Source organism: Alishewanella tabrizica (genome assembly GCF_014652375.1).
Lineage (GTDB): Bacteria > Pseudomonadota > Gammaproteobacteria > Enterobacterales > Alteromonadaceae > Alishewanella > Alishewanella tabrizica.
The window spans coordinates 1-57,671 of sequence record NZ_BMYR01000004.1 but is presented as its reverse complement, the minus strand read 5'-3'; the positions used below and the strand labels follow the sequence as shown (position 1 = coordinate 57,671).

Sequence of the window (57,671 nt, the reverse complement as noted above, 5' to 3'; positions counted from 1 at the left end):
AAGATTTTCCAGCGTATTACCCTCTGGTGAGGGGGTATCTTGCCATAACACCACATTACACACCGTCTCGCTATGGTTCCACAATGTTAAGATGTAGGTGCTAATTAACGTGCTATTTAAAAACCCTGATTGCATTAGTAAAGGCGGCTGGTTTAAGCCGTTTTCGTGTTGTTGAAGTAATTCAATTAAACGACCGATGGCGCTAAAAATTGCCGCAGAAAACACCGTATCTTGTTCTAACAGCGTAAAACCAGCATATTGAGCCAATTTTTTTGCTAACACCGCATGTTCATAAGCAAATTGAGTGATCTCATCATGCGCCTCAGCCTGCATTTTATATGCGAAATATTTATCCATGCTGGTGAGTGTGACAATCGCCTCAATCAGATTACTGCCTAGCCGTAAGGTGGCATCTAAAATGGTGCTCACGGGCCGTGTAAACCCCATAAATGCCGAGTTGGCAATTTGCATCAATTTTGCGGCCAGAGCCGGTTCATGTTGTAGCAGTTTAGCAACGTAAGTTAAATCAACTTCCGGAGCTTGAAGCGCTTGCTTAATGCTTTTAACAAACTCAGGCAAGACAGGCAAACTTTGTAATTGACCTAATTGGGCACGACTGTGGCTGGTAAAGGGTAACTGTTGTAATCGCTCTACACATTCAAATATAGCGGTTAAATGTTGCTCAGAGAAAGGCTTTCCCAAAAGATGATGACTAAATTCACAGGCACGCGTTACGATTTGCTCCGACGTATCGCCGGTCAATAAAACCCTTACTGCACTTGGGTAATGCGTTATTGCCTCTAATAAAACTTGCTCACCATTGACATCGGGCATTTGATAATCGCAAATGATAATATCGGGTATTGCATTATCCGCCACAACGCTAAGCCAATCTCGGGCCTGATCACAGCCCATAAATTGCCAATTTGGCCTGATGCGACGAGCCGTTCTTAATAAAGCTTTTAACATAAAAGCATCGTCATCAATAAAAAGTACGCGGTAATTCATCCGTTGTTATCCTTTTAGTGGTCTGATGCATTTACAGAGAGAAGCTCTAAATAATCAGATTCATTAAGGGGCTTACTGAGTAAAAACCCTTGAGCCTGATCGCAGCCCAATTGCGCTAAAATATGTAACTGCTCTGCCGTCTCTACCCCTTCTACAACGACTTTTTGCTGCAGATCATGAGCCATACGAATAATATTTTGTAACATCGTTTGGGTGCTAAGATTACCGTCTAAATCAATAATCAATGAACGATCGACTTTTAGCGTATCTACCGGCAACCGCGTTAAATATGCTAACGACGAATAGCCTGTACCAAAATCGTCAATAGCCAAACTAAATCCCGCATGGCGCAGAGCGGCTAGCTGTTGGGTACTGTTGTCAAGGTTTTCCATTACAGCCGTTTCGGTTACTTCTAATTGCACCAGCGAGGGCACAATACCGTGTTGGTGTAATGCCTGCAGTGTGTTGGCAATAAAATCTGGTTTTTGTAATTGTAAAACCGACATATTAATGGCTAAAGGTAACACTGGCAGACCTTGACGTTGCCATGCGGCTAAATATTGAAAACTGCGTTTTAATACCCAGTTACCCAATTCGACAATTTGTCCATCTTGCTCAGCGATAGGAATAAATACCGCTGGCGATATATTACCGAAATTTGGGTTAAACCAACGTAACAGTACCTCAGCACCCGTGATCCGCTGAGTTGCAACATCCCATTTCGGCTGAAACACCAATGTAAACTCGTCACGTTCAATAGCATGATACAGCGCTTCACTCATTTGCAGATGCTGTTTTCGATTGGCCGTTAAGCTGGCACTGTAACGCATAAAAAAATCGAGACGCCCTTTGCTGTTTAAGCGGCTTGTGAGTAACACATTATTCAATATCGCTTTGCCAGCACGGCCATCTTCAGGAGCCATGGCATAAGCCACCGTAAAGCCTAGCTGAATCATTTTACCGCGTACTAATTGTCGCCCATCAATATGGTGCAACACATCAAGGATTTTTTGATGTACCGCGGATTCAGACGTGATATTAGGAAAGACTATAACAAACTGTTCGTTAGCTAAGTATGCCAGACGACCATGGCCAGCCACGCTTTTTAGCAAGGCATCGGCCACCGTTTCGAACACATTTTCAGCTTCTTGAATGCCAATAATATCGGCCATTAAATTAAAGTCACGTAACTGTAACGAGACTACTGCAAAGATATCTTCACTATAAAGAAGATTATCAATTTCCTGAATAAGCTCGGTTTGATTAAGCACCAGTGGCAAGTTAACCGTACTATCAACTAAGGGCGGCAATTCATCTAATAATTGTAATTTTATTAACTTGGCCTCTTGGTCGGCCTTTTGCATCACAAATTCATAATCACGCGCTTTTCGGGTAACCACTAATAACGCTTGCTCAGAGGCTAAAAAGCGTTCTGCTTTGTCTTGACACAGATCGGGAAACAACTGTGCTAACGATGCCCCCATTAATTCCGCTGCTGATAATTGCAGGATTTGCTGCGCTGCCGAATTGGAACGTAACACCAAACCACGATCACATACTTCTAATAACGGTTCTGGGCTCGATATTAAAAACTGCGTGCGGATATGTTCAGCCCGCTTGCTTTTATAACGATGAAATGCGTGCTCGACTTCAATCAATAGCTGGGTATCATCCCAAGGTTTTTGTAAAAACCGAAACGCGACACCGGCATTTAATAAATCAATGACCGCATTAAAATCGGCATACCCACTTAAAATCATGCACACGAGCTGTGGATATTGCTTATTAATTTGTTTTAACAACGCGCTGCCATTCATATCCGGCATTCGGTAATCCGAAATCACTACCTGACAAGGTGTAGTGGCCAAGATTTGCAGAGCAAGTTCTGCGTTTTCTGCCGTTAAAACCTGATAGCCTGCTCTGCGTAACAGCCTCTCAAGTGCTTTTAGAATATAAATTTCATCATCGACTAATAACACTTTATTCATAACGGCAGCCTTTTTACGTTGCTAACATCTTTGTGACCAGCGCACTTAGCGCTGTATTTTCAAAAGGCTTAGGCAACACCGCATCGGCCCCAAGCGTTTTTGCTTTCACTAAATCATCTTCAGACAACCCCGAGATGACTAGCACTTTTAAGCCTGCTAATTCAGGCGTTTGTCTAATAAAGGTTAGCACTTCAAAACCATTTAAGCCGGGCATATCTAAATCTAATGTTATTAAGTCAGGTTGCAGCTGCATCAGCTTTACTCCCGCTTGAAACCCATCATTGGCCAACGTAATATCGTATTCAAGGCCATACAGCGCACGCTTTATGGCCGCTCGAAATGCCGGTTCATCGTCTATAATCATTACCTTGGGCGTGCTAGGTTGAACCGCGCCCATGAGTTCTGTGGGTAATGGCATTTTTTGTTTTTGTAAAAATGCTAAAAAATCATCTAACTGCACGCGGTAATTGCCTCGTCCAGGAAGTTTGTGCCCTTTCAACTGTCCATTGGCTATCCAGCGACTCACAGTGCGGTGATGCACATCACAATATTCAGCAATTTCGCCGGGTTTCAATGTTTTCATGTGTGTACTACCTACCATACTATTTGACCTTTTGCTTGTTATAGCATATAACTAACCCAAAAGACAAATAAGACAAATGGGAAATTGAGGATTGCTTGATGACGGTAACCGAAAACCACCCAACGCTACTCTGTGTTGATGACGAGATAAGCATTTTAAAAGCGCTTACCCGTGTGTTTGCCGCAAAACCAGTGCGTCTTTTACAAGCTAACAGTGGTAAGGCGGCACTCGCAATTTTGCAGCAAGAGTCTGTGCATCTCATTATCTCAGATATGCGTATGCCCGAGATGACAGGAGCAGAACTTTTAGCGCAAGCTGCGGTAATGCAACCCGATGCGTATCGCATACTCATGACAGGTTATGCCGATTTAAGCTCAACAATTAGTGCCATTAACATTGGCAAAATTCATCGCTACGTCCAAAAACCTTGGGACAATCAGGAGTTGTTAGACATTGTTGACGAAGGCATAAAATATTTTTTGCTGGTAAGAAATAACAAACTCTTGACACAAAAAATTAGTCGACAAAATAAAGAATTAAAAACGCTAAATCACAATTTAGAGGAAATTGTACAACAGCGTACACAGCAATTAAAAAAGCTATTGCGGCAACTTAAAGCAAACTTGGAAACCCTTGATAAAGATCACAAAGCACTTTTAGAAGTCCTTTATAATATTATTAGTATTAATCCACAACTCAGCGGTGAATTTGCATTAAATGTTGCAAATACCTGTCGTTCGCTGGCGCGCACGCTGGAGCTTAGTCGTGAGCAACAGCAACGTTGTTATCAAGCGGGTTTATTTTCTGAGTTAGGCAAGGTTAGCTTACCCCCCAATTTATTGCAGTCACCCTTTTATAAACTAGACAACCATGAGCGACAACTCTATTTACTGCATCCACAACAGGCTGAAGACATTCTGCATCCCGCGGGGCACTTATTGCCGGTGGCCGAAATTATTGCGCAGCAATTTGAGCGTTTTAATGGCTCGGGTGTGCCCTCTCAGCGCATAGGTACTGATATTATTTTAGGTGCCCGAATTCTAGCCGTTGCGCGGGATTACTGGGGGCATTTATTACAGCGGTTACAACCACAAAAATATTCACAACATGAAGCATTAGACACAATTAAACGCTTACAGGGCACTCACTATGATCCAGATGTCGTGATGGCATTGTCTAAATTGGTTAGTCGTAATGCGCTGACAAAGGCGGCATCGCAACAGCAATTTATTCCAATTTCCCAATTACAACCAGGTATGGTGTTAAAACAAAATCTCTACAACGCGAGACAAATGCTGTTATTACCCAAGGGGCACAGTATTACCGAAAGCTCGTTACAAAAATTGACCCAATACCAACGAAAACATAATGAGCAACTGCAAATAGTTATTACCGGACTAGCTGGATCGGCGCTAGATGAAGAGGAATAAATATGAAAATTCAAACACTACGATTAGATTTGCAACAAATTGACGCCCAGTTAGATAACCTCAGTGCTACGCGAACACAACAAGCCGCCATAGCCTTATGTTTTGGTTCGGTGGCGGCAATACAACGATTAAGTTCCTATGCGAATAGTCACGTCATTGCCAAACACTGGCTTGCAGGATCCTCATGTTTAGGCTGCGCCGATCAAACAGGCATGAATACACAACAGGCTGAGAGCGCCACGCTCATGTTAATCGATGATCCTCAGGGATTTTACGGCGTCGGTTCGGCGTCGCTGAGCGATAATGGTAGGCAACAAGCGAGCATGGCGATACAACAAGCAATGCAAAAAGCGGGCAAAAGCAACGAACTCCCAACCTTAATTTGGTGTTTACAGGCACCTGGGTGTGAAGAAGACGTATTACATGGGATCCAAGACATAGTGGGTACCACTGTGCCCATTTTTGGCGGAAGTACCGCAGATAATGATGTGAGTGGTCAATGGCTACAATATGACGGCAGCAAGCTGTCAGGCGATCATATGATTGTAGCTGTGTTTTACCCTTCAACGCCTATGAGTAGTTTTTTTAGCAGTGGGTATTTTACTACGGGCTTAGGGGGGACCGTGACGTCGGTAACAGACAGGCGCTTGTACACCATAGATCATCTGCCCGCGGCAGATGTTTATAATGATTGGTTGCAGCAAGCTGGCGCTGCACCGCTGTCGCCAGGAAATATATTAATGGAAAGTACGTTATTTCCACTGGGACGCGAAGTTAGCCAACATAACGCCTTACCTTTGCATTTATTATCACATCCAGCCGTGATGCATGACGATAAGAGTCTATCATTATTTTCAGCATTGAAAACTGGCGAACCCCTCTGGTTGATGCAGGGTGATAAAGCAGATTTAATTGCCCGTGCCGGCGATGTGGTTAAAACGGCTCGTCAGAATCTCAAATTTCAATACAATTGTGACGCCGCGGGTGCCATTATTGTGTATTGTGCTGGTTGTATGTTAGCAGTACAGGATAATTTGGCTGAGGTACAAGAGGCCATCAAAGCTGAACTGGGTGATCTTCCCTTTATTGTGACCTTCACTTTTGGTGAGCAAGGTTGTTTTCTTGATGGTTCAAGCCGTCATGGGAATTTAATGATTTCAGCTGTGCTGTTTGGAGCAAAGCATGCTAACGAATGAACAATTACAAGAAAAACTGCTGCAACTAAGCTATGAAAAGAAACAACTTGAGCGCTTTAAGTTTTTAAACGATTTAATCTTGAGCGGCCTTAATGCCATTTTAAGCTCGGATAAACATGAACAAATTTTTCAAAAACTATTTGCGGTGATCCATGAGGTGATTAATTGCCAACATATCATATTATTAGTTGTAGATGAAAAACAGCAACACCTTGAGCTGCTCCGAAGCACTAATGAGCAATTATCTGAAATTCCTATACCCTTAGAGAATCTACAAAACTTAACGCACTCCACGTTAAATTTTTTTAATGTGAAAGGATTAGCGTGGTGGGATGACTATTTTGCTGTTACGTTTGATGAGGTACATTCAGTATTAAGTCACCCTTTTCATACGTCACAATCTCATTATGTGTTATTGCTGTTAAGTGATAAACGCGGCGCGTTTAGTGCACAAATTCAAGAGCTTTTAAGCTCATTTACCAGCTTTGTTGCTAACACCCTTACCCAAGTTGAAACCCGTCGCTTAATTTCAGAACGCGATCAATTATTACAACGCCAACACCGTATTGAACAAAGCTTATTACAACAAGAGAAAATGGCCTCTTTAGGCCAACTTGCGGCCGGTGTGGCGCATGAATTAAATAATCCTCTTGGGTTTATTTACAGTAACTTAAATACACTAAAAGTGTATTTGGCCGATCTTGAAAAGGTACTAAAGGCATCGCAGGTGCCTGATGCCAGTTCTCTGTTAAAGCAAACGGGTTCAGCAATTGATGTCAATTTTTTGCTTAATGATGGTAAAGACCTTATTGATGAATCGCTAGAAGGCGCCCGACGCGCACGCGATATAATTAATAATCTGCGAAGCTATTCGCATCCTGATGATAAAAAAACTACACAGATGCCATTGAATCAGTTATTGGACAGTGCGGTTAAAATTGCTAAAACGCAAATAAAACACAACTCAGTACTGCAATTAACGTTATCTGAAGCTAATCCATCGGTGATTGTGAATGCTAATCAGCTTAATCAGGTTATTTTAAATTTAATTATCAATGCCAATCAGGCGGTAAGTGAGGGCAAAGGTCTGATCAATATCACGTCAGGGCAAGAAGCTTCACATTGCTACTTTGAGATCATCGATAACGGTTCGGGTATTCCTATTGAAGCGCAAACGCGGATTTTTGAGCCTTTTTTCACCACCAAAGATGTCGGGCAAGGCACCGGCTTGGGTCTATCATTATCAAAGGCCATTATTGATCAACATGGTGGGCAAATTGAGCTTAAACATACTGGGCCTTCAGGTACAGCGTTTCGTGTTACCTTGCCAGTGGTGATCGCGTGAACTTAAGCTGGGTAACTGCTCGCCTTGGTAAAACACCCAGTGTTCGCCGTGTGAGCTATTTTGCTATTTTATGTGGCTTTGGCTGCTTAGCGAACCTACTCAGCGTCAATCTACCCTTTGTAATACCCTTTCTTATGGGTAATGCTGTTTTTATCACTTTGCAATCACGCTTTGGTGGATTATGGGCCCTGCCTGCTTTAATGTTGGTGATGCTTCCCGTGAGTACCCCCGTGTATTGGTTCCTTGCCCTAGCACAGTGGTTATTAGTTGCATTATTTTCACCTACCGCTGACAAACGCGCCGCCTTACCGATACTGCTGTATATTCCCGTGTCAGCCGTGTTGTTGTGGCAGTATGGGCCCATTGCCCTTTTTCCTAATGTTTACCATGCGGCCTTTGTCTGGTTTTTAGTCGTGATGTTATTTGCGTTAAACCTTAGAGCTTCGCAATTTCTGTTGGCGTTATCCGCCTCCACGCAAATACAAAAGCAACAACATTTACAAAAACAACTCTCGCAACGTATTGCGTTGTATAGCGCTATCCCTGGCTCATTATTTATAGCCCTTATTTTACATGCTACTATCGTCTTACATTTATCCTCTAAAGTTGAATCTTATACCCTCGAGCAAATAAAGCGCGATGCCGAACTTACGAGCTTAATCAATCGTTATCAAGGTACCTTAGCGCTGGCCGCAGAAATGCTCACGTTCGCTGCGCCTAAACCCGTGTTACAGGCCCTAACTGAGCAACGGCAAGAATTTATTTCCGCGCTGGTCACTGACTCACAAGGTTCGGTGATAAGCTTTTTTAAAGATGGCATTGTCTCAAGCGAAATCACTAACCTTAATGTCAGTCATCGAGATTACTTTACTTATCCTGCAGCTAACGGCAAGCCAATTATTACCGATAGTTTTACAGGCGCTCGCTTAGGTAATGATCTGCTCTTTGCCATTAGCCAACCATTGTTTAATCAAGGTGAATTTGCGGGCGTTATTGAAGTGTCTGTGGCATTGGCAAGGTTAAACACAGTGCTGGCGGCAAGCAAAGAATCATTTATACAGCAACTATTATTAGACAAAGAAAACCGTAAACTCTGGGGCAGTAACGAGTCGACACTCATTGGCCACATTGCCGACATCGAAGCGCGTTCACCATCACCACAACATGTTCTACTATTAGGGCAATGGTTCCACACGTTGTCGCTTATGCGTTTTACCTCATCGTATGAGGCTATCGTGATTGAGCACTACAATCAGTTAACGGGTTGGCTTCATCAAGATAAAATTGCGACAACTGCAGTAAGCTTGCGATACCACAGTTATTTGCTGCTAGCGATGTTGCTCTCCGTATTTATGTTGGAGTTTATCGCGTGGGCATCTAGCCGTTTTGCGCGAAGCTATACCCGTTCTTTAGAACAACTTGCAAACTATGCGGCGAGTTGGACGGCAGACGAAAATACTCTTACTGTGCCTCCGAAACTTAAAAGCAGTTCTATTGAGTTTGAAACCGTATTAACGAATTTAAATCAGTTACAGCAGCGCGTTATAGAGTCGCACCACGAATTATCTAGTACGTTGGCTCTACGCACTGAATTGAACACAGAACTTGAAAAACGCGTGCTAAGCCGCACCGAAGAATTAAAAAATGAACGCGATAGAGCTCAGCAATTAGCCAATATAAAAAGTCGTTTTTTGGCGAATATGAGCCACGAAATTAGAACACCAATCACGGTTATTAAAGGCTTTAGCGAACAGCTATTACAAAGTCAGGATAGCGCAGAACATCAATATTTCTCTCAGCTTATTTATAATAATACGTTACATTTACAACGGATAATTGATGACATTTTAGACTCGTCTAAAATTGATGAAGGCAAGCTCACCTTAGTAAATGAGTTTTTTTCTGTTCAACATTTTTTAGAAGATGTCTGGCAAAGTATTGTGCCATTGGCCGATGCCAAACATATCAAGCTATCATTGCAGTATCCCTTAGCGGCAAACTTGCGTTTAAATGCAGATCCCTTTAGGCTTAAGCAAATTATGCATAATTTGCTGTCTAATGCCATCAAGTTCACAGAGGCTGGGACAGTAGAGATTAGCGCGTGTTGGCAAGCCGGACATTTAGCCTTGTCGGTAACGGATCAAGGTATTGGCTTATCAGAGTTACAAATAAGCCAACTTTTTCAAGCTTTTCAACAAGCTGATAGTAGTACCAGTCGGCGCTATGGTGGAACGGGTTTGGGCTTGTATATAAGCCAGCATTTAGCCACCATGATGGGCATGCAACTTACCGTGGTGAGCAAACCCGCCGTGGGCAGTACCTTTACTGTTTTGATCCCAGAACATAAATTTACTACCGCTGCAGAGTTGAATCATTCTGTGCCGAGCGAGCCAGAACAACCAGAAACGGTGCTAATGCAGGGACATTTACTTATAGTCGATGATGTACCTGATATCCGAGCGCTGTTAGCACACATGTTAAAGGAGACCGGTGTCACGTTTCAATTGGCTGAAAATGGCCGCGTTGCTCTTCAGCTAGTAGAGCAACACACATTTGATTTGATTTTAATGGATCAACAAATGCCCGAAATGGATGGTATAGTGGCGACAGAACAACTGCGGAAAAAGGGTTTTACTAAACCAATTATACGGTTAAGTGCTGACGTATATGATAATAAGCATTTACAGCATAACAATCCGCTTTTTGATGCAACCCTAACAAAACCCATTAACAAGAAAACTTTATTACAGCAGGTACAACGTTTTTTGATGAAATCAACGCCGACTAAACCTAAAAAACCACTCGCAGAAGTTGATGAAGATTTAGCCAGCTTAAAACACGATTATCTGCAAAGTCTTCAATCACAGCATACTCGGCTGACTCAACTGTTCGTGGATGCAGATTTTGATACATTAAAACTTGAATTTCATAAAATAAAAGGCACCAGTGCCTGTTTTGATTTCCATTCCATTTCTGAACTCGCCAATCAATGCGAACAGGCAGCTAAAACCCATAACTTAACCCTACTATTGTTAAACACGCTCCTGCAAGAAATTGATAAAACCGATTTATAATTGCAAAATTTGTTTATTTTATCTTATTTGTTAGTTAAACTTAACTCCTATCATAAAAATTCTTATGAATCGGTATAGGAGTATGTATACATGAATAATGCACAGGACAATAATGAGTATTGCAGCACCACTCAGGCCGCAAAAATGCTGGGAATTTCTGTAGGTACTGTGCAGCAATTAGTTGAAAATGGGAAATTACAAGCATGGAAAACCAGTGGTGGTCATCGTCGTATTTTGTTGCATTCAGTTAACACATTATTAAACGATCCGAACAGCTCACCAAAGCCCAGTTCTCCTCGTGTTGTCGATGGCCTTCACATCTATGTAGTTGAAGACGATCCTATCTTACTAAAAGGCTATCAAAAACTTCTTGAAAAAACCGCATTGCCAATGCATGTCTCTTTATTTGACAATGGCTTAGACGCCATGCTGAGTATTGGCGCGGCGTTTCCAGACCTACTTATATTAGACTTGGAAGTGCCTTTTATTGACGGTTTTGAAATGCTGACGCGGTTACAAAAAATTGTTGCCAAGAAGCCTAAGCATATTTTAGTTATCACGGGTTTAAGTGAAACAGAGATCCAAGCAAAAAAACATGTGCTTGATTCAGTTACGCTGCTTAAAAAACCCGTAAATCCTGCTTTTATTGAAGGCTATTTACGTGCACTTTATATGACTTCTCAACCACTTTGAACATCGCTGTTTTTTTAGGCGGCAGATTATGACAACGTCATGTTGATCTGTTCTATAACCGCCGCAGTCAGCTTTATCAATTGATGAAAAATTGGAGACAATTGTGGTTCCGCAACGCCTTGCTCTAGGCTAGTTTTACTCACCTGCTCTAGCAAGGTAAAAGCATCTGCGAGCGCATGGGCACCCACAAAGCGACTGGATGATTTTAGCTTGTGAGCTTCTTGCGCCAGCACCGTAAACTGGCGCATTAAAAGTGCTTGCTCTATCTTCGCCACACTTTGCTCTAGCGATTCAGCAAAGTCTTGTAAAATCTCGGGTACAGACTCTTCTCCTACTGTTTCAGCTAATACTTGCTTATCCAAATTAACTAACAGGGATTCTGCAGTGTTGCCAAGCGTATCCTTAACAGTATGGGGCGTATTCTGGGGTAAGTTTACCGAAGCAGCTTGCTGCGCAGTCGCTAACCAGCACTCTAAACAGGTTTTTAACTCTGCAACGGGTAATGGTTTTACTAAATAACCATCCATACCCTCATTTTTACAACGTGCCAGTTCTTCTGGCACAATATTCGCGGTTAACGCAATAACCGGGATCCGAGGCCGACCTAAGTGCGACTCCAGTTCTCGATAGGCTTGTGCAAATTGATAGCCATCGACCTGCGGCATATGCAAATCGGTGAGGATTAAATCAAAATGTTGCTCACGTGCATAGCGTAACCCCATGGCACCATCTGCGGCCACTAAAACCTGATAACCCAGACGTATTAATTGCTGTTTAATAACTTTCTGGTTAGTGGTGTTGTCTTCTAATACCAAAATACGATAAGGTTGTTGTGTAGTGAGATGCGGTTGTATTAACTCCTCTAAAGGAGGCACATTGACATCATGATAAACCGCGTAAACTGCTTGAATTAATTGCAGACGTTGTAAAACATTGGCATCTATATATAAGGTATCGGGTGCGGTGCGGCGTGGTTTGCGCCTCCGCCCCCGCCCTAACACGATAAAACGACTTTGCTCAGCGTAATATTGTTTTATGTGATCAACCAATTGCAACGCATCTCCCTTAGTTAAGACACTGTCAAATAACCATACGGTTTTACTAGTGAGCTGGCTAAAGGTGTTACTCTCAAGCATAGTGGGATTGTGCCACAACACTTGGGCGCCATCAGCGGCCAAGTAACGCGCATAATCGGTTAATAAAATCTGCGAAGGCTCACCTAAAATTCTTACTGTAATGCCTGTCAGCAGCGGTTGCTCAATTTCAGTGGTTTCAGCGTTTTCTGTCGAGATGTCAACGGGAATCGCGACCTGAAAAGTAGTCCCAATACCTGGGATAGACTCTACGGAAACCACTCCATCCATCAGCTGAACTAATTGCTGCGTGATCGCTAAACCTAATCCCGTGCCGCCATATTTTCTGCTACTTGAATCATCGGCTTGCGTAAAGGGTTGAAATAAACGCGCCACTAAATCAGGAGCCATGCCAATACCGTTATCAGTAATACTAAAACAAAGTAAAGCATGTTGCTGCTGCTGATCAGCGAGCGACACTTCTAGCCGCACTTCTCCAGCACGATCTAATCGACTGGAGAACTTAATCGCGTTACTTAACAAATTAACCAAAATTTGGCGCAAACGATTAGGATCAAACCACAAGATCTCATTAATGGCCGGATCAATAAAGTATGTGAGCTCAACTTGGTTTTTGATCGCTAAAAAATCTAACATATTGCAAATTTGTTCGACAACCGGCGCCAGTTGTCGCGCTTCTTTGCTGATAGTCAGTTTACCCGCTTCTAATTTGGAAAAATCTAAGATGTCATCAATAATGGTTAGTAGTGAATAAGCAGAATCTCGCATTAAATTAATGCTTTCGGTTTGATTAGGATCGATATTACCTTCAGCCAAAAGGTCTAGCATCCCAATGACCCCATTCATCGGCGTACGAATTTCATGGCTCATATTGGCTAAAAAACTCGATTTATTGGCAACCGCGCGCTCCGCCTGTTCTTTGGCTTGGGCTAATGCTAATTGCATCTCCATCTCTTCGGTAATGTCTTGGATGTAACCGTGCCAGATCACCGCACCATTTTCTTGCTTTTCTGGGCTCGATTGCCCAGCCAGCCAACGGTATGTTAAACCATTTGCTGCCAACCTAAAGCGCAGTTGCCACTGTGTTAAACTTTGCGCCGATTGCTCTATAGAATATGCTAATTGCGGTAAGTCTTCAGGATGCACTTTACTAAACACCAAGCGCCCGTCTTGAGCCAATTGACTGGCACTAAACCCCAAAAGCGTTTCTACCGCAGGCCCAACATAGGGGAATGTTATGCTTTTATCTGGATTAAGTTGAAATTGATACACCATGCCTGGAACGTTTTCAGCTAACTTTGTTAACTTACTTTGCAGATTTTTCTCAGCCGTGATATCAATATTAATACCATATAAACGCTGCGTTTTTATCGAAGCTTGCTGCTGGGAAATGACCCGCCCACGGGCTTGTACCCACACCCAATACCCCATTTTATGCCGTACACGAAATTGGCTTTCATAAAAGTCGACCATACCCTCTAAATGTAATCGCAAGCTTTGCCGTGCAGGGCTCATATCATCGGGGTGCATATTGGCACGCAACCACGCTAAGTCGACAATGGGCAGTTCACCAGCTTGATACCCGAACATGGTTAGCCAGCGCGAATTTACATCTAATAACTCTGAATCCAAATCTAACATCCAGGTGCCAATTTCAGACGCCTCGATAATGGTATTCAATTGTTGTTGTACCGAATGATCGACACTCAACACGGTATCTAAGGCATTAGTTGAACGTTCTTGTGATGGCTTAATCATAATTCACCTATTGTACTGAACGCGTTTAGTTAACGCTCATGAGTTAAGCGATCTACATCCGCCACAGGTAACTTAGGCTGCAGCGGTAAATCTAAAGTAATGGTTGTTCCCTGTCCTTGTTCACTGCTTAACGAAATATGTCCTTGGTGTTGTTTAATCACGTTATAAGCCATTGATAACCCCAACCCAGAGCCTTGGCCTACCGCTTTAGTTGTAAAAAAGGGCTCAAACACTTTAGGGAGTACTGCGGGGGCAATACCACAACCGTTATCGCGAATAGTGACGTGTAATTGCTCTGCCTGCACTGTAACCTGGATCCAGATATCCCCTTTTTGGCTAATCGCTTGAACGGCATTATTCAATATATGTAACAAGACTTGATTCAGTTGAATGGGTTGGCACTGCAACAATGGAAGATCGTCCGCATACTCTATATGCAGCGTAACGTTGTGTCTTAAATCATTACTAAGCATCGTTAACGTACTATCAATAATGTCCCGTAAATCACATAGCTGCCAATGGGTATCATCAACATGCGAGAAAATCTTAAGATTTTGAATGATACGGCTAACACGTCTAATACCATCTAACGATTCATGTAATAATTCAGGTGCATCTTCAGTAATAAAAGTTATTTTGGCACGACTAAAATAGTCTTGTTGTAGACGATGCAGCGCACTATCTTCAGTTTTTTGAATCAGTTTTTCACTAAAAGTGAGCGCTTTTACAAGGGTGTTAAGATAATCATTTAAGCTTTGTAAATTAGAATTAATAAAACCTAGGGGATTATTGATTTCATGTGCCATACCTGCCGCAAGCTGGCCTATAGAAGCCATTTTATCGGCATGCAATAATTGCGCTTGCGTAGTTTTTAATTGCTTAAGCAACGCCGCTTGCTCGTGATATTGCGTTTCTAGTTGGGCAGCTAATTGTTTTTGGCTTTGTAAATAACTGGCTTGCTCTGTCACATCTTGTAGGATTAAACACAGTGTTTTTACCTGATCATCCTCAATATCTAACGGCACGATTTCTAAATTTTGGTACATCAAGGTTTCTTCACCGGTTATCGGCCGGCTACTATTAAACTGAAATATATGAGGCCGATGCTCCCAATACGAAAAACTACTGTTATTGAGTACCACAGCACTGGTCAATTTTTTCTTTAAAAAACGGGCTTGTTCAGGAAAAAGATCTAAAATATTACTGCCAATCGCAGGCGCGTTTAGGGTTAACCGCGAAATAAAAAAATCATTAAAATAGCGAATGGTAAAATCGGTATCAAGGATACAAATACCCAGTGGTAACTTCTTAACTACATGAGTAAATACCGCTGGCGAAATCATGGCTTACTCCAATAGCTCGTTAATACTGGCTAAGAGGGTTTGTACTGAGCGTTGTTCTAAACAAATAATCACTTTAGAATCAAACAAAGAGGCATCTACACTAAACTCAACCTCAAGTAGCAAAGTAGAGGTCCAGCGAAAATATTCAACAACTTGCTCGCCTGAGTTTACTGTCGGGACATACAGTGTTGGCATACTTAATTTGGTGGCTAAATCTAGCTGTTCTGAAAAACCTGTTAAACAGGCTCCAGCAAGAATATTGGCCAGTTCTAATACCAGTTCTTTTCGGCTGGCATCTGACAAAGGCACATCGTAATCCATGGCTACGGCCAGAGCCTCGCAGCCTTCTTTCGTTAATTGGGTCAGTGCTTCGCCATTAACTTTGCCCATAAAAGATTGCCGAGTGAACCAATTTTCTTCGTGCTGACTGAGTAAGGCTGCAAATTCACTGGGCGTAGCAGCAACAATTCTGGGAATCGATAAGGTAATGCGTGTTTCAATTAAACGAGCCAGTGCATTAGCGGCTTGCCCCATCGAGATATTCATTAGCTCTTGTAATGCATCACGTTGCGCTTCACTCAGCAAGGCATTCATAATAAACCTACCTCAGTCAAGGTTTGTTGTAATTCCGATGCAACCAAGGGTTTTTTCAAAAAACGAAAGGCACCAAGAGAATTAACTAAAGCAACCGCTTCTGGCTGAATATCAGCGCTAATAACAATGACGACTGTTTTTTCATGATGATCTTTTAAGGTTTGCAGTACCTGATAACCATCCATTTCAGGCATTTGCAGATCCAGGAAAAGTACATCAGCCTTCCCTGCTTCTACTGCTAATATCGCTTCTCTACCATTGGTTGCCTCGCTGATCTCAGCATCCCAATGCGCGGGTAAAGCACGTCTGATCATTTTCCGTGAGAGTGCAGAATCGTCTGCAATTGTAACTGGGATAGCCATACTCACCTCGACTCATTTAGCTTTATTGTCTCATGTGTCTTATAATGGCGCGGATTTATGCCGCTGTCAAGTTGTGTGTTTTTTATTCAGCTATAGCGCCGCGGGCACTAACCATTGTTGTAATGTTGCTGCTAACAAGGTGGCAGAAATAGGTTTTGCGAGATGCATATCAACCCCCGCGGCCAATGCCTGTGATTTATCGGCATCCAACACAGCCGCCGATAACGCAATTACAGGTAAAGTCGGATAACGTTGTTTCAAATATCGCGTCGCAGCAAAACCGTCCATTATCGGCATTTGTAAGTCCATCAAGACTAAATCTAGTGGTTGCTCGTCCGCTTTTAGTAATGCCTCGGCACCATCTTGGGCCAAAACCACCTCGATGCCTAAACGACTTAACATTTTGCTGATAACTAAACGGTTGGTGCTATTGTCTTCTGCGACCAAAATTCGTTTACCCACTAAGGCGTGTGTGCTGTCGTCATGCGGCGACTTATTCGGTAACTTCTGCTCTACTGGGTTGCACGCAAAAAGCATTAACTCGAAGCTAAAATGGCTGCCTTCACCAAGCTGTGAATATACCTCTAGCTGACTTTGCATTTGTTCAAGCAGCTTACTGCTTATAGCTAAACCTAAACCACTGCCACCATAACGGCGAGTTATTGAGGTATCGGCTTGCGTAAATGCCTCAAACAGCGAGGATAACTGCTGGGCAGCCATCCCAATGCCAGTATCTTTGACCTCGAATCGCAACACATGTGCGGTCTCACGCTGGCATTGATAGCCAATCGTTAACGTAATTTCACCATATTGGGTGAACTTAATCGCATTACCTAATAAATTAGTCAGCACCTGCGTTAAACGCAAAGGATCGACCATGACATATGGCGGTATTTTGGGATCAAGTACGATGTTAAATGCTAATCCTTTAGCCGTTGCTGCCGCTAGAAACACGTTCGATAACTGCTCTGCAATAACACTGAGCTGAACGGGTTCGGGCTTTAAAGACAAACGGCCCGTTTCTACTCTTGAAAAATCGAGTATATCGTTAATCAGGTTTAGCAATAAAGTGGATGATTGGCTGATCTTATCAAGGTAAGCCCCTTGTGTGTCGTTTAATGGACTAAAAGCCAGTAATTCAGCAAAGCCCATAATCGCATTTAGTGGCGTTCTTAATTCATGGCTAATGTTCGCAACAAAGTCACTTTTAACTCGGCTTGCTTGCTCTGCTTTTTCTTTGGCTAACGATAGCAACGAAATGGAACGCATCCTGGCTTTTATATTCACTAACATTTGCGCAAATACAGCTAGCAGACTGCGCTCTTGTTGCGTGTAGCGATGATGCAGTCTCACCGAATCAAAGCCAACAAACCCCAGGAGTTCGCCTTCATTAAGCATAGGCAATGTTAAAATACTTTTAATACCCTGTGGGTACAGTATGGCCTTAATCGGTTCATCGTCTGGCAATCCAGGCACATCAGCAATATACATTTCTTGACCCGCCTGATGTGCATTTACCCATTGCGGGATCATATCGATAGGCGTTTTTTGCAAGTGGCTTATTTCAGGTGTGATCCCACTAGCACACCATTCAAAAGTATTAGAACATGTATTTTGGGTAAAGTCGTAATCAAAAATGTAAACCCGATCGGCCTGCACAAATTGTCCCATTTCGGCCAGAGTAAGATTTATGGTGTTATAAGCTTCACTGATTGGGACATTGATATAGCGCAGCGCAATTTTGAGCAGCAATGCGAGAAGCGTCTCGGTGGGGCTATCCGCCTCATTCGGGCTGTTGGCAAGAAGCTTCATACACCATCCCACTTTGTCGCATTTGTCTTATAGAATAAGGGTTTGACACGAATTGTCAATGCCCCCTCTAAAAATAGATACTAACCCAGCACAGGATGATGGCAAAACCGGTTAGGAGGGTTATTCTAAATAAGGCATCAATAAGGACCTGACATTAATTTTCGCTTTTAGTCTTGCTGCGAGCAGATATAATCCCCCAATTTTCCGATGCAAGAAAATGGCATCTGCAGGAGGGGTGTGCCAGTAGTTTTGCTGCATGCTTAAGGCGGTACCGGCATCGCGCAAACGCAGCGCTAAATCACTTTGCCCAAAATCAAAAGCCTTATCATGCTGCAGAGGTTCACAGGCCAAATGCACTAATTTAAGCACCGCCTGCTGTTGTTCAGGTAAGATGGTTTGGCTAAAAAATCCAATTTGCATAAGGGCATCACGCATTCCCGCATCATCTTGTTGTAATGCGGCTTTAAACAAGTTCCGATAGCCTGCACTGAAGTTGGCGCTATAGTGTCTACAAGCACCGAAATCTAATAAAACGAGCTGTTGTGTGGTGGTATTGTATTGGTAATTAGCAAAATTAGGATCTGTTTGAACTAAAGAAAATTCAAAGAGTTCGCGAAAGAGTAATTCAAACAACAAGCTCATCACCCTGTCCCGTTCGACTTGGCTACGTTCAGTTAACGCTTCAATAGCGATCCCCTCAACGTAACTCATCACCAAAATATTTGATGTGGTTAGCGCCGTGATAGGCTCTGGCAGTAAAAAATGCGGATTATTAGATAAATGGAGGCGATACTCGGTTAAATAAGCGGCTTCTTGTAGATAATCGGCTTCGCTTTTTAATTGCAGTTTTGCTTCAACTAACAGTTGCTGATAATCAACGCCTTTGGGCACTAACCCGCTAAGACGCAGTAACGTAGCAACATTATCTACATCACTATCAATGCTTTCTTTAATACCTGGATATTGAATTTTTACAGCGAGTCGCTGGCCATTATCATGATACGCTTGGTGAACTTGACCGATAGATGCGGCAGCTAAAGGCATAAAGGTAAAATCGGTAAAATGACGTTGCCAATTTTCGCCCCATTCATTTTTTAATACCTGTGCAAGTTGTTTCACCGGCATCGGATTGGCACTTGAACGTAAGCGTGCCAATACGTCGGCTAAGGCAGGTGGCAACATATCACCGGCATCCATTGACAGTAACTGCCCAACTTTCATGGCAGCGCCCCGTAAATGCGCTAATTGATCGGCAACCCGTTTAGCATTGGCGGGCGTCAGTAACAGATCTTTTTTGGCCGGCACTTGGCCTTTGGCTAATTGCCGGGCCCCCTCAGCTAGCATACCACCGGCAACCCGCCCCGCTAAAGAGGCCAAACTGCCCAAACGCGATAAGCGATGGGCCGGAACTTTAGAACTATTGGAAGACATAACAACCTATTTACTTGCGCTTTGTACCTTATACGCAACAAAAACCCGTTTGGTTGCTTAGTCACCGCGTAAAGGCACATTCATCAGTCAAACACCCAGAGGCCTCATAACCATTTGGCACTTTTTGCTCAATACCGCGATATTCATAAAGAAACATTAGTACCGAAGCATCAGTACCGAGGCATTAGTTCCGAAGCATAAGAACCGAGGCATCAGTACCAAGACATAAACACCGAGGCATTGGCTTAGATCCGTAAATGCCCTGCGCGTACCGTGGGTCGGTTTATCGCTTCAACCAATACATGCCAATCAGGTACCACTAAGGTTAATTGTTTGGCGGCACGGGTAATGCCGGTGTAAAGCAACTCGCGGCTGAGCACTGGATTATCACGTTCAGGCATAACCATCACGGTATGCGCAAATTCTGAGCCCTGTGATTTGTGCACGGTCATGGCAAACACGGTGTCGACTTGTGTCAAGCGGCTAGGTAATATCCATCTCACCTGATTATCACTATCAATAAACACCGCCCGCTTTTGGCCTTGACCGGGTAAAGTGAGTACCATCCCCACATCGCCATTACGTAAGTTTAGATTATAATCGTTGGCGGTGATCATAATAGGTCGCCCCTCATACCAACTGTCTTCATGCTGAAGCGCTTTCCCTTTAGGTAAAAAACTCAGTGTTTTTTGAACTAAAGCGTTTAATCCTGCCACACCAAAAGGCCCCTGCCTTACAGGTGTTAATAATTGAAAGCCCTGATAAGCGGCTAATACAGCACGCGCCCACTCGTCTTGTTGCAGTTGGGTGCTGTTGGCTGCTGGCCGCTTGGTAATCGCCTGCCAATACGCTGCAAACCCTTGTTGACATAACTGAGATAATGCAACGAGCAATGGAGAGAATGCGGCATTATCGTGGGATAGCGAACCAGCTTGCAAAACGTTAGATGATTCAGGCGCTAATAATTGAATATCGGTGTAACGTGGATCAGCGAACAGCGGAGCCACGTCCGATGCGGCGGCGTTATTAACGGCAGCGGCTAAGGCGCCAATACCACTGCTGGCAGTAAAACGACGACTCTCACGTAGCATAACCACATGCTGTAAATGTGCGGGGCCATGGGCAGCATACAAAGTTTGCGGCAACGCTGTGCTACTATACTGCTGGAGAAAATCAAATGTCTGCCGTTGATAACCGCCTTGATCGGCGCCAGCACATAATTGTCCTAATACAGCGCCAGCCTCAACAGATGCCAATTGATCTTTGTCACCCAGTAAAATCAGCCGCGCCGCGGGGGGTAATGCTGCCAGCAACGCTTGCATTAATTCAATATCTACCATGCTGGCTTCGTCGACAATTAATACATCTAACGCTAACGGGTAACGACGATTATGCTTAAACTGTCGCGTACCTGGCTGTACCCCCAATAATTTATGTAAGGTAGTACTTTGGGCAGTGATCTGTGCTATCGCGCTGTGCCAAGCGGCGGGTAAAGCATGTAAGCTCTCTTTTGCCGCTTGAATGGATTCTTTTAAACGGGCGGCAGCTTTACCAGTAGGAGCCGCTAATTTAATCACCAAGGGCTGGTTAACGCTGTCACACTGTAAACGCTGCAATAAGGCTAATAAACGAACAACCGTATAGGTTTTTCCAGTCCCAGGGCCCCCGGTAATCACACTAAACTGACTGCGCAGCGTATTAACACATGCCAATTGTTGCCAATTAATGGGGAGCACAGCCGCTTGTTCAGTGATCGTGTTGCTTGCAGGAAGAACGGCATCTTGCGAAGGCGTCGGCTCAGTCTGCTTAGCCTGCGGCCTTGTGCGCTGAAATAACTCTGCTAACCATTGTGTTAACGTAGCTGCAGGCGGTAAAACGAACGACGTAGGTTGCATTAGGCGACGTAAATCCGTAGCGATCTGCTGTTCATAATGCCAGTAACGGTAAAGATAGAGCGCATCATCTTGTACCACAAGGGGTAAAATAAAATGGGGGATGTCTTCTGATGCGCCAGATGCGATTTTGCTGTTAGCTGCGCCAGAATGCTCTGAAGTGGCCAACATTAATACAATACCACTGCGTTTAAGGTCTGACAGTAACTCCGGTAAAGAGAGTGCAGAGACAATACTGTCAGGGCTTGGCAGGTTGTCTCCTTCTACCGTGAATAAAGTGTTACTCTGCTCTGGCAATAGAGTTAGTGCCATGTCCGCCAAGCTATTAAGCGGTAAACATACATGGCCGCGACTCACTTGGTAAGATACCAACGCCGCAAGCAATAACGTGGTACTGTTTACACCGCCTCCAGAGGCAGACATTAAGGTAGCCGTCTTGGTGCTGGCGTTGTCGTTATCTGATAGCGCAGTTGCCAAACTCGGTGGCGCATTCGAATATAAGAAGCAGGCAAACGCCACATCCAATGCACTGAGCAGCCCAATCTTTTGCCATTCTGTTAATAAGGCAAGCATATCCTCTGGCCGGTAAGCAGAAAGGGGTATCGGCTTACTCATCAGCGTCTTCCTGTTTTACGGTTAAAAGGCTGCGATTAACATTGCTTAGCAGATCGTCTAACGCAAAAATCAGGCTTTTTGCCGGTTTGTCGGTAAATACGCCGGCACCAGGCGCATGCTGACCACGCAAAAATAAATACATAACGCCACCAATATGACGATCGTAGCAATAGTCTTGCTGCAAACGTGCTTTTAATAATTTATGCAGGGCTAACGTATATAAAACATATTGCATGTCGTAACGACTGGCTAAAATTTTATCGCGCATGGCCGTGTAATGATACGCCTGATCATCAGCCCCCAAGTAATTAGACTTGTAATCTACAACGTAATAGCGCCCTTGATGTTCAAAGATCAAGTCAATAAAGCCTTTTAGCATGCCCTGTAAATAGTTTGGCTGAAGGGCTGGACGAGCTAAGCCAGGTAATACGTTATTCATCACCAACGTATCTAAGGCGGTGGTACTTACGCCATTAACAGCAAACCAGAATTCTGGTTCTGCTTTATATTGTGTTAGTGATGCCAACGTAACATGACCACCATTTGGTAAGGCAAAGGGTGTTGAAATGTAATGTGCTAACCATTGATCGAGTTGCTCGCGCCGCGCTGCCCAACTGCCATGCCGGCAACGTTTGGCCATAATATGTGCACGTACCTGCGCATCTTCTGCCACGTGGTTAAAACCGGCTTCAGCCGCGTCTTGCAACATATTATGTAAAAAGGTCCCTGGCCCCGCTCCTCGGGGTAAGGTGTGAAGTGAAAGATCAGGTGATAACAGGCGCACTGGCTCCGGCACTCGGCTTACCTCCCCCATATTATCGCCATCCGTTTCCTGTTCATCCACTAAGTTATGTTCTAGCGCATTGTCTGGTTCGCGCATTGCGCCATATTTTAATGCCGAATAACTGGCAATCCACCATGGTTGAAACTGATGCTGTGCTGGCATTTGCCGCGCAGCATAGGCTGTGGAGATACCCGTATTGCTCGGCTCACGATAGTTGACCGGCGTTGCGCTTAGCGGCAAGGTCGTCAGCGCCACAGCGTTTTCAACCAAGGGATGAGCAGCCCATTGTTTTGCCTGTGCAATAAAATGTTGCGGATGGATCGCTGTGGCGGCGTCGAATAAATACGCTAAAGCACTTTTTTGCCATTCCCCGGTTGGCGCGACACTGAGCCAACAAGCATATTTTGCGCGAGTGAGTGCTACATAAAGTTTGCGAATATCTTCGCCTAAGCGCTCATAATCAGCCTGCTGTAAAATAACAGGATCTGGCACAATACGCTGGCAAGGTTGCCCCTGCTGATCATGATAATTAAAAACGCTATCCTTTTCCGACACAGGACGACATAAACTGATAAAAGGCAAAAACACTAAGGGATACTCTAAGCCTTTTGATTTATGAATCGTGACAATTTGAATTAATTCCGCATCACTTTCTAAACGAACAATTTGCTCGTCGGCAGGCTGCTGAATAGTGTCGGCTTGATAAAGGTGTTCGTATAAAAATCTTACTAAGGCTAAAGGCCCATCCAGTTTTGCTGCTGCCTGTTGCAGTAACTCGGCTAAATGCAGTAAATCGGTTAAATAGCGCTCGCCGCCGCTTAGGTGCGTGGAGCGTGTTGATTGTGATTTTACGAGTAAGCGCTCTGCGATCCGAAATTGCTGCATCACTTGACGGATCATGGCCAAGATCCCGTGCTGCTGCCAGCAACTGGCAAACTGATAGAACTGCCCCACCCGATTATCCCATTGCATATCATCATATTGCAGCGCATCTAATTCAGCTAACGACACATTTAGCAGCGGGGTATAAAGTGCGTTTAATAACGTTTTTTTATTCCCAGGCTCCGCGCATGCCGTCATCACGACAAGCAGATCGCGCGCAACCTCGGTATCAAATACCGAATTTCGATCGGACAGGTACACGCTGGCTAAGCCGCGCTTTCTTAACTCACGCTGCATCAAATGGCCTTCGTTGTGTGTCGAGACCAAAATAGCAATATCTTTACTTTGTAACGGCCGTAAGGGGGCGTCTGGCGCTTTATCTGCTATAAAACCAGTTTTCCCCGCCACCGCATCGTTAAGTAGCGTGGCAATATAATCGCTGAAGGTCGCCGCCATTACTTGCCGATACGCGCTTTTACTCAGCGCTTTGTCTGCATCGGCATTAGCATCGATATCAGTGGGCAATGCGGTCCACACCTGCATTGCTTGCGTTACCTCTTGTTGCTTTAGCACCAAGCGCGCTGTCACGCCTTTTGCAGACACCGCAACAAAAGGAACATCGTTGTCTTGGGCACGATTAAACAAAAATGCTTTTGCGCCTTGTTCATATTCGGCAGGCAGGAAAAAAGCATTTGCGCCTTTAACTAACGCATGGCTGGAGCGAAAATTCACCCCCAAGGTATAATGTCGTGGCGAAGTATCCCGTCTGGCCTGCAAGTAGGTAAAAATATCAGCGCCTCGAAAGGCGTAAATGGCTTGTTTAGGATCCCCAATCAAAAATACGGCTTGCTCGGGCAAATTAGCTGAAAGCTGATAAATTGCATCAAAAATCCGGTATTGATCCGGATCGGTATCCTGAAATTCATCAATTAAGGCCACCGGATATTGTTGACGTAGTATGGCAGCCAGCGTCTGCCCCTGCTCATTTGTCAGCGCACGGCACGTATGCTGAATAATATCGTTAAACCCTAATACCGCATCACGTGCCAGCTGTTGTTCAACACGTGCTTTACTCCATGCTACAGCATGCGCTAGTAAATCAGGCGCTAAGGCTATCGGTTGCTCTAAACAGTGGGCTAAAGCTAATAAGGCTTGCGGCAATTCGTCGGTTAACGCGGGCCCAGTGTAATGTTCATAAAATTCTTCACCATAATTTTTTAAAAAGGCGTCTTTTAACTCTGGTAGCTGCAGTATGGCCTGAGATTCAGGCAAAGCCACCCACGCCTGTAATGGCGCAAAATCTTTTTGGGCTTTTTTAGCATTATGGGTACGGGGCTTACTAAACCAGTTATGGTTATCCGCTTGCTCAATTACCGCAAAATAACGAGGCAATAACACTTGCCAACGTTGATGCTGCTCTGCTAATTGTTGCTCCCGGGCTTGACGCGCAGCCTTAAGCATTGCAGAGAATTGCAGCGGCGTGCTGTTGGGGATAGCAAGATCCCATAAACCATTAATTTGCGACAACAAGTGTTCTGGCGACGCTACCAATTGGTTTACTAAGGTGAAATTTTCGGCATCTAGGGGATAAAAAAAGTTACGCCAATAATCTCGAACCGCCTCAAGTTTATAGGGCGCTAAATCGGTAATAAGTTGTTGATTAAACAAGCTACCACTATTAAACGCATGCTCACGCAGTACACTTTGACACCAACTGTGTATTGTTTTAACGCTGGCCTCATCCATGGCTTCACTGGCCATTTGCAGGGCGTAAGCGCATTCTGGCCATAACGAGGGTGAAAATTCAGCCTTTAGTGCGTTTAGAAAAGGATCTTGGCTCCCCGAGGCGTCTCGAAACGACATTGCGGCCTCCACTAAACGTTTACGGATCCGATCTTTTAATTCAGCCGTGGCGGCTTTGGTAAAGGTAACCACTAAAATGTCAGCAGGTAAGAGCGGCTGCACACGACTCGCCGCGGCGGTTAATCTGGGTAAATGCGCCAAAATAAAGCGAACATAAAGAGCCGCAATAGTAAAGGTTTTGCCCGTCCCCGCACTGGCTTCAATCAGAGCACTGCCATTTAAAGGCAATTGTAAGGGACTGTTTAATAACGTACTCACAAAGGCTCCTCGTTCACCGCTACCACATTCGCGGCGCTAATAAAGTGAAAAAACGGCTGATAAAGGCGCTCACTCCAAGCGATAAACCCTTGCTGCAAGAGTTGCTCTCCTTCGCCATAGTAACGTGCTAAATAAGGCAGCTTTTTAAGTACACCGTCCTGATAATCATCACCGATACAAAGCTGCGTTAAAAAAGCAGCTTGACGCTGCGCCAACGAGGTTGACTCAGGTGTTGAGTCTGCTGTGGCTGTGGCTGTGGCTGAAGATGATGATGAGGACGCTGCTGAAGATGAAAACGCGTCTTTGCTAAAGCGTTTAAACCAGGCCTCGGCTAAGACTAAGGCGGTAGGCAACGGCGTGGTCAGTGCCACACTCAAGCTTTGCATTAAATTGGCTAAGGCTGTTTTGGCAAGCTGTTGAGCCTGTTGCGGATCGACCGCAAGTGGCGCTAGTGTGATTACGCCATCTTCACCGATAATCACGGTGGTCACCGATTCAGATAACACCGCATTAGCGAATAGGTGTTTTAGATAACTGAGCACGATATTACGCCATGTATACTGCACACTACGCGGTCTACACTCAGCCACCTTGCTTACCTTGAGTTCCAGCTGCAAACACTGGTTTGCGTCTTGTTGATAAAGCCCGGTTAACTCCTCTTCCAAAACATATGATAGCCCGTTTATTTGATAGCTCAGTTGATAGCGTTTTGGTGTAATCTTTTTATCAGTGCCAGGATAATAGCGTTGATAACATTGGTAAATAGCTAACACAGAGGCTTTGCTCTGTGCTAAAACTGCGTCTGCACCGTGTTGGTAGGGTAATTGACCTTGCCGACGTAAGCGACTGATCTGAGAATCTAAGGCAGCGTCTACTCGATCGGGCGTTGCGCAATCCGTGAGGTGCATTATGTCTTGTAAAAGGGCTTCTTTTACGTGCCACGCTTGCAAACCATCCACCGTAAACGCCTCAGTATCGGTAGAGGTTTGTTCTACCGCCTCAAGAAACACACCTAATCGACGGCGCGCCAATAATTGTGCCGGCTCACGTAGCAGCAAGCTTAAATCCGTTAAGGAAAACGCCGCTTCAGCCATAAAATCGGCTAACACGGGAATACCGGATTCTGCTGTTAAGGTCGAGTTGCTGATATGTTCTGCCGATTGCTGTACCGACAGCCATTCTTTGGCATAGCTAAAAAAATGTTCAGACGTATCCGTATAATAACAACGCGCAAAGGGTTGTAAGCGATGCGTAACCGTAAGCGCTGCAGCACAATGCGCCCCCCAACCAGCATTAAGATGATCGTGTAACTGTCCGACTAAAACGGAGGGTGGCAGCTCACTGTTATCTTGTGCGCTCATCCCTACCCAACTGACATAAAATTGTTCTCGGGCAGATAGCATGGCTTCTAAAAATAAATAGCGATCATCTTCGCGTCGTGAGCGATCGCCTGGGCGATAATGGCGTGCCATTAGATCAAAGTCAGCTTTTTGAGTCGTGCGCGGATACTCGGTATCATTCATGCCTAACAAGCAAATACGCTTAAAGGGGATCGCTCGCATCGGCATTAAGGTGGCGAAATTCACGCTGCCCGCCATAAAACGTTGCTGTAAATTGGGTTCATCTACCGCCGACAACCATACATCAAGCACAATATTATAACGCAGCGCTGCAGTAAACTCGGCTTCATGGGTACTACTTAACCACTCGTCTAGCGCATCACGCAATTTCGCTAATAAGACCACTTCGCTATCATTGGTGGGCGTAAACAATTGATCGAGTAGCGTCATTAAGGTGGTATGCCATATTTCAGGACCTTGATTAACTGCAAAAGTTTGCCAAGCGTGTTGCAATAAATGAACAAGCGACGCTAATGCCCCCACCGCTTGTGCCTCTAATCCAGCCACTTCTGGGTAAGGTTCTAACGCTTGCCAAAACTGTGTGGCGTTGGCCTGCTGGCTAAGCTCAATATTACCTGCAGCAAAACCGTACAACATTCGATCTAATGCAAACTGCCAACTGTTCTCATTATAGGGAAACTCTAATCCCAAACTGTGCCGATGAGCAGCGTGTAACCCCCAACGGGCACCCGCCGCGTGGCTCCACTCTTGTAAGCGTTGTACTTGTTCAGGGGTTACAGCAAACCGCTGTTGAATAGCGGGAACATGCAATAAATCAAATATATCACTATGACTAAACCGTTGCTGTGGCGCAGTTAATACTTTTTCTAACGCCTGTAAGATTGGCGCACGCTGCCGTAATCCTTGATCCGCTATGGTATATGGAATGTAACGCTTATCATCTTTACCTAAGCGCCCAAAAACGGCATCAATATAAGGTGCATAGCTATTGATATCGGGCACCATGACCATAATGTCGCGGGGCTGTAAGCTCGGATCCGCAGCAAACGCGGCTAATAGGTGATCATGCAGCACTTCCACTTCACGCTGTGGACTATGACAACGTTTAAAAACCACAGAGTGATCGTTTGGGTGCGGTACTGGCCATTGTGCCTGGGTTTCACTTAGCGGTCGTAAGTGTAAAATATCACTTTGAATTTGGCTTAACAGAGTATCGGTTGCGGCCTCATCAAACAGATCAAATCGTAGCTCGGTAAAGTGCGTGGCTTTGTGAGCCGTTTCATCAAATTCATCTAACAGCCGAATATAATCACGCCCCTGTTTTCCCCAAGAAGCGAGTAGCGGTTGCGCTACCTGATGCAGTTCAGCCTGACTCGCGGCAAAGTAAGGTTTAACCTCAGCCGAGGGTTTAGCTTGGAAACGGGGTTTCGCATACTGATTTAGTAATTCTCGGCCATCAACAATATCCGCCCAATGGTACTTACAAGGATTATGGACACATAATACAATCTGACAGATCCCTTTTATCGCATGAAGCACTTCTAACGTTTGCCTGGGTAAAGACGAGATCCCAAATACCATAATGCGTGGCGGTATGCCGGCAGGACGCTTGCCTTGTGCACTTAATGTGGTGGCCTCGGCAATAAATTGCTGATGTAACGCTGCCCGATTACTGCAAATTAGTTCTGCACCTATATCATTAACTAAGGCTTGCCAGAGCGCGGCTTGCCACTGAAACTCGGGGGCTAAAGGCGTGCGTTGCTCGCGATGAATCAGTACCCAATCGCCTTGCATCCAGGCGTCTAACCAATCCGCGCGATATACCTGATATTGATCAAAAAGATCAGCCAATTTATCACTTAATTGAAAAAGTTTACGCTGATCAGGATCATGAGCGACATAGGCTTTTAAGGCAGAAAAAATAGGATCATTTGCCATCCGATCTGGCAATAATCGCATCAAACGCCAACGTAAACGGCTTTTATCAAAGGGCGATTGCTTAGGGATCTCGGCACCTAATACGGCACGATACATTCGCCACACTAAACGTGCGGGCAGCGTTACCTCAAGCATGGTCGCAATGCCAGTATGACTTGCAATCGCTTGTTTTAACCACTGCGCAATACCATTAGATTGTACTAACACCACGTCTTCTTCAAGTGGCGCCAGTGGATAACGCGCCAGTAGCTGCACGGCTAAATCAGTAAGATCTTCTAAACGATGACTATGAGCGGCAATAAAACCGGGGGTAAGCATGCAATGAGCGTTCCTTGTTAAGGGTGAACCAGCGGCACAGCCTGTGACGTGAATAGAAGCTTATCGTATAACGATGCATGAACGTTGTCATACTGTTTACATTTACAGTGTACAGTAATCAGGCTTATCGATAAAAAAAGCGTACCAGCATAAAACCTACTGCCGTTAATAACAATGAGCCAAACAGATGTAAGATTGCAGTGGTGATAGCATGTCCCCATTTCTGCTCAAACAGCATCGCCATTACTTCGGCTGAAAAGGTAGAAAAGGTGGTTAATCCGCCTAAAAACCCGGTGATAATCAGTAAGCGCCATTCTGGTGCTATAACCGATTGTTGCGACAACCAAGGGACAGCAATTCCAACTAACAAGCCGCCTATTAAGTTTGCCAGTAAGGTTCCAATGGGCATTACCGACCAGAGCTGATTCAAATGCACTCCAAGCACCCAGCGTAAAATTGCCCCGCAAGATGCGCCTGCGCTGATCGCCATAATCGAAGTTAGCATTGGCTCTCCCATACTGTGCCGTGTGCTTCATTAAGGCTATTTTGCCTGTTTTGCCTCAAGGTGTTAATCATTTTCTCAGGTTATGCCAACAGCTGTATTTCCGCTAACTCGCGGTATAACGGACAATCTTGCAACAAAGTTTCATGTTTACCACTGGCGATAATACGACCTTTTTCGAGCACCACAATGCGATCTGCCGTTATCACCGTACTGAGTCGGTGCGCAATAATTAAGGTGGTACGGTGCTGCATCGCCAGTTCTAAAGCCTGTTTTACGGCTTGCTCGCTGGCCGCATCGAGTGCACTGGTCGCTTCATCAAGCAATAATATAGGGCGATCTGCCAGTATGGCACGGGCAATTGCAATACGCTGTTTTTGCCCACCAGATAAACGCACCCCCCGCTCCCCCAATTGCGTGGCATAGCCCTGTGGAAACTGCGAAATAAATTCATCAGCACGTGCTGCAATACAGGCGGCTTTAACCTGTTCTAGCGTAGCCTCGGGCTTACCAAAACGGACATTTTCGATAACCGAGTCAGCAAAAATCACTGCATCTTGGGGCACTAATGCAAATTGCGCGCGCAGTGCTTGTGGTGATAACTGGGGTAAGGCAATGTCATCGAGAAAGATCTGCCCGTTGCTGACATCATAAAAACGCTGTAACAGCTGAAAAATGGTACTTTTGCCGGCGCCACTGGGGCCTACAAAAGCAACCCGCTCACCAGAATGAATCTGCAAATTTAATTGCGACAATACTTGCTGCTCTGGTACGTGCGGGTAGGCAAAATCAACAGCGGCAAAGCGTAACGAACCGGCCACATTTTCGGGTAAGTGCTGCGGCACATCAGGAGCCTTGATCGTAACGGGCATCTGCGATAACTCTATTAATCGCTCGGCAGCACCTGCCGCACGCTGCACATCGCCAATCACTTCACTAATGGTCGCAACGCCTCCCGCCACCATAACGGCGTAAAATAAAAATGCGGTAAGCTGCCCAGCACTGACACTTCCTGTAATCACATCAAGCGCACCAACGTAGCCCACTAACGTAATGGCACCAATGCTAAGCAACATTACCGATCCAATTAACAACGCCCGATAAAAAATTCGGCCCCTCGCCGCATGAATAACCTGCTCTATTTTGTCACGAAACACCTGCTCATCTGCGGCTTCATGACCATAGGCCTGCACGGTGTGAATTTCATGTAAGCTTTGATCAACATGCGCGCCAATATCGGCCAATCTATCTTGGCTATCCCGGGCTAAACGCCGTACTTTTTTCCCTAAAATAAAAATAGGCATTAACACCAGTGGCACGGCGATAAACACTAACGCCGTCAATTTAAAACTGGTAAATGCCATCATCAGTAAGCCCCCGAGCGCCGTTACCCCTGAGCGCAGCGCCATAGATAAACTCGAGCCAACGACGCTTTGTAACAAGGTAGTATCCGCAGTAAAACGGGAAATCACCTCACCTGTGCGCGTTTCACTGTAAAACGCCGGTGATAACTTAAGCATATGTTGATAAACGGCATTTCGGATGTCGGCACTCACCCGCTCGCCCAACCAACTCATAAAATAAAAACGCAGAAAAACCGCGACGGAAGCAATAACCGTTATAAGGAGTACCAAAGCCGTCAAATCATTCAAGCGCTGGGTATTGCCCGTGATAAAGCCTTCATCCACCAGCAATCGAACACCTTGCCCTAGTGCTAACCATGCTAATGAGCCAATTAATAAAAACACAATTGCCGCCGCCACCTTCACGCGGTATGGCTTTAAAAAACGTAGTAACCACGCTAAAACAGGCGTATTTTTCACAGGCGTAGCATTTAACAATGGGGGCACTCTTTAGAAATAATTTACTGTTCTTTATTGTGCCTTTGCGCGCGTAAAACAAGCGTTAATAGCATTTTTTACGTGAACAAACTATTCAGTACCCGCCAGAAAGACGAACCTTGTGCCAACACAAAAGCGTATTTTTTGTCACTTAGCTAATCTACCCTAAACCTCTTAGTGTTGCAGCCGATATGCTTAAAACCTGTGCAGAAGGAATGTAATCATGAATCACAACAAATTGCCGACAATCCCGCCTGAGTTAACAGTTGAACTGCGTAATGTGCATCGGATTATGCAGGTAGTAGATATATTGGCTGAACATCCGGAACTCACGGTGATTACGCAAGGTAAAATTTGGCGCTATGCTGACATGCTACGCATCTCGATGCGCTATGCCTATTTGGCCAATAAACATGGCTTTAATGTTGAACCCTTTCGGCGTTGGTATAATCGCGAAGCCGACACATTTATGCGTTATGGAATACAATGGCAAAACGACTAAGGTGTTGCAAATACGGCTTTTAATCCATAAAAGCTATTAGCACATTCAATTTTAATTACTTTATGAACTGTCACATAGCGTCTATAGTCTATAGCATCATCGAGCGCGGTTACGCCGCGAATGATTTTTGCAACAAGCCTAACAGGAGTGACAGATGGACAATAACAATAATGCGTCGGGCAAATGCCCCGTAATGCATGGCGCAAATACTGCTAGCAGCAAAAATGTAATGAGTTGGTGGCCAAATGCCCTCAACTTAGACATTCTTCATCAGCACGACACGAAAACCAATCCACTGGGTGCTGATTTCAACTACGCCGAAGCCTTTAAAACACTGGATTTAGCTGCCGTTAAAACGGATCTAAAAGCCCTGATGACCCAAAGTCAAAGCTGGTGGCCAGCTGATTGGGGCCATTATGGTGGCTTATTTATCCGTATGGCCTGGCACAGTGCCGGCAGTTACCGCATCGCGGATGGCCGTGGCGGTGCCGGTACCGGTAATTTGCGGTTTGCTCCGTTAAATAGCTGGCCTGATAATGGCAATTTAGATAAAGCGCGTCGCTTGCTGTGGCCTATCAAAAAGAAATACGGTAACAAACTGTCGTGGGCCGATTTGATGATTTTAGCCGGTAACATGGCCTATGAATCAATGGGTTTTAAAACCTTTGGTTTTGCCGGCGGCCGTGAAGATATTTGGCATCCTGAAAAAGATACCTATTGGGGTTCGGAAAAAGAATGGTTAGCGCCATCAGGCAGCGAAGGCTCGCGCTATTCAGGTGAGCGTGATTTAGAAAACCCCCTCGCCGCTGTGATGATGGGCCTTATTTATGTGAATCCGGAAGGGGTTGATGGCAAACCCGATCCGTTAAAAACGGCACACGATGTGCGCATCACATTTGCGCGTATGGCCATGAATGATGAAGAAACAGTAGCGCTGACTGCTGGTGGGCACACCGTAGGTAAAGCTCATGGTAATGGGCTTGCTCAAAATCTTGGACCAGAGCCAGAAGCGGCTGATATTGCTGAGCAAGGCTTGGGGTGGAATAACCACAAAACACGTGGCGTTGGTCGTGACACAGTAACCAGTGGCATTGAAGGTGCGTGGACCAGTGAACCCACCAAGTGGGACAATGGTTACTTCAAAATGCTCCTAGAGCATGATTGGGAACTGACGAAAAGCCCAGCGGGCGCTTGGCAATGGCAACCGGTAAACATTCAAGATAATGCGAAACCTGTGGATGTTGAAGATGCGTCTATCCGTTGCATGCCAATGATGACCGATGCTGACATGGCTATGAAAATGGACCCAGAATATCGAAAAATTTCTGAGCGCTTCTATCGCGATCAAGCCTACTTTGAAGACGTGTTTGCTCGTGCTTGGTTTAAACTGACACACCGCGATCTCGGTCCAAAAAGCCGTTATTTAGGGCCAGACGTCCCCGCAGAAGAGCTTATTTGGCAAGATCCTGTTCCTGCTGGTAACACGGCACTTACTGATGCGGATATCAGTGAACTAAAAGCAACGATTTTAGCGAGTGGTTTATCTGTGGGTGAGCTGGTTGCAACCGCGTGGGACAGCGCTCGTACGTTCCGTCGTTCTGATTATCGTGGCGGTGCTAATGGTGCTCGTATTCGCTTGGCGCCACAAAAAGATTGGGAAGGTAACGAACCCGCTCGTTTACAAAAAGTGCTAGCCGTTTTGGAAACGATTCAAGCCAGTTTTGCTAAATCCATTAGCCTGGCCGATTTAATTGTACTGGCGGGTTCTGCTGCCATTGAACAAGCTGCTAAGGCCGCTGGGGTAAATGTCAGTGTGCCTTTTGCACCAGGTCGTGGTGATGCTACCCAAGCGCAAACTGATGTAGAGTCTTTTGATGTACTAGAACCCCTACACGATGCATACCGCAATTTCCTGAAAAAGGATTACGTGGTACAGCCGGAAGAGTTAATGCTTGATAAAAGCCAATTACTGGGCTTAACGGCACCAGAAATGACCGCGCTAATTGGCGGGATGCGGGTGTTGGGAACTAACTTTGCAGGCAACACGCATGGCGTATTTACCGACAAAGTGGGTGTATTGACCAATGACTTCTTTGTGCATTTAACGGATATGGCTTACAGCTGGAAACCGACTGGCCGTAATAGTTATCAGATCATTGAGCGTGATACCGGTAATGTTAAGTTTACTGCTACACGGGTCGATTTAGTCTTTGGTTCAAACTCTGTACTGCGTTCTTATGCTGAAGTGTATGCACAAGATGATAACCATGAAAAGTTTGTAAACGACTTTATCAAGGTTTGGGTAAAGGTAATGAATGCAGATCGCTTTGATTTAAAATAAGTTTTCTGTCTATCACTGCATAAAATAAGGCTCCATTGGAGCCTTATTTTTTTGCTTTAACACCATGACTTTTGCTCGCTGTAGTATTGAGGGTTTAGTGTGCAATTCCGCTCCTAAAATTGGAACAACGCCGTTTTATGTTATGCTTGATCACCTGTTTAAATATTTTTAGCTAATACAGGTCTTTTTAATGCTTAAAAAATCGCTACTTGCTCTCATTATTTCATCTACTTTTGCCGCAACTTACACCCAAGCTACCGCCCCAGAACAAGACACTATCGAGGCACAACTGGCCCAACTAAAGGCACAAATTGCCGATTTAGAAGCCCGACTTGCGACGCAAGAACAAAACACATCTGTTGCTGCAACATCAGTTGATCCTGCTCATCACGCTGAAACTGTCGTTACAACAACAGATGTCACACCCACCAAACCCACAGGGATCCAGGTTGGCGGTGCGGTGCGCACTAACTTTAGTCACACCTCTTACGATGACGGTAATAAAAACCGTGGTGGTGATTTTGACTTTGATATTTTTCGCTTGAACCTCAGCGGTAATGTTGGCGACGTTACATTGGATGCCGAGATCCGCTTTTTTGATTATATGACAACGGTAAAGTATGCCTATGTAGGCTATCAATTTGCCGATAACTGGCAAGTACAAACCGGTATTACCCAAGTTCCTTTTGGTAACTGGCCTTATAACTCACATAATTACTTTTTTAGTACGAATTATTATCTGGGTCTGGAAGATGATCATGATCTTGGCATTCTCGTTAAACGGCAAGTGGCAGATAACTGGCAGATAGACCTCGGCTTTTTTAAAAATGATGAGCTCGGTGGTGTGGATGGTTATGTCAGTAACCGCGCCGATCGCTACTCTTATGATGTGGTAGGCGCCCGCCCGCTTGAACAAGACATCTATGCCGATCCCACGCTAGCACTCGGTGAATACAATACATTCAGTGGCCGTTTTGCTTACCACACTACCTTGGCAGGCGTGCAAACCGAATTAGGGCTCTCTGCACTCCATGGTGGCTTGCATGATGGCCAGCAACGTGCTGGTGATTATTACGCTTGGGGCTTACATCTAAACAGCCATTATCAAAACTGGAACGTGCAACTCCAACACACCGAATATGCCTATAACGTTGATAATATTCAGCAAATGGCAGTGGGTGCTTACGGGTTTTACGACAGTATAGCGGCTGAAGCAAAATCGAGTACGGTTAATGTGGCTTACAGTTTGCCGCTTAGCTGGGGTCCCGTAACAGGCCTGCAGTTTTATAACAATTACGGACTGGTGTATGACAAGTCGGACGACACCGCGAATACCCTGATGAATGTAACGGGCTTTTCCGTAGCCGCCGGTGGGCTATTTACCTACTTTGATCTTGTGCATGCACGCAACCAGCCTTTTGTAGGCGGCAGTGTTGCGGGCAACGCTGATGAAACCGAACGTCGTTTTAATATCAATATCGGCTACTACTTCTGATGATAGCCCCCTTGCACAATGCGTACACTGTGCAAGGCTGCTTGATATTCCCCCTTTTTTAACTATGGAACAGACGAATGACAACAGGTAAAGATCCGATGATCCCGGATGGTAAAGTCAATCCCATTGATACCGATTATCAAATTGGTCAAGACAACATTGTGGTGAAGCTTGGCCCGTTTGGTTTAGACATTCATAACCGAGTATTTTTAATTTCCGGCTTAGCGATTATCGCTTTCGTAGTTATTACGTTAGCCTTTGGCAGCTATGCAGGCCCTGCGTTTGCCGCGCTACGCAATAGCCTAACCGCGAACCTTGATTGGTTTTTTATCTCTGCAGCAAATATTTTTGTTTTATTGTGTTTAGCACTCATTATCAGCCCACTGGGTAAAGTGCGCTTGGGTGGCACCGAAGCGATCCCCGACTTTACCTATGTTGGTTGGTTTTCCATGCTCTTTGCCGCAGGCATGGGTATAGGTTTAATGTTTTATGGTGTGTCGGAACCATTGACACACTTTGGTACCGCATTAAACGGGGTGGAATTTGCAGATGGCGAACGGGTTGATTGGGCGCCCCTTGGCGGGGCAGCTGGCGACACCGCTGCGGCAGCGAAACTGGGCATGGCCGCCACTATTTTCCACTGGGCACTGCATCCATGGGCGATTTATGCCATTTTAGCCTTGGGCTTAGCGCTTTTTAGTTTTAATAAAGGATTGCCATTAACTATTCGCTCGGTGTTTTATCCTATCTTGGGCGAGCGAGTCTGGGGCTGGCCTGGCCATATCATTGATATTTTGGCGGTATTTGCAACTTTGTTTGGTTTGGCAACGTCATTGGGTATTGGTGCTTCACAAGCCAGCGCCGGTTTACATTATTTATTCGGTTTACCCAGCGGTACCACCACCGAGGTGATCTTGATTATTGTTATTACGGCTTTGGCATTAATTTCGGTAATAGCGGGATTAGAAGCCGGCGTAAAACGCTTATCTGAAATCAATATGTTGCTTGCCGCAATGTTGCTGCTCTTTGTGATTATTGTCGGTCCAACCTTGGCAATTTTTACAGGATTTGCAGAAAACGTGGTCAGCTATGTGCAGCATTTACCTGCCCTAGCAAATCCTATTGGACGTGAAGATACCAATTATGCACAAGGCTGGACCACGTTTTACTGGGCCTGGTGGATTAGCTGGTCGCCGTTTGTCGGCATGTTTATTGCGCGCGTATCGCGTGGGCGTACGGTGCGGGAATTTTTAATCTCGGTATTACTCATCCCCTCTCTGGCTTGTGTTTTTTGGATGACGGTATTTGGTAGCACAGCCATCGATCAGGTGGTCAACGACGGCTACAATGCCGCGGTAGAGGCCGACTTACCGCTGCAATTATTTGCTATGCTTGATGCGTTACCCCTAGCACAAATTAGCTCTTTTATTGCGATTATCCTGGTGATTGTATTTTTTATTACCTCATCCGACTCGGGATCATTAGTTATTGATACCATTGCAGCAGGTGGCAAAGTAAATGCGCCAACTGTACAACGTGTATTTTGGTGTACCTTTGAAGGTTTAGTCGCGATCGCATTACTCATTGGTGGTGGGCTAACCGCGTTACAAGCAATGGCGGTGTCAACAGGTTTACCCTTTACCCTGGTGCTATTAGCGGCGTGTGTTGCTATTGTTAAAGGCTTGATGTCAGAGCCCCGAGTTCCTTAATCATGACAATGCAACAGCCTGAATTAGAAATTGAACAGTTAGAGATCCTAAGCTTCCTGCAACGGCATTCGCCGTTTCAGGAGCTCTCTGGCGAAGAGCAACGCCACTTAGCACGTCAAATTGATATTAGTTATTTTCGTGCGGGTACAACCATTTTGGAGTATAACGCGCCGTTAACGGCGTTGTATGTAATCCGCAGTGGTGTCGTTGAAACCTTTCGCCGAAATGGCGATTTGTATAATCGTTTATCTGAAGGCGGGATTTTTGGTGAACAAGGTTTACTTAGAGGTAAAAAAGTCCGTTTCCCAGCCAAAGCGCTCGCAGATACATTAATTTACCTGATCCCTGCGCAAGCCTTTGAACAGCTCTTTGATCAAAACGAGTTTTTTGCTGATTATGTTGAAGTAGGCGATGCTGAGCGGCGCGCTGAGCCGCGCATTGGTAAAGCGGAAAATCACCAACTCATGAGTGCGAAAGTCACTGAGCTGATTCAACGGCCCGCGATTATGTTGCCGTCAAACGCCAGCATTAAAGCGGCGGCATTAGCCATGCGCGCGGCGGGGGAATCCTGCTTACTGCTAACGCATCCTGCAACACCAGAATTAATCGCCGGTTTAATTACCGATCGTGATTTACGCAATCGGGTGGTGGCAGCAGCGTTAGATCCTGAGCTGCCAGTATCGACCATCATGACAGAGCAATTAGTTACCGTTCAGGCCAATCAGTTTGTGTTTGAAGCTATGCTGTTAATGCTAAGGCATAATTTACATCATCTCCCAGTGCTTACCCAGCAGACACCGATTGGTGTTATTGCGATAGCTGATATGATTCGACACGAATCGAACAACAGTCTGTTTATTGTCAGCAGTATTTATCAACAACAAACGGTTGCTGATTTAGCGCAATTACAAACAGCGGTGCAAGCCTGCTTTGTCAGAATGGTTAATGAGGATGCTAACTCGCAGATGATTGGCAGTGCCATGGCGACCATAGGCCGCAGTTTTAAACAGCGCCTTTTGGAACTCGCAGAGCAGCGCTTAGGCCCGCCGCCGATACCTTATTGCTTTTTAGCCTTGGGCTCGATGGCTCGAGATGAACAACTTATTGTTACCGATCAAGATAATGCACTGATTTTAGACAATCGGTATGATGCGAACTTGCATGATGCTTACTTTGCCGAATTAGCGGCATTTGTCTGTAATGGCTTAGCCCAATGTGGTTATCCGCTGTGTAGCGGTCACATTATGGCGACCAATCCGCAATGGCGCCAGCCATTGCGTGTGTGGCAACATTACTTTAATGATTGGTTGACTCAACCTACCCCCGAGAAGTTACTGCAGAGTAATATTTTTTTCGACTTAGATGGCGTCTGGGGTAAAACGGAATGGGCAACGCAACTTAATCAACAAATCGTCAATACTGCCCCACGCAGTAAACTGTTTTTAGCCTCTATGACCCGCAATGCCCTGTTGCGTACCCCCCCATTGGGCTTTTTTCAGGATTTTGTTATGGAAGAAGATGGCCGACAAAATGATTCGCTAAATATAAAACGTCGGGGGACTGCCCCCATGGCCGATTTATTACGTGTTTATGCATTATCACTTGGGATTGACGCGCGCAGCTCTTATCAACGATTAACTGAACTGACAAAACGTCAATTGTTACCTAAAGGTCGCGCTGAAGATCTTCGCGATGCCTATGAGGTTATTGCGATGACGCGGATCCGCCATCAAGCGGCCGCCTTGCAACACAAACACGTGCCGGATAACAATGTGCGGCCAGCACACTTATCAGAATTTGAACGCAAACATCTAAAAGCCGCGTTTTTGGTATTAGCCAATGCGCAGAAATTTCTTAAATTTCATTTTCAGGCCTAACCTATGTTGTATTTAGGGGCAACGCCCCTTCCCCGTAGCGCGCCAAATTGGCCACACCGTTTTGCTCAGTTAGCGGCACAAAGTCGGGTACCACTTTTACAAAACTATTACGCCACCGGTATGGTAAGCGCACAGACGCCGTTGGTAGACGCACCACTAATGGCGTTGGATCTGGAAACCACCGGTTTGGATCCGCGTTGCCATGGTATTGTGAGCATTGGTATCGTGCCATTAACCACAACGCGGATCTTCAGCTCAGAAGCCAAACAATGGCTGGTTAAGCCTCGTTTTCAACTGACCAGTAGCTCGGTAAAAATCCATCGGATCACCGACAGCGCATTAGAACATGCGCCTGATCTGCTAGAGGTTTTACCCGAGTTTTTAGCCGCTATTGCTGGAAAGGTGTTGATCGTGCACTGCGCGGACATTGAACGGCAGTTTTTAGCGGCCGCCATGCAAGTAAGGTTGCAAGAAAGCATATACTTTCCCGTTATTGATACTATGGCGATAGAGGCGCAATGGCATCGTAAAACCCCAATGAGTTTGTGGCAACGACTGCGCAAACGCCAAGCGGTTTCTATTCGTTTGGCGGCGAGCAGAGCACGTTACGGTTTGCCCCCCTATTTACCCCATCATGCCGTTACCGATGCGATGGCGTGCGCAGAATTATTTATTGCGCAAGTTGCCCATCGTTACGACACGACTACGCCCCTTGGTTCGCTATGGACATAACCGCCATTAACCTGTTAATACATAGGTACTAATTGCGGCAAGGTAACTTGTTGTGGCGGCAGATCCGCATTTACACTAACACTAATTTTTGGCACATCTTCTTCACTTAGTAAGTCTTTGTGCCATACACGCAGCGTGTAATCGCCTGTTGGCACCTTGTCTAAGCGTACCTGACCAGATGTATCGCTAGTTCCATAATATGGGGTGTCTAACACCACTACCCAAGCAATCATCTCATCATGAATGTTACAGCCTAACACTGCCACACCGCTTTGCTCAAATATAACGGGATCGGTTGGCGTACCCACATACAGCTTGATTTCAAACTGCTTAACCGGTGAAAACGAATAAACATGGTGCCGCACAGTATCTTCATTTGGGAAGTTAACTGCAGTGCCACGCGGTATGATGGTCAGTTCTGGAATAAAGCGTTTATCACGTTGCACGATATTCGCTGTTTTTGTTGGCGTAGTACTTAACGATTGGGTCAGTGCAGCACTGGCAGCAGGCGATTCTAAAAAAACCACCGCGCCCGCAACGGGCTGGCCGTTGTCGCCTAATACTGTTACCGTGACGGGTGCCGCGTGGAGCATAGCGCTAAAGCCAAGCGCTATGCCTAAGCCCGTAAAGGAAAAAAATTTATGGCTCAATCGCTATCCCTAGTATGGCACTGCCATCGGCCAGTTGACCTAACTTAGTGGTTTGCCCTGAACTCAAATCGATCTGATATAACGTCGATTGCGCTTCTGTCTTGGTCGTTACCGAAATTAATCCGATGTTATTGATATCCGAAATATCAAATGAAACCTGTTCTAAATCAGCCAGTCCGAGTGACCCCACGGTAAACAGTTGTCCAGTATTTGGGGAAACTGCAGGTTCAACTCCTTCTAGGCTTCCTTGCGTGACCAAGGTCCCTGCCGCTTTATCAATCGCATAATTGGTAGTGATTTTAGCGTCTTGCTGATTATAGGTATAGGCTGCCGCAACTACCGCTGGCGACTTGCCAGCATGACGATCAGTTGGCGCGTATTGTAAATTAGGATCGGTAAAGGCAAGTACGCCCGTTTCAGGATGTAAACGTAAATTTTGACCTAACTCGTTAACGACCCGGATCCGATCTGCCGCCGGATTAAAATCAAAGCCAAACTGTGCGGCTTGTAACGTATTCGCTGACAGTGGGCTACCAACAGCACTTACCGCACCGGTTAATGTATTGATGGTGTAAAGCTGACCTTTATCAGACAGGCCAAACAACACGCCATAAGCCACCCGATAATCAATACCCTGAATTTTCTCACCCTCACGCAAACCGGTAAGCGCTTTTTGTTCGAGAACCTTACCGGGAGAGGAAGGATTAATTTTCACTAACTGATGATTCTGCGTGAGTAGCCACACCATTTCGTTACCTTTTAAGGCAGACGCTGCAGTGGCGGCGGAGGAGTACGTTGCAACAACACTGGCAAATAAACCTGCGAGTAAAAGCGTTTTGTCTACTGTCATAGTATATTCCTGTTTTTAGTGATACAGCATTACCTTAACGCGTTTAGTGTAGTACAGCAAACTGAATTAAACCTTAAAAAAAGCCGCGATAAACCCAAGAGCACCACCAAATACGCCTCCCCATACCACTAACCAGCCTAAATGCTGCCGAATCATCTGTTGGATAATGTCTTTAACTAATTCAGGCGTAAGCTCAGCCAAACGTTGCTGCACAATATGCTCAATTTGCTGAGATAAGTGTGACATTTGCTGATGCTCTGCCAGCTGCGCATGCAGTAAATCATGAAACGCATCTGTTTGCGTGATCTCGATTAACGCTAATTTTAGCTTTGCAATAAAGGGATCTTGTAATGGCAGCAGCACTGCAGAGCCACCGAACATGGCCAACATACCACCAAACGAAGAGTGCTCAACCACTTTAAGCAGACTTTGGAAAGCCGGGCTTAAATCGGTTTGATCGATAACAGGGGCAAAATCAAAACTTGGTGCTGCTGAGCGCTGCTCAAAAAAGCGTTCAATATGGGCGGGGCTAAAAAACTGTGTCATAACTAATTGCTGGATCCCTGCTTTAAATTCATTAAAGCGCTGCGGGATCACGCCAGAACCATATAAGAGAGGGACTTTTTCAAACAACATATGAATAGCCAGCGAATTGGTAATAGCACCAGCAAGGGCAAATAAACCAACATTGAGCAAAATAGGTTGTTGCAATACCCAACCGAGTATGACCACGAGTAAGGCGATAAGATTTGTTAGACCATTTTTATTCATCAAAACGCTCACTTTTTTTAAAATTAAACGCAACAAAGACACTATGGCGCGATTGTATGCTCGACGCAAAAAAACAGCAATCCATACGTTTTTTACAACCTCTGGTGTTCGCTTTGATAAAGCCAGCGCCAAGGAGTGGTTTTTACGTGAGCAAACCGCTTATACTGATCGAAAATAACGAGGCATTAACAACGAGTGTTTATGGCTGTTTTGCAAAAAATTGCACTGTTACAAGCAAAACTGCGCAGTGCCGAGCAAGCTATTGCTGCTTATGTGTTGGCCCATCCCCAGCTTATTCGGCAGTTATCATCACAGGAGCTCGCTCAAGAAGTTGGCGTGAGTCAGGCAACAGTGGTACGTTTTACACAAAAGCTGGGGTATAAAGGGTATCCTGATTTTAAATTTGCTGTTGCTGACAGCGTGCATAATCTCCCTGATGAACCCTCGCTTAGCTTACACGGTGATATTTCTCTCACTGATTCTTATAGCACTATGGCCAATAAACTGTTGGCGAGTAAAATTGCAGTGCTTACCAATACCTTGGGTGCCAATGAGCAGCATTGTATGGAGCAGGTTTGCCAGGCGTTACGGCAAGCAAAACGGATTATGCTTACCGGAAAAGGTGCATCATTTTTAGTAGCTCAAGATTTTTGCTTAAAATTACGAAAACTGGGGATAAACGCCATTGCTGAAAGTGATAATCATATTCAGCTGGTGGATTTGGCCCATTATGGTACAAAAGACATCTTATTTGTGATTAGCGAATCGGGAGAAACGGCAGAAATGATTACCGTAACCCAATTTGCAAGAGAACAAAACCTGCAGATCATTAGCTTGACTGGATTTGCACCCAACAGTGTTGCGAAGCTTTCTGACATAAATTTGAAAACCGTAGCAAACGAAAATACAGCGAGGTTATCTTCTATTTTGTCGCGAAACGCCCAAGAGTTGATCATCGATTTACTGTTTATTTTGCTGACACAATCTTCCGTTAAGGGGCGAAAAATGCTAACAGCATCCAATAAAGCGGTCGCAGCCTACCGCAACAAAGTGCGCTGATCGCTATGTATCAGTTTTATCTCGCAGATGATCATCCTTTATACCGTGATGCGTTGCAATTGTTGTTGCAGCAACATTGGCCCACTGGGCAATTGCAGCAAGCGGCAAATCTTGATGAACTGTTTCAGCTGCTTGCTGTGGATGCTGAGCCAGACTTAATCTTACTGGATGTCAATATGCCTGGTAGTGATGGCTTATCAGGTCTCACGCAATTGAAACAACGTTTTCCATACGTACCGGTAGCAATGTTATCTGCCGCAGATGATAAACACACGGTGTTACAGGCCATGGCACTAGGTGCCATAGGCTTTATTTCTAAGTCAGCTGACAAACAACATTTACTTAATGCACTGACACACATTTTAGCCGGACACATTTATTTGCCTGCTCAAAGTTTTCAAGCGCAAGGTTTTCAAGCCAAAGATTTTCACACTCCAGAAACATCACCGCCTCAACGGTCAAGCACCACCGCAACGGTGTTATCTGTCGACAATCTGGTACAGCTTACACGTCAACAACGTCGCGTATTGGCCAAGTTATTAGAGGGCGCCAGCAACAAACAGATTGCTGAGACCTTGTTTATAGCGCCCACTACGGTAAAAGCTCATGTCACCGCCATTTTTAACAAATTAGGCGTGCAAAGCCGGACCCAATTGCTCGCCCAAGCGGCACAAACGGATACGTTAAAACGCTTAAGTCTGTAATGTTGACCGCCCTATTTACCCCGAAGGATTTACCGGCCCTGAGAGTGCTAATAATTTTTGCAACATAACGCGAAGTTTCAGCGGTTTAATGGGTTTATACAGAATATCAGTGACCCATGGCTTAACCTGTTGCGCAAGAGTACTACTGTGATCGGCAGTCACTAATAAGATGGGCAGCGCACTGGCCTGAACACCTAATTGCTGACGTAGCGCCATGGCCACTGCAACGCCATTTTCGGTAGATTGTGCCATATCGGATGGCTGACAATCCGTTAAATGATAATCTATGATCAATAAATCAGGAGGCGTTGCAGTTTCACTTAAGGACGCAAGCGCGCTGCCCGATGTGGCAGTGAAGACTACATAGCCCCACCCAGTAAGCAGGTGATGCATTGCCTGACAAATAGATAACTCATTATCGACAACCCAAATCACGGCACCGCTGCCTCGGGGACGGATCGGCTCCATAATTGGGGTGAGAATAGGCAGGGTTGTTTGCGGTAAGCTTAAGGCAAAGAGAGAGCCCTTGCCAAGCGAAGAAACTAATCGTATTGGATGCTGCAATAAACCACAGATTTTGTCTACTATGGCTAACCCCAACCCCAAGCCTTTTTCTTGACGATGCGCCGAGGGCGCCAAGCGCGTAAACGCGGTAAAAGCAGCTTCATATTGGCTTTTATCAATGCCGATCCCAGTATCAATAACGTGAAGTTCAATCATCTGCGCACGCTTACGCCAACCCAATAAAACCTGACCTCCCGTCGGCGTGTAACGTAACGCGTTACTTAAAAGGTTACGCATAACTCTCATAAGTAATGCAGGATCCGTGATAACCTGAGAAGGACACGATCTGACTCTAAGCCGTATCCCTTTCGTTTGCGCCTGAGGCAAATACTCTTGATATAATCGTTCTATCATTGGCGCCAAAGCAACTGCAGTAAGCTGGTAATCTAATTGTCCGGCGTCTAATCGTGATAAATCAACCAAAGTTCGTAATAATTCAGCCATATCATCTAAAGCATTAGCAACCGATTGTGTTAATTGCCCAGCTACGTCTGATAACCCAAGATCAACTAAAGCGCCGTTAAAAAGCCGCGCAGCATTTAAGGGTTGCAAAACATCATGACTTACCGCAGCGAGAAATTGACTTTTAGATGCATTAGCTTGCTCAGCGACAATACGTGCTTGCTCTAATTGTTGATTTAATTCAGTTAATGCTGCTGTACGTTGTTGAACTCGCTGCTCTAGGTGTAAATTAGCCTGACGCAGCGTTTCGGAAATCTGCTTACGTTCAGTAATATCACGGCACAACACAAAAAAACCAATAATATGTCCTTGTTGATCTTGATGTGGAACGTAGCTCTTAAGGAGCTGCCGATGTTGCTGCTCTGCGTTATATTCAGCAATTTCGAATTGCACTGTATCGCCAGCCAGCACTTGATTTATGTAAGGTTGTAAACGATTGCGCCCCGCTTCACCATGTGCCGCAAGTAAACTGGCATTTTGCAAACTACCACGTGACATGCCATAAAACTGATCATAATGGCGATTAGTAAACAAATAACGACAATCTGCGGAGAGATAAGCTAACATTGCGGGGACATTATCGGTGATGGTACGGATCCAGCGCTCACTTTGTCGCAAACTCTCTGAATCGGCCATCGAACGACGCAGCTCGTCATAAGCTTGATGCAGCTCAGCGGTGCGCTCTCGTACTTGCTCGGCTAACACCGCAGCTTGCTGAAAAGCAGCGTAAGGCGCTAACGCTCCCGCACTGCTTCCTGCTTCTACCCGTGCCATCAAGGCTTGGTTAATAATTGTCAGTTTTTGAAGCTGGGCTTGTTGCGCGGCACATTGGGCTTTTAGCGCCGTTAACTCATCGGTCACACGGGATCTCCATCTCAATAGTGTCGATGCTAGGTTGCCCAAACATCACACCAGTAAAGGTTTGATTTAGATGAACGCCCTCATGATGCTCACCATAGGTGCTAAAACCTATAACCTGATTCTCATGATAAAACGCGGATGCCTCGGCTAATAATCCGCGCTCTGCTAATTCCTGCCGACGTAAAACACAATCACAGCCAAGCGTAAATAAAGGGGGGCCCACGGTTTTTTCACAATCGGCAAACAGCGCTGCCAAAGCCGGTAACATGGGGGTGTTGTCCATCGCGGTTAAAACCGCGCCTAAGCCTAATGCACAATAAAAGGTTAAGCTCCCGTCTGCATTAACCCGCTGTATAGAGCGAACGTAATACTCTTGACCGATTTTTACGGCAAGTGGATGTAACGCAAACACGGTTGCAGTTAAGTGTTCAGGATCACATCCTACTAGACGGCTGTATACAGTGGCAGCAGGCTCTGCATCAATTTCATACACAGTTCTGTAATCTGCGGACGCGGCGGTAACAACAAACTTTTCGGCGCGTGGTACTAAATGATGCCCACTAAATACTTGGAAGGGTAACGCAGTTTGTAGCAAAATAACCACGGCGGCGTTACTGTAAAATTGCTTTTGAAAAAAAACGTGTGTTCGACGTAATTGATTATTGTCCCCTGCGGAGCCACCGAAATGGGGAATACGGCCTAAGGCCGTCTCCAATTGCAGCAATACCACCTCTTCCTGGCTGGATAACCCATCTAATAATGTTAGCGCTAATATGTGCTGATGATTCGCTTGCGGTAACTTGGCAAACAGCGGGGTAATAGTGCGTTGTGCCCGTAGCAAATCAAAACCGTCCAACTGTTCAATAACTTGCGCCTGGCATGAAAAATAAGCATGGTGAAACCCAATGGCACAGACGCTGCCAGCTTCATATCCTTCTCGACTAATTTCACCGGCCGTGGTGCATCCCACTAATTGCGTATCGGAAAAACGCTCACTAAAGGCGGCGGCTAGCTGCTTGAGATCGTAACGGGAAGAACAGAAAAATAACACGATAGAAATTTGTGCCAAAGGCAATTGGGCGGCTAGCTCCGCTACAGCTAGGCTTGCATCATGTTGTCGGGATAACGCATGATACACGGCGGTCATAGGCTCACCTCATAGATAACGAATGCTTAAATTAAAGGCTATAGAAAAATACGTGAACAATCGTTGATTAGCAAGGTACATGCAACGCGCTTAATTGTGTAATCACGTGCTTATCTGCTTATCTGCTTATCTGCTTATCTGAACAGACTGGACCCCACAGTTTTATAACACACCGTGGGGTTTCGTGTTAACAGGGCTCGAACGGAAGTTTAGAAGAATCCCATTGGATTGATATCGTAACTCACCAGCATATTTTTGGTTTGCTGATAATGATTTAACATCATCTTGTGATTCTCACGTCCAACACCCGATTTTTTATAGCCGCCAAATGCCGCATGCGCTGGATAATGATGATAACAGTTAGTCCATACCCGGCCAGCTTCAAGCCCACGCCCCATGCGATAAGCCCGATTCATATCACGTGTCCACAATCCAGCACCAAGGCCAAATTCCGAATCGTTAGCTATCGACAATGCTTCGGCTTCGTCTTTAAAGGTGGTAACAGACACTACGGGCCCAAAAATTTCTTCTTGGAATACGCGCATCTTATTATGTCCTTTTATCAACGTTGGTTGAATATAGTAACCAGAAGCAAGTGTTTGGTTTAATTGCTCTTTATCACCGCCGATTAATATTTCAGCGCCTTCAGCGCGACCAATCTCAAAATAACGCATGATCTTGTCAAATTGTTGTGCAGAGGCTTGCGCGCCCACCATGGTCTCGGTATCAAGCGGATCGCCACGCTTTATCAGCTTCGTTCTTGCAATAACTTTAGCGATAAAACGTTCATAAATGCTTTCATGCACTAATAAACGCGATGGACAAGTGCAAACCTCTCCCTGATTAAAGAACGCTAGCACAACGCCTTCAATACATTTGTCTAAATACGCATCTTCAAAATCAAAAACGTCAGCAAAATAAATATTGGGCGATTTTCCGCCAAGCTCTACAGTAGACGGAATAATATTCTCCGCCGCGCATTTTAAAATATGCGATCCTGTGGGGGTAGACCCTGTAAACGCAATTTTGGCGATCCGCTTGCTCGTCGCTAGCGCCTCACCCGCTTCACGACCAAAACCGTTTACAACGTTTAATACGCCTGGAGGCAATAAATCACCAATTAATTCCATGAACTTTAAGATAGACCAAGGGGTTTGCTCGGCCGGTTTTAATACAATACAATTCCCCGTTGCTAATGCTGGTGCCAGTTTCCATGCGGCCATTAACAGCGGAAAGTTCCATGGAATGATCTGACCGACCACACCTAAAGGCTCATGAAAATGATACGCCACCGTGTTCTGATCAATTTCGCCGATAGAACCTTCTTGCGCACGAATGACACCGGCAAAATAGCGGAAATGATCCACCGCTAACGGTACATCCGCATTGAGCGTTTCACGCACTGCTTTACCATTATCCCACGTTTCTGCCACCGCCATCATTTCGAGGTTTTGTTCTAAACGATCAGCAATTTTCAATAATATATTGGAGCGTTGCGTTACCGAAGTGGCCGCCCATGCAGCTTTTGCTGCGTGCGCAGCGTCTAACGCCAATTCAATATCTTCTGCGGTAGATCGTGGAATTTGACAAAATACGTTGCCGGTTACCGGCGAAATGTTTTCAAAATATTGGCCTTTTACAGGGGCTTGCCATAACCCATTTATATAATTCGCGTAATGTGTTTTAACTGTAACAATGGCATTTGCTTCGCCGGGTTGTGCATAAATCATCTGCTGTTCCTTATCAGTGCGGATATATTATCAATGCGGATAGCGCGCTATCACGTTGAGCAAACCAATAAGCCCCAAGCAGATAGCCGTTACTGTTATGCTAGCGATGCTATAACGCTAAACCTATTCTCTGGCAGTCTTAAAAAACCAGTACTTTGGTCGTAATTTGCAATCATCAATGTTACCTCTAACACCGAAGTCACTGCTTGGATGAGAAATAAGGGCCTCTTTTAGCGCAATAAACCAGATTGTCAGCCATCCAATACCCGAGTAAACTTGTCAACAATTATAGTTTTTTATGAGCGCGTTATGGATCGTCCCTTGAACGAACAAAGCTATCAGCAACTTCCGGCAAGTTGTTTCTCTGCATGTCAGCCCACGCCAGTGCGCTCACCTCGCTTTTTAGCATTTAACCAAAACTTAGCCGCAGCACTGGGGTTGCCGGAGCACCTGTGGCAAACCGAAGCCGGTTTAGGATTATTCAGCGGTAATGCCTTACCAGATTGGACAGCGCCCATAGCACAAGCCTATGCCGGTCATCAATTTGCGAATTATGTCCCCCGTTTAGGTGATGGTAGAGCTATTTTGCTGGCAGAGCTGCGTACTCAACAGGGCTCACTGCTGGATATGCAACTCAAAGGCGCAGGACGAACCCCCTACTCTCGCAGCGGTGATGGCCGCGCGCCGCTGGGGCCTGTGATACGTGAATATTTAGTCAGTGAGGCGATGCATGCTTTGGGAGTGCCGACTACGCGCGCATTAGCTGCGGTAACCACCGGTGAAATTGTTTTTCGCGATGAAGCCTTACCAGGCGCCATTCTTACTCGTGTCGCCAGTAGTCATATCCGTATCGGAACCTTCCAATTTGCTGCGAACCAATCTGATCCCTCGATCATTAAACAGTTGGCCGATTACGTGATAGCTCGGCATTATCCTGACTGTGTACATGAAGAAAATCGTTACTTAGCGTTATTGGAGCAGGTGATCGCACGTCAAGCGCGTTTAATCGCGCATTGGATGAGTTTAGGCTTTATTCATGGCGTGATGAATACCGACAATATGTCCATTTCAGGGGAGACGATTGATTATGGTCCTTGCGCTTTTATGGAAGCGTATAACCCAGAGCAAGTTTTTAGTTTTATTGATCAACGTGGCCGCTATGCGTATAAAAATCAGCCAGCGGTTGCGCAATGGAATCTGGCACGTTTGGCAGAGTCTTTACTAACACTGATTCACCCAGAACAAACGCAGGCAATTGAACTGGTCATGTCCAGTCTTAATCACTTTCCAAGCCTGTACCAGCAACAGTGGTTACTGCGATTTGCGGCAAAACTGGGGATAGCGGAACCGGTTAGCACAGATGTTCCATTAATTGAGGATTTCTTGCACTTACTGCAGCAACATCATGCTGATTTTACGTTAAGTTTCCGCGATTTATTGCACCATGAACATCCTTATTTAACCGCCAAAATCCCACCAGAATTATTGCAGAATTGGCTTGCACAATGGCAACTGCGCTTAACCCGTATTACTACAACACCACACACTCATAATGAAATGGCAGCACAGCGCACTCCCGTGGCGATTATGGCTGCAGCAAACCCCGTGTTGATCCCGCGTAATCATTTGATCCAGCGCGTTATTGATGCGGTGATGACAACGGGTGATCTCAGTTTATTTAATCAATTACAACAAGTATGGCAACAGCCTTTTCTGGCTACCGCTGAAAACCAGCCTTTTCAGCTTGCTGCGGTGCCGCAAGAACAAGTTTCACAAACGTTCTGCGGCACTTAATTATTGCGGAGTTATCCAACAATCCAACTTTGATACAGTGGAATACCAATAAGAATATTAAAGGGAAAACTGATCCCTAAGGCAGCAAGTAAGGCTAAACCAATATCGGCTTTGGGTATGGCTGCCCGTATGGCGGCAGGTGCAGCGATGTAAGATGCACTGGCCATTAACGTTGCCAAAATAAGTGTACTGCCTTCCGGTAAACCTAATATATAGGCTAAGCCAATACCAAGTAATGCAAGAAGCGGCGGCATACAAAATGCGAATAGCATAAGCCGCCAGTAGCGCCAAGGTAACGGCTGACATACGCGTGCAGTACACAGCCCCATTTCAAGTAAAAACAAGGCGAGTAAGGTTTTAAATCCTCCTAACAATACCGGGGTAATTTGTGACAGGCCGTCTGCACCGTATAAAGCACCGATAACCATACCACCAACCAGTAATAACACACCTCGGCTGGTCAATGCCTCATGTAAAATAGCAAAGCCACTGGCTTTACTTCCATTGATATAACGATACAACCAAAGCATAACGACGATGGCGGGTAATTCCAGTAACACCAAGTAAAGCGTCGTTTGTGGCGACATGGGTAAATTGCTGGCCGTGGCCACGGCTAACACTACCGCAAAAGTGCCTGCACTCACTGAGCCATAATGCGCTGCAATAGAGGCGGCATTCGCACTGTCTAATTTCACCAGCTTACGCAGCAATGGATATAATAGTAATGGTAATAACGCGCCGGCTAACACAATTGTGCCCAACTCAGGGAGTAAGGGTAAAATCGGTACTCCGTGTAAAGCCATCCCCCCTTTTAAGCCAATCGTTAACATTAATAAAATAGATAATGTTTCATAGATAGGCACAGGTACTTTTAAATCAGATTTGACTAGCCCAGCTACTAAGCCCAAGGCAAAAAACATGATGACAACATCAGGCATGCGTTACTCCTTTATTTTAAGCACGATCTTGCCTGTACGAACACTTCTATGCTAATTAATAATAAAGTAATTCACTATAGATAATAATCAATGGACTCAAGACACCTAAGTTTTCGTTTGCTTCAGGTTTTTAGACAAGTAGTACAAAGCGGTAATATTACTGCGGCCTCGCGCTTGCTGCATCTTACTCAACCGACCGTATCGTTACAGTTAAAAAAGCTGAGCGAGGTGGTTGGCGAGCCATTGTTTGATTATCAGCATCAGAAACTACAATTAACCGCGACAGGCGAGTTGCTGTATCAAGCAGCGCAAGATATTGATGATCGTTTATCGGAATTTAGCCAACAATTAAAACAACAACGCAGTGGACAAAGTGGCAATATCTCTCTGGCCGTAGTAAATACCGCGCAATATTTATTACCGAATATACTAGCCGCCTTTGATCAAGCCTTTCCTGCGGTGCAAGTTACCTTGCATATCGGTAACCGTGCGCGCATTTTGGAGCGATTTGAACAACAACAAGATCATTTATATCTTTTTAGTCATCCCCCTCGCGGTGATAACGTGGAGGCCAGATCGGTTGTGCCCAATCCACTTTATATCGTTGCACCACGCGATCATTGGGCCACCGAAGCCGGGCTGCTTCACTTCGAACAGTTAAAACAAGAACGCTTTTTATTAAGAGAACCCGGTTCCGCAACGCGGATGACATTTGATGCCTGGTTAAGCAGCCAAGCAACGGTATTACCTCACAGTATGCAAATAGAAACCAATGAAGCTATTCGATTAAGTGTGATTGCCGGTTTAGGATTGGCCGTGCTTTCAGCGCACACGCTACCAACACAGATGCTATTAAAACAACAAATTGCAGTATTGTCAGTGCAGGGCTTTCCACTTAGTAGCCATTGGTATCTAGTTCAGCATGCCAATAAACGCTTACCCCAAGCGGCATTGAAGCTGCAGCAATTTATTGAACAGCATCTGCGGGAATGGCAGGATCCGTTGCAGCGTTAAAAAAATGGGCTTTTTGACTCGAAAAGGCGCCTAGCCATTGGCTAAAGGCGTCTGCGGCTAAAGGTTTAGAAAAGTAATATCCTTGAACTTGCTGACAACCAGCCGCTAAAACGCGACTTAACCCTGCCTGATTTTCTAATCCTTCAGCGGTAACGGTTAAACCTAAGCCTGCGGCGAGCTTAGCAGTAGCTTGAACTATAAGTTCATCTTGTTGGTTATGTTCAATATCTTTAATAAAGGCGCGATCAATTTTTAATTCATGAACCGGTAAACTTTTTAAATAGGCTAACGATGATTGGCCAGTGCCAAAATCGTCTATCGCTAACTTTATGCCGGCATTTTTCAGTTGCTGTAAATTATTGATCACCTTACCCGTATCTTGCATTACCGCACTTTCTGTTACCTCTAAACTCAAAGCGGAAACAGGTACCTTATAGTGGTTAAGCCAAATTTGGATACGACTCGACAAGGTCTCATCTAGTAAATCGTCAGCAGATAAATTTACTGCTACTGAAAGTTCAGGATGGAATGGCAACCAACTTGCCAATTGACTGATAACCGCTTCTAACATCCAATTAGAAATTAAACTAATGTTACCTGAGCGCTCAGCTAGCAAAATAAACTCTATAGGTGAAATAAACCCTAGCTGTGGGTGTTGCCAACGAATTAAGGCTTCTGCGCTTACGGAACGCTGTGTAACAATATCAACTTTAGGCTGGTAAGCGATAAACATTTGACCACTGTGCAAGGCGATGGGCAGATCACGAATAATCGTTAATTCACGTTGATGACTCTCATCTTGCCCACTCTGATAAACGGCTATGCTTAGGTTCTGCTTTTTAGCGGTATTAAGGGCAATATCTAAGCGTCGTAGTACTTTATTGACATCTTGCTCGCCTTGTTGATAAAAATAACTGCCATAAACTAAGGATAAAGAGATAACAGAGCCGCCAAGATTAAAAGGCTGCCCAATGTGTTGCAATAATACGCTTCTTTCCTGCTCAGTAATATTTTCTGCTAATACCAACAGGAACTCATCTGCGCTTAAACGTGCGCTAAGCTTAATATGCTCATTGGGTATAAGTCGTAACGCTAATTGCTGTAGTAATAAATCACCATTAGTAAAACCGAAACTGTCATTAATATACTTAAACTTAGCAATATTTAATTGCAGCAATTGGCCGCTACCTGCAGCAAAAATCGTCGGTAAATGTTTATCTACTGCTAATCGGTTACCTAGGTTCGTAAGCCCATCATGCTCAGCTTGTTCTTTAAGCTGATTTTCTCGTAGTAGTATTGCAGTACGCATTTTTGTTAAGGTATTAGCCAATAATGCAATTTCAGTCAATTTAATTTTAGGCGCAGTCAGCATAGCGCCATTACCGATAGCCGCAGCGTAGTCGATAAGTTTGTATAAAGGCTGTGTTACACCTCGGGTATAAATAAAAGCTGTCACTAAGGCTAAGGCTAAGCCCAAGCCAAAAATTTGCAGTAACTGACTGCGTAATTGCTGATAATTGGTTAACCAACGCTCACTGGGCAAATGTAAAAAAGCCCAGAGTTGTTGCTGCTGATCTAAGGCAAAGGCTTGTGAGATATAATTCGTGGGGAGCTCAACTTGGATCTGCTGCTCTTTCAAACTTACCGCCGTGAGATCAGCAACAAAATTACGTAAATTTTCTTGGGTAAGAGTAGAGGAAAACACACGTTGTTGCGCCAGCGTCAATTGACTAAAACTCACATCTAGCCCTGTTATAGTCTGAATTTTCCGAGCAAGCTCTTCATCAACTTTAAACCCCATTCCCACCCACGCGATCACCTGTGGTGCTCTTACGGGCACTAATGCGATTTGATAAGCATGTTCTTCAATATTGACAATACCTGCAGACGCGCCCTGCTGAGAGCGAGCTTGACGAAAATGTTGCTGTAAAGTGCTAGTGTCAGAAATTGCAATACTGGAAGCTAGCATAGTGCCATCTGGGGCAAACAATAACGCAATGTTTGCATTAATGCGGGCACCATGATTTTCTAAAACACTTTTTATAGTGTCTTGCTCGGCGGTAGCAACAGCTTGCCTAAAACCAAAATCCGTCGACAAGAGCCGCACACTGTCAGTTAGCTGATCGCTTCTTACCTCTAAGGTTTGCATAAATACATTGGTTGCAACCTTAAGAATTTGTCGTGCTTGTTGCTCGCTATCCTCACGCATAGTGTTTAACGTAGCATAGCCTGTAACCAGTGACAGCAACACTAACAAAGCGACCAGTAAAAGCGTTAACTGACTTCGTAAAGAACTAAACATGCAACACCTTACATAAAAACCGAATAAAGAATCTATTTTTTGTTGAAAAGAAACACCGCTTTTAATTTTACTACCAGCAGTTTAATCAACAAGATGCCTTTAATTTCCAGCATGGTCAACACGCTTATGATAAACAAGATTGTTAACGCAAAAAAACGGCTATCCGATCTGTTTATTTGGCAGTAATAACACGATATGTATCGACTCTAGCAAGTATCTATTGAAAAATTAACGCTGTGGTGATTGGAAGATATGCAGTAAAATCTGTATTCAATATTACTGGGGTTCTATGCTTGTATCAGCACAACTATTATAGCCTGTTTACCTGCATAAGCTGTACGCATTACGATAATCTACGATATCATCGTAATTAGTTTTTTTATTGCAAGCCCGTTGCCCTTCAACTAACAAGGTTAGCCATGAGCGAAGCACCATCATTATATTTTTACGACTTTGAAACCTGGGGAGCGGATCCTAAACGCGATAGGCCTGCTCAGTTTGCAGGGATCCGCACCGATTTAGACCTTAATATCATTGCTGATCCTGATATGTGGTATTGCCAATTAGCCAATGATTATTTACCCCATCCCGAAGCGGCATTAATTACTAAACTTACACCACAGCTTTGTTATAAAAAAGGCCTTATTGAACCTGAGTTTATGCAGCGGATTTTGGCAACCTTCAGCCAATCTAATACCTGCGTTCTTGGTTATAACAGCTTACGCTTTGATGATGAAGTAACACGATACAGTTTGTATCGTAATTTTTTTGAACCCTATAGCAGGGAATGGCAGCAAGGCAACAGTCGCTGGGATCTTATTGACGTGGTCCGCGCATGTTACGCATTGCGACCAGAAGGAATCACGTGGCCTACAAAAGAAGATGGCACGCCAAGTTTTAAACTAGAACATCTTAGTAAGGCTAATGGCTTAGAACATACCAATGCGCACGATGCCTTAGCAGATGTTTATGCCACCATCGGCTTGGCGAAACTTATTAAAGAAAAACAGCCCAAGTTATTTCAGTATTTATTTGCATTACGTAAAAAACAAAAAGTAAGTGAACTCATTGATGTTGCCGGTTTAACCCCATTAGTTCATGTGTCTTCAAAATTTCCTGCACATCAAGGATGTTGCAGTTGGATTGTGCCCTTGGCATTCCACCCTACAAATAAAAATGCCGTTATTTGCTTTAATTTACAATATGATCCTGCGGTGTTACTACAGGATGACATTACCACCTTGAAAGAAAAGCTTTATAAAAAAACGGCCGATCTAGCCGTTGGCGAGCAACGATTAGGCCTAAAATTGGTGCATTTAAATAAATGCCCAGTGTTGGCGAATGCAAAAACCTTGAGTGTTGAACGGGCTGAAGTATTAGGAATCGATCGTAAAAACTGCCTAAAAAATTTGGAATGGTTACGACAACATCGTGAATTGCAGCAAAAAGTCATCGAGCTTTATCAAGAAAAAGACGATTTTGTAATCGACAGTAATCCAGATTACCAACTTTATTCTGGTTTTATAAGTGATGCAGACAAACAGAAAATGCAACAATTACATCATTTAACGCCCGAAATGCTTAGTACAGAGAGTTTGGTTTTTAGTGAAGAACGTTTAAATCGTCTTTTATTTTTATATCGAGCACGTAATTACCCACTTACCTTAACAGACGCTGAAATGCAAAAATGGCAACGCTATCGCACTGACAAACTGATGCACGGTGTGGATAATCCTAACCTTACATTAGAGCAGTTCAGCTTAGCACTCGAAAACTTAGCAGAAAAACACAGCGGCGATGAATCAAAAGTCGCTATATTAAAAGCACTTTATCATTATGCAGAATCGCTTTAATACGCTTTACATGACGTTCAGCCGGCGCCAAGCCAAACTGTTGGCTTGTCTAATTCCCGGCTTCACTGTACTACTCTGCGCATGGGGTCGCCCTTCAAATATACACCGATATAGCATGGCGACAAAATTGCTGGGAGCAGTTTTGGACTGCCGCAGGCAGGTCGCGAAGCGATGCAGGCCAGGGAAGGCCTGCACAATGCCACCACTGTGGCTGGCGTGGGAGTGCAGTGCGCCGCGAGGCGTTTCAATGCAAAAAGGCCCACCCGTTAGGGTAGGCCTTTTGCTTGAATGAGGTGCCTGGCGGTGTACTACTCTCGCATGGCGAATGCCACACTACCATCGTCGCAGCTG

Annotated in this window: 38 protein-coding genes (1 of these 38 running past the window's edge); 16 read left to right on the top strand and 22 right to left on the bottom strand. The window is 45.0% G+C overall.

Annotation, left to right across the window (positions count from 1 at the left end; genetic code table 11):
• The 3 genes in view from IE070_RS05695 to IE070_RS05685 are tightly spaced (at most 14 nt apart) and all read right to left on the bottom strand, a layout consistent with a single transcriptional unit that may run on beyond the window.
• Positions 1 to 1,008 carry the 5' portion of an HDOD domain-containing protein gene (locus IE070_RS05695; RefSeq protein WP_189481362.1) on the bottom strand. The gene continues 168 nt to the left of window position 1, outside the view, so only the first 1,008 of its 1,176 coding nucleotides appear in the window; its start codon is at positions 1,006 to 1,008; the stop codon falls past the left edge of the window.
• Between the two features lie 14 nt (positions 1,009 to 1,022).
• On the bottom strand, positions 1,023 to 2,996 hold the full coding sequence (locus IE070_RS05690; RefSeq protein ID WP_189481360.1) for an EAL domain-containing protein: 1,974 nt from the start codon (positions 2,994 to 2,996) through the stop codon (positions 1,023 to 1,025).
• A 13-nt stretch (positions 2,997 to 3,009) separates the two neighbouring features.
• Positions 3,010 to 3,579, bottom strand: a complete 570-nt coding sequence (locus IE070_RS05685) for a response regulator (RefSeq protein WP_189481358.1) — start codon at positions 3,577 to 3,579, stop codon at positions 3,010 to 3,012.
• Positions 3,580 to 3,677: 98 nt separating this feature from the next.
• Between IE070_RS05685 and nosR the strand changes: the two genes are divergently transcribed.
• The 5 genes from nosR (at position 3,678) to IE070_RS05660 (ending at position 11,317) form a co-directional block, all read left to right on the top strand.
• The gene (gene nosR, locus IE070_RS05680) at positions 3,678 to 5,009 is read left to right on the top strand and encodes a response regulator c-di-GMP phosphodiesterase, NosR family (protein ID WP_189481356.1); all 1,332 of its coding nucleotides are present in this window, start codon (positions 3,678 to 3,680) and stop codon (positions 5,007 to 5,009) included.
• Positions 5,010 to 5,011: 2 nt separating this feature from the next.
• On the top strand, positions 5,012 to 6,205 hold the full coding sequence (locus IE070_RS05675; protein ID WP_189481354.1) for an FIST signal transduction protein: 1,194 nt from the start codon (positions 5,012 to 5,014) through the stop codon (positions 6,203 to 6,205).
• The gene (locus IE070_RS05670) at positions 6,192 to 7,550 is read left to right on the top strand and encodes a GAF domain-containing sensor histidine kinase (protein WP_189481352.1); all 1,359 of its coding nucleotides are present in this window, start codon (positions 6,192 to 6,194) and stop codon (positions 7,548 to 7,550) included. The genes IE070_RS05675 and IE070_RS05670 overlap by 14 nt, the downstream gene beginning before the upstream one ends.
• Positions 7,547 to 10,624, top strand: coding sequence for a hybrid sensor histidine kinase/response regulator (locus IE070_RS05665; RefSeq protein ID WP_189481350.1), 3,078 nt, complete (start codon positions 7,547 to 7,549; stop codon positions 10,622 to 10,624). Before IE070_RS05670 ends, IE070_RS05665 begins: the two co-directional genes overlap by 4 nt.
• A gap of 90 nt (positions 10,625 to 10,714) precedes the next feature.
• Complete coding sequence (locus tag IE070_RS05660) at positions 10,715 to 11,317, top strand: response regulator (RefSeq protein ID WP_189481348.1); 603 nt, start codon at positions 10,715 to 10,717, stop codon at positions 11,315 to 11,317.
• A 26-nt stretch (positions 11,318 to 11,343) separates the two neighbouring features.
• On the opposite strand, the gene IE070_RS05655 is transcribed toward IE070_RS05660, so the two are convergent.
• The 11 genes from IE070_RS05655 to IE070_RS05605 form a co-directional block, all read right to left on the bottom strand.
• Positions 11,344 to 14,169, bottom strand: a complete 2,826-nt coding sequence (locus tag IE070_RS05655; RefSeq protein ID WP_189481346.1) for a PAS domain-containing hybrid sensor histidine kinase/response regulator — start codon at positions 14,167 to 14,169, stop codon at positions 11,344 to 11,346.
• Positions 14,170 to 14,198: 29 nt separating this feature from the next.
• Positions 14,199 to 15,512, bottom strand: a complete 1,314-nt coding sequence (locus IE070_RS05650) for a sensor histidine kinase (RefSeq protein WP_189481344.1) — start codon at positions 15,510 to 15,512, stop codon at positions 14,199 to 14,201.
• A gap of 3 nt (positions 15,513 to 15,515) precedes the next feature.
• A complete protein-coding gene (locus IE070_RS05645) occupies positions 15,516 to 16,106 on the bottom strand; it encodes a chemotaxis protein CheC (RefSeq protein ID WP_189481342.1) in 591 nt (196 codons plus the stop codon).
• On the bottom strand, positions 16,103 to 16,468 hold the full coding sequence (locus IE070_RS05640; RefSeq protein ID WP_189481340.1) for a response regulator: 366 nt from the start codon (positions 16,466 to 16,468) through the stop codon (positions 16,103 to 16,105). Before IE070_RS05640 ends, IE070_RS05645 begins: the two co-directional genes overlap by 4 nt.
• Before the next feature lie 90 nt (positions 16,469 to 16,558).
• Positions 16,559 to 18,280, bottom strand: coding sequence for an ATP-binding protein (locus IE070_RS05635; RefSeq protein ID WP_189481338.1), 1,722 nt, complete (start codon positions 18,278 to 18,280; stop codon positions 16,559 to 16,561).
• Between the two features lie 120 nt (positions 18,281 to 18,400).
• Positions 18,401 to 19,711, bottom strand: coding sequence for an ABC1 kinase family protein (locus IE070_RS05630; RefSeq protein WP_189481336.1), 1,311 nt, complete (start codon positions 19,709 to 19,711; stop codon positions 18,401 to 18,403).
• A gap of 245 nt (positions 19,712 to 19,956) precedes the next feature.
• The gene (gene recD / locus IE070_RS05625; protein ID WP_189481335.1) at positions 19,957 to 22,218 is read right to left on the bottom strand and encodes an exodeoxyribonuclease V subunit alpha; all 2,262 of its coding nucleotides are present in this window, start codon (positions 22,216 to 22,218) and stop codon (positions 19,957 to 19,959) included.
• The gene (gene recB, locus IE070_RS05620; protein WP_189481333.1) at positions 22,211 to 26,005 is read right to left on the bottom strand and encodes an exodeoxyribonuclease V subunit beta; all 3,795 of its coding nucleotides are present in this window, start codon (positions 26,003 to 26,005) and stop codon (positions 22,211 to 22,213) included. The genes recD and recB overlap by 8 nt, the downstream gene beginning before the upstream one ends.
• Positions 26,002 to 29,622 (bottom strand): exodeoxyribonuclease V subunit gamma, encoded by a 3,621-nt coding sequence (gene recC / locus IE070_RS05615; protein WP_189481331.1) that lies wholly within the window; start codon positions 29,620 to 29,622, stop codon positions 26,002 to 26,004. Before recC ends, recB begins: the two co-directional genes overlap by 4 nt.
• A 124-nt stretch (positions 29,623 to 29,746) precedes the next feature.
• Positions 29,747 to 30,127 carry a fluoride efflux transporter CrcB gene (crcB, locus tag IE070_RS05610; protein ID WP_189481329.1) on the bottom strand — a complete coding sequence of 127 codons (381 nt, stop codon included), beginning with the start codon at positions 30,125 to 30,127 and terminating at the stop codon, positions 29,747 to 29,749.
• A gap of 80 nt (positions 30,128 to 30,207) precedes the next feature.
• The gene (locus tag IE070_RS05605; RefSeq protein ID WP_229796943.1) at positions 30,208 to 31,965 is read right to left on the bottom strand and encodes an ABC transporter transmembrane domain-containing protein; all 1,758 of its coding nucleotides are present in this window, start codon (positions 31,963 to 31,965) and stop codon (positions 30,208 to 30,210) included.
• Between the two features lie 223 nt (positions 31,966 to 32,188).
• Here IE070_RS05605 and IE070_RS05600 point away from each other — a divergent pair, with 223 nt between their 5' ends.
• The 6 genes from IE070_RS05600 to IE070_RS05575 all read left to right on the top strand — a co-directional run bounded on the left by IE070_RS05600 (position 32,189) and on the right by IE070_RS05575 (position 40,621).
• Positions 32,189 to 32,467: a hypothetical protein gene (locus tag IE070_RS05600; RefSeq protein WP_189481325.1), complete on the top strand. Its 279-nt coding sequence runs from the start codon at positions 32,189 to 32,191 to the stop codon at positions 32,465 to 32,467.
• Between the two features lie 154 nt (positions 32,468 to 32,621).
• Positions 32,622 to 34,808 (top strand): catalase/peroxidase HPI, encoded by a 2,187-nt coding sequence (gene katG / locus IE070_RS05595; RefSeq protein ID WP_189481323.1) that lies wholly within the window; start codon positions 32,622 to 32,624, stop codon positions 34,806 to 34,808.
• Positions 34,809 to 34,998: 190 nt separating this feature from the next.
• Positions 34,999 to 36,303, top strand: a complete 1,305-nt coding sequence (locus tag IE070_RS05590; protein ID WP_189481321.1) for a putative porin — start codon at positions 34,999 to 35,001, stop codon at positions 36,301 to 36,303.
• Between the two features lie 77 nt (positions 36,304 to 36,380).
• Complete coding sequence (locus IE070_RS05585) at positions 36,381 to 38,012, top strand: BCCT family transporter (RefSeq protein ID WP_189481320.1); 1,632 nt, start codon at positions 36,381 to 36,383, stop codon at positions 38,010 to 38,012.
• Positions 38,013 to 38,014: 2 nt separating this feature from the next.
• Positions 38,015 to 39,889: a DUF294 nucleotidyltransferase-like domain-containing protein gene (locus IE070_RS05580; protein ID WP_229796942.1), complete on the top strand. Its 1,875-nt coding sequence runs from the start codon at positions 38,015 to 38,017 to the stop codon at positions 39,887 to 39,889.
• A gap of 3 nt (positions 39,890 to 39,892) precedes the next feature.
• Positions 39,893 to 40,621 carry a 3'-5' exonuclease gene (locus IE070_RS05575; protein WP_189481318.1) on the top strand — a complete coding sequence of 243 codons (729 nt, stop codon included), beginning with the start codon at positions 39,893 to 39,895 and terminating at the stop codon, positions 40,619 to 40,621.
• A 14-nt stretch (positions 40,622 to 40,635) separates the two neighbouring features.
• Here IE070_RS05575 and IE070_RS05570 read toward each other — a convergent pair whose 3' ends face one another.
• The 3 genes from IE070_RS05570 to IE070_RS05560 form a co-directional block, all read right to left on the bottom strand.
• The gene (locus IE070_RS05570; RefSeq protein ID WP_229796941.1) at positions 40,636 to 41,271 is read right to left on the bottom strand and encodes a methylamine utilization protein; all 636 of its coding nucleotides are present in this window, start codon (positions 41,269 to 41,271) and stop codon (positions 40,636 to 40,638) included.
• Complete coding sequence (locus tag IE070_RS05565; protein WP_189481316.1) at positions 41,261 to 42,121, bottom strand: DUF4394 domain-containing protein; 861 nt, start codon at positions 42,119 to 42,121, stop codon at positions 41,261 to 41,263. The genes IE070_RS05570 and IE070_RS05565 overlap by 11 nt, the downstream gene beginning before the upstream one ends.
• Before the next feature lie 66 nt (positions 42,122 to 42,187).
• Complete coding sequence (locus tag IE070_RS05560) at positions 42,188 to 42,892, bottom strand: DUF445 domain-containing protein (RefSeq protein ID WP_189481314.1); 705 nt, start codon at positions 42,890 to 42,892, stop codon at positions 42,188 to 42,190.
• A gap of 201 nt (positions 42,893 to 43,093) precedes the next feature.
• Here IE070_RS05560 and IE070_RS05555 point away from each other — a divergent pair, with 201 nt between their 5' ends.
• Both IE070_RS05555 and IE070_RS05550 read left to right on the top strand, forming a co-directional pair.
• Positions 43,094 to 43,951, top strand: coding sequence for a MurR/RpiR family transcriptional regulator (locus tag IE070_RS05555; RefSeq protein WP_189481312.1), 858 nt, complete (start codon positions 43,094 to 43,096; stop codon positions 43,949 to 43,951).
• 5 nt (positions 43,952 to 43,956) lie between these two features.
• Positions 43,957 to 44,655: a response regulator transcription factor gene (locus tag IE070_RS05550; RefSeq protein WP_189481311.1), complete on the top strand. Its 699-nt coding sequence runs from the start codon at positions 43,957 to 43,959 to the stop codon at positions 44,653 to 44,655.
• 15 nt (positions 44,656 to 44,670) lie between these two features.
• On the opposite strand, the gene IE070_RS05545 is transcribed toward IE070_RS05550, so the two are convergent.
• The 3 genes from IE070_RS05545 to exaC form a co-directional block, all read right to left on the bottom strand.
• Positions 44,671 to 46,542, bottom strand: coding sequence for an ATP-binding response regulator (locus tag IE070_RS05545; RefSeq protein ID WP_189481309.1), 1,872 nt, complete (start codon positions 46,540 to 46,542; stop codon positions 44,671 to 44,673).
• Positions 46,532 to 47,689: a nitric oxide-sensing protein NosP gene (gene nosP / locus IE070_RS05540; RefSeq protein WP_189481307.1), complete on the bottom strand. Its 1,158-nt coding sequence runs from the start codon at positions 47,687 to 47,689 to the stop codon at positions 46,532 to 46,534. Before nosP ends, IE070_RS05545 begins: the two co-directional genes overlap by 11 nt.
• A 209-nt stretch (positions 47,690 to 47,898) precedes the next feature.
• Positions 47,899 to 49,419: an acetaldehyde dehydrogenase ExaC gene (exaC, locus tag IE070_RS05535; protein WP_189481305.1), complete on the bottom strand. Its 1,521-nt coding sequence runs from the start codon at positions 49,417 to 49,419 to the stop codon at positions 47,899 to 47,901.
• A 309-nt stretch (positions 49,420 to 49,728) separates the two neighbouring features.
• On the opposite strand from exaC, the gene IE070_RS05530 reads away from it, so the two are divergent.
• Entirely contained in the window at positions 49,729 to 51,213 is a 1,485-nt protein-coding gene (locus IE070_RS05530; RefSeq protein WP_189481303.1) for a protein adenylyltransferase SelO, read from the top strand.
• 11 nt (positions 51,214 to 51,224) lie between these two features.
• Here the strand turns inward: IE070_RS05530 and IE070_RS05525 are convergent, their stop codons facing one another.
• The gene (locus IE070_RS05525) at positions 51,225 to 52,151 is read right to left on the bottom strand and encodes a sodium-dependent bicarbonate transport family permease (protein WP_189481301.1); all 927 of its coding nucleotides are present in this window, start codon (positions 52,149 to 52,151) and stop codon (positions 51,225 to 51,227) included.
• A gap of 90 nt (positions 52,152 to 52,241) precedes the next feature.
• Here IE070_RS05525 and IE070_RS05520 point away from each other — a divergent pair, with 90 nt between their 5' ends.
• Positions 52,242 to 53,165, top strand: a complete 924-nt coding sequence (locus tag IE070_RS05520) for a LysR family transcriptional regulator (RefSeq protein WP_189481298.1) — start codon at positions 52,242 to 52,244, stop codon at positions 53,163 to 53,165.
• Here IE070_RS05520 and IE070_RS05515 read toward each other — a convergent pair.
• Positions 53,119 to 55,467, bottom strand: coding sequence for a putative bifunctional diguanylate cyclase/phosphodiesterase (locus IE070_RS05515; RefSeq protein WP_189481296.1), 2,349 nt, complete (start codon positions 55,465 to 55,467; stop codon positions 53,119 to 53,121). The two genes, IE070_RS05520 and IE070_RS05515, sit on opposite strands and share 47 nt — an antisense overlap.
• Positions 55,468 to 55,886: 419 nt before the next feature.
• Between IE070_RS05515 and sbcB the strand changes: the two genes are divergently transcribed.
• Positions 55,887 to 57,320: an exodeoxyribonuclease I gene (sbcB, locus tag IE070_RS05510; RefSeq protein ID WP_189481294.1), complete on the top strand. Its 1,434-nt coding sequence runs from the start codon at positions 55,887 to 55,889 to the stop codon at positions 57,318 to 57,320.
• The last annotated feature ends 351 nt before the right edge of the window (positions 57,321 to 57,671 follow it).

Coding starts and splice junctions, on each gene's coding strand:
- IE070_RS05690 (WP_189481360.1), bottom strand. CDS start 2,996: ATGAATAAAGTGTTATTAGTCGATGATGAAATTTATATTCTAAAAGCA.
- IE070_RS05685 (WP_189481358.1), bottom strand. CDS start 3,579: ATGAAAACATTGAAACCCGGCGAAATTGCTGAATATTGTGATGTGCAT.
- nosR (WP_189481356.1), top strand. CDS start 3,678: ATGACGGTAACCGAAAACCACCCAACGCTACTCTGTGTTGATGACGAG.
- IE070_RS05675 (WP_189481354.1), top strand. CDS start 5,012: ATGAAAATTCAAACACTACGATTAGATTTGCAACAAATTGACGCCCAG.
- IE070_RS05670 (WP_189481352.1), top strand. CDS start 6,192: ATGCTAACGAATGAACAATTACAAGAAAAACTGCTGCAACTAAGCTAT.
- IE070_RS05660 (WP_189481348.1), top strand. CDS start 10,715: ATGAATAATGCACAGGACAATAATGAGTATTGCAGCACCACTCAGGCC.
- IE070_RS05655 (WP_189481346.1), bottom strand. CDS start 14,169: ATGATTAAGCCATCACAAGAACGTTCAACTAATGCCTTAGATACCGTG.
- IE070_RS05650 (WP_189481344.1), bottom strand. CDS start 15,512: ATGATTTCGCCAGCGGTATTTACTCATGTAGTTAAGAAGTTACCACTG.
- IE070_RS05645 (WP_189481342.1), bottom strand. CDS start 16,106: ATGAATGCCTTGCTGAGTGAAGCGCAACGTGATGCATTACAAGAGCTA.
- IE070_RS05640 (WP_189481340.1), bottom strand. CDS start 16,468: ATGGCTATCCCAGTTACAATTGCAGACGATTCTGCACTCTCACGGAAA.
- IE070_RS05635 (WP_189481338.1), bottom strand. CDS start 18,280: ATGAAGCTTCTTGCCAACAGCCCGAATGAGGCGGATAGCCCCACCGAG.
- IE070_RS05630 (WP_189481336.1), bottom strand. CDS start 19,711: ATGTCTTCCAATAGTTCTAAAGTTCCGGCCCATCGCTTATCGCGTTTG.
- recD (WP_189481335.1), bottom strand. CDS start 22,218: ATGAGTAAGCCGATACCCCTTTCTGCTTACCGGCCAGAGGATATGCTT.
- recC (WP_189481331.1), bottom strand. CDS start 29,622: ATGCTTACCCCCGGTTTTATTGCCGCTCATAGTCATCGTTTAGAAGAT.
- crcB (WP_189481329.1), bottom strand. CDS start 30,127: ATGCTAACTTCGATTATGGCGATCAGCGCAGGCGCATCTTGCGGGGCA.
- IE070_RS05600 (WP_189481325.1), top strand. CDS start 32,189: ATGAATCACAACAAATTGCCGACAATCCCGCCTGAGTTAACAGTTGAA.
- katG (WP_189481323.1), top strand. CDS start 32,622: ATGGACAATAACAATAATGCGTCGGGCAAATGCCCCGTAATGCATGGC.
- IE070_RS05590 (WP_189481321.1), top strand. CDS start 34,999: ATGCTTAAAAAATCGCTACTTGCTCTCATTATTTCATCTACTTTTGCC.
- IE070_RS05585 (WP_189481320.1), top strand. CDS start 36,381: ATGACAACAGGTAAAGATCCGATGATCCCGGATGGTAAAGTCAATCCC.
- IE070_RS05580 (WP_229796942.1), top strand. CDS start 38,015: ATGACAATGCAACAGCCTGAATTAGAAATTGAACAGTTAGAGATCCTA.
- IE070_RS05575 (WP_189481318.1), top strand. CDS start 39,893: ATGTTGTATTTAGGGGCAACGCCCCTTCCCCGTAGCGCGCCAAATTGG.
- IE070_RS05565 (WP_189481316.1), bottom strand. CDS start 42,121: ATGACAGTAGACAAAACGCTTTTACTCGCAGGTTTATTTGCCAGTGTT.
- IE070_RS05560 (WP_189481314.1), bottom strand. CDS start 42,892: ATGAATAAAAATGGTCTAACAAATCTTATCGCCTTACTCGTGGTCATA.
- IE070_RS05555 (WP_189481312.1), top strand. CDS start 43,094: ATGGCTGTTTTGCAAAAAATTGCACTGTTACAAGCAAAACTGCGCAGT.
- IE070_RS05550 (WP_189481311.1), top strand. CDS start 43,957: ATGTATCAGTTTTATCTCGCAGATGATCATCCTTTATACCGTGATGCG.
- nosP (WP_189481307.1), bottom strand. CDS start 47,689: ATGACCGCCGTGTATCATGCGTTATCCCGACAACATGATGCAAGCCTA.
- exaC (WP_189481305.1), bottom strand. CDS start 49,419: ATGATTTATGCACAACCCGGCGAAGCAAATGCCATTGTTACAGTTAAA.
- IE070_RS05530 (WP_189481303.1), top strand. CDS start 49,729: ATGGATCGTCCCTTGAACGAACAAAGCTATCAGCAACTTCCGGCAAGT.
- IE070_RS05525 (WP_189481301.1), bottom strand. CDS start 52,151: ATGCCTGATGTTGTCATCATGTTTTTTGCCTTGGGCTTAGTAGCTGGG.
- IE070_RS05520 (WP_189481298.1), top strand. CDS start 52,242: ATGGACTCAAGACACCTAAGTTTTCGTTTGCTTCAGGTTTTTAGACAA.
- IE070_RS05515 (WP_189481296.1), bottom strand. CDS start 55,467: ATGTTTAGTTCTTTACGAAGTCAGTTAACGCTTTTACTGGTCGCTTTG.
- sbcB (WP_189481294.1), top strand. CDS start 55,887: ATGAGCGAAGCACCATCATTATATTTTTACGACTTTGAAACCTGGGGA.